This is a genomic window from Actinomadura scrupuli (assembly GCF_050971785.1).
GTDB lineage: Bacteria > Actinomycetota > Actinomycetes > Streptosporangiales > Streptosporangiaceae > Actinomadura_E > Actinomadura_E scrupuli.
Window position 1 is genome coordinate 1,021,993 of record NZ_JBPCCU010000002.1, and the last position, 54,360, is coordinate 1,076,352.

Consider the following 54,360-nt stretch of genomic DNA (forward strand, 5'->3'; position numbering starts at 1 on the left):
AACCACCGCACACAAGCACAAGGACCGTAAGCAGGCGGGACGGCCAGAGGGGCACGAATCTCCTCGGGTTCGGGCCGAAAGGCCAGAGCACCGCGCAGTCGACTTGGCGGATCGTCGGTCCCGCGCGGGATAGGTGACTCTTGCTGACCCTACGTGTCCATGACGTCACAGGAGTCGTGCGGGAGGGCTTGCCGCAGACCGTGGGCGAAAGCCGACGGCCAACAGTGACACCCGACGGCCAACAGGGCGGGTGTGCTGCCGCATGACCGCCGGCCCGGCCGAATGCCCGGTCTCGGCTCCGAGCGCGTCCAGGATGCCCGATCTCCCGAGCCTGGTCAGGCCGGGGCGGTCAGCGGATGATGACCCGGTCGGTGGGGGCCTTGTCGTCGTCGTCCCAGCCGGCGAATCCGTCGTCGGCCCGCCAGCGCTTGCCGCCGAAGCGCACCTCGGTCAGGCCGTACCCCTGCGCGTGCGACACGGCCCAGGAGGCCACCGACCACCCCAGTGCCGGATTCGGCACGCTCACGGCGCCATCGTCCACGTGCAGCGGCGGGCCGTACCCGGTCTGGAGCAGTTGCGCCGCCGCCGTCAGCCGCGGCTTGGTCCGGCGGTCGGGGGAGTACCAGCAGCGGACCGCAGCCGTCACCCGGCCGGTGTAGCCGCCCGCCATGACCTTCGCACTGCCCTCATGCTGGGCATAGAGGCTGCCGTCGGCGCTGCGCTGGACCTTCTGCGCCGCCTCGTGCACGGGCAACGTCTGGTAGCGCTTGACCTTGACCAGGGCGTCGAAGAACCGCGTGCTCGCGTACGCCGGGTCACTGATCTTCTCCGGCTTCCCCCAGCCCTGGGAGGGCCGTTGCTGGAACAGGCCGATGGAGTCCCGGTCGCCGCCGGTCAGATTGCGGATTTTGGACTCCTGGAACGCCGTCGCGTAGGCGATCACCAGCGCCTGCTCGGGCAGATGTTTTCGCTGGGACACCGCGGCGATGGTCGCCGCGTTCGCCGCCTGCTCCAGATCGAGCCGCACCGAGCCGTCCGGTGTCCGCACTTCACAGTTGTCGCCGTGCAGGTACGGGCGAAGGTGGGACAGCAGCGCGTAGACACCGACTCCAATAGCGAGCACGACGACCAGGGCCGCGCCGGTCCACCGCACCCGCCTGGTCTTCCACTTCGCCACGCCATCCGATCGAACCACGTCACGACCGTACCGGCAGAAGCGCACCGATAAGCTCCAGGCCATGACCGAAACGTTCTTCAGCCCGATCAGCGCGGCCGTCGACGAGCTGTGGGAGCGCCGGGCCGGGCTCACCACCGAGGACGCCGACGCCCGCGCGGCCATCGTGGCGGCCGTCGACCAGATCGACACCGGTGAGGCGCGGGTCGCCTTCGTCGACAAGGCCAGCAATGAGGTCGTCGTGGACGAGCGGGCCAAGCGGGCGATCCTGATGAGCTTCAAGGTGCTCGGGATGGTCCGGTCCCAGGTCGGTGACTTCCACCACCACGACCGCATCCCGCTCAAGACCCGGCTGGACGGCGTACGGGTGGTTCCCGGCGCCATCGCCCGCTGGGGCTCCTACCTCGCGCCCGGCGTCGTGCTCATGCCGTCGTTCACCAACATCGGCGCCTACGTCGACAGCGGCACCATGGTCGACACCTGGGCCACCGTCGGCTCCTGCGCGCAGATCGGCAAGAACGTCCACCTCTCCGGAGGCGTGGGCATCGGCGGCGTGCTCGAACCGCCGAACGCGGTGCCGGTCGTGGTGGAGGACGACGCCTTCATCGGCTCCCGCTCGATGGTCGTCGACGGCGCGCGCGTCCGTACCGGTGCCAAGCTCGGTGCGGGGTCCATCCTCACCAAGACCACCCGGGTCTTCGATGTGGAGACCGGCGAGGAACTGGCCCGTGGCGAGGCGCCGGCCTGGTCGGTGTGCGTCGGCGGCACCCGGACCAAGACGTTCAACGGCGGGGAGTTCGGCCTGCCCTGCCTGCTGGTGCTCAAGCGGCTGGAAGAGGGTCAGCAGCACGACAAGCTCGCCCTCAACGACATCCTGCGCGAACACGGCGTCGACGCCTGACAGGACCCCGCAAGTGCCCGCCGGCTCACGGCACGTGATCGGCCGACGGTCGGCGGGCACGGGTGACCCGGCAGGTCGGGACGGGCGACCACCAGGTGTTCGGGCGTACGCTCTGGTGGCATGCGACTTGACCTGTTCTCCGACGTCGGAGCGTTGACAGCTGCCCTGGTGGACATCGAGTCGGTGAGCGGCAACGAGAGGACGCTCGTCGACGCGGTCGATGAGGCGCTGCGCGCCCTCCCGCATCTGAAGGTGGACCGGGACGGCGACTCGCTGGTGGCCCGGACGACGCTCGGCCTGCCGGAGCGGGTGATCCTCGCCGGGCACTCCGACACCGTGCCGGTCAACGGGAACCTGCCGTCCCGGATCGAGGGCGACCGGATGTACGGCTGCGGGACCTCCGACATGAAGAGCGGTCTGGCGGTGCTGCTCCGGCTGGCCGCCACGGTCCCCGCGCCCAACCGGGACGTCACCTACGTGGTGTACGAATGCGAGGAGGTCGCGGCCGAGCGCAGCGGGCTCAAGCGGCTGGCCGAGACCCGGCCCGGCCTGATCGAGGGCGACTTCGCGGTGCTGCTGGAGTCCACCCTGGCGGAGATCGAGGGCGGCTGCCAGGGCACCATGCGCATCGAGGTGACGGCACGGGGGGAGCGGGCGCACACCGCGCGGGCCTGGATGGGTTCGAACGCCATCCACAGCGCCGCGGAGATCTTGGACGTGCTGCGCGCGTACGAGCCCGCCCGCCCGGTGGTGGACGGGCTGACCTTCCACGAGGGGCTCAACGCCGTCTTCATCCGGGGCGGCGTGGCGGGCAACGTGGTCCCCGATGAGTGCGTGGTCACCATCAACTACCGCTTCGCCCCGGACAAGTCCGTCGCCGAGGCCGAGGCCGTACTGCGGGAGCTCTTCGCGGGGTTCGAGGTGACCGTCGTCGACGCCGCCGCCGGTGCCCGCCCCGGGCTGGGCCACCCCGCGGCGGCCGCGTTCGTCACGGCGATCACCGGGCGGCCCGACGTCGCCGAGGGGGTCGCCGAGGGCAGCGTGCGGCCCAAGCTCGGCTGGACCGACGTGGCCCGCTTCTCGGCGCTCGGGATCCCCGCCGTCAACTGCGGTCCCGGTGATCCCGCCCTGGCGCACACCAAGGGGGAGTACGTCGAGATACCGCGCATTTTCGCCTGTGAGGAGCGTATGCGCACGTGGCTCACCAAATGAGGCCCACCGGAAAAGATGGGGCACGGCTTGGCGGCCTTCGTTACCGTGAGGGCATGGAACCGAAGGACAGCACACGTATGCACCGTCAAGGGCCCGCGATGCTGCGTGGCAAGGCGATCCCCCAGACCACGACCGATCAGCGGCTGCTCGACACGCGCGGCCCGTCAGCCTGGGTGCACGAGGACCCGTGGCGGGTGCTGCGGATCCAGGCCGAGTTCGTGGAGGGCTTCGGGCTGCTGGCCGAGCTGGGACCGGCGGTCAGCGTCTTCGGTTCGGCCCGGACCAAGCCGGGCTCCGCCGAGTACGAGCTGGCCGTCGAGATCGGCGCGAAGCTTACCGACGCGGGCTATGCCGTCATCACCGGCGGCGGTCCCGGGATCATGGAGGCCGGTAACAAGGGCGCCGACGAGAACGGCGGGGTCTCGGTCGGGCTCGGCATCGAGCTGCCCTTCGAGCAGTCGATGAACGCCTACATCGACATCGGCCTGGAGTTCCGCTACTTCTTCGTCCGCAAGACGATGTTCGTGAAGTACTCGCAGGCCTTCGTGGTGCTGCCGGGAGGCTTCGGCACGCTGGACGAGCTGTTCGAGGCGATCACGCTCGTCCAGACCAAGAAGATCACGCAGTTCCCGATCGTGCTGGTCGGCACCGAGTACTGGGGCGGGCTGCTGGACTGGATCAGGTCCACCATGCTGCCCAGCGGCAAGATCTCCCCCTCGGATCCGGAGCTGCTGCAGCTCACCGATGATCCTGACGAGGTCGTACGCATCGTGCAGGAGGCCCACGAGAACCACCAGCGGGAGCTCGAAGAGGCCTCACAGCGGTCCACCGCGGAGACCGCGGGCACATGAGCGGTCTGTCCATCTGCGTGTTCTGTGCCTCCAGCAGCCGGATCGATCCCAAGTACCTCGACCTGGCCGCCGAGGTCGGCACCGAGCTGGCCCGCCGTGGCCACTCGCTGGTGTCCGGCGGCGCCACCGTGTCGTCGATGGGCGCGGTGGCCGCGGCGGCCCGCTCCGGCGGTGCCCGCACGGTCGGCGTCATCCCCGAATCGATGGACGACGGGGAGCTGCCCGACCACGGCAACGACGAGCTGATCGTCACTGCCGACATGCGTACCCGCAAGGCCGAGATGGACCGCCGCTCGGACGCCTTCCTGGTGCTGCCCGGCGGGCTCGGCACACTGGAGGAGCTCTTCGAGATCTGGACCTCCCGGGTGCTGGGCATGCACGACAAACCGCTGGTCATCCTCGATCCGTACGGTCTGTACGGCCCGTTGCGGACGCTGCTCGACCACCTCAGCACCGAGGGCTTCGCCCGGCCCAAGGCGCTGGAGGCCGTCGACTGGACCTTCTCGGTACCGGAGGCGTTCGAACTACTGGAGCGCCCTGGCGGGCATCTGCGGCCGACCGCCGAGGAGCGCGCCGAAGCCCAGCCCTGATCTGGAGCGTTTACCTCCTCATAACCCCTGGTTCAGCCTGGCGCGCCAGGCTCGGCGAGGCACCATTGTTTAGGTATGAGGAGTTTGCTCCATGTCTGTGTCCCGCCGTGGCTTCGTGGCCGGTGGCGCCGCCTCCGCGCTGGCCATCACCTTCGCCGGCAGTCTTGACACGATCTTCCAGACCGCCGCCAACGCCGACTCGTCCGCGGGGGAGGCCTACGGATACGGCCCGCTGATCCCCGATCCGAAGGGCGTGCTCGACCTGCCCAAGGGCTTCTCGTACAAGACCCTGTCCGTCGAGGGTGACCCGATCTCCCCCGGAGTGGTCGTACCCGGCCACCACGACGGCACCGCCACCTTCGCGGGCAAGCACCACCACACCCTCCTGGTGCGCAACCACGAGCAGGACACCAGCGGCACCAAGGCCGTCGCCCCCCCGCACCTGGTCTACGACCCCGCCGTCTGGGGCGGCACGACCAACCTCGAGGTCGACCGGCACGGCAACCTGGTCTCGCAGTACGTCAGCCTGGCCGGCACCGTCCGCAACTGCGCCGGTGGCCGTACGCCCTGGCACACCTGGCTGACCTGCGAGGAGACCGAGGGCATCGCCGCCCAGACCAAGAGCCACGGCTGGGTCTTCGAGGTCGACGTGCACGGCAAGAAGACCAAGCCGATCCCGCTGACCGCGCTCGGCCGGTTCGCGCACGAGGCGGTGGCCGTCGACCCGCACACCAACGTCGCGTACCTGACCGAGGACGCGAGTGGCCCGTTCGGGCTCTTCTACCGGTTCCGGCCGAAGAACCGCCACGGCGGTTACCACTCGTACCTGGCCGGCGGGGACCTGGAGGCGCTGTACATCCCGGACGTTCCCGACCTGTCCGTCGTGCAGGAGCCCGGCACCCGGCTCAAGGGCGTCAAGTGGCTGCCGGTGCCCGACCCGTCGGCCGCGACCGTCTCCACCCGCAAGCAGTTCGACAAGATCACCCGCAGCCAGAAGCTCGAGGGCGCCTGGTGGGGCCGGGAGTCGGTCTACTTCGCGGCCAGCTTCGCGCACACCGCGGACGGCGCCCCGGCGGCGCACGCCGGCCAGATCTGGAAGTACACCCCCCGGACCAACACCCTTGAGCTGGAGACCATCTTCAAGCCGGGCGGCAAGTTCGACGGCCCCGACAACATCTCGGTCTCGCCGTACGGCGGCGGCGTGGTGATCGCAGAGGACGGCGACGGCGAGCAGTTCCTGGTCGGCACCACCGGCAAGGGCAAGCCCTTCCCGATCGGCCGCAACGCTCTCAACGACGTCGAGTTCACCGGCGTCACGTTCTCGCCGGACGGGCAGATCCTGTTCGCCAACCGGCAGGAGGGGCCCGGCGTGACCTTCGCGATCTCCGGCCCCTGGGCGCACATCCGCGGCTGACCTGGGCGTGATCACGGCCGCATGACCACGATCGCATGGCCACAGCGGAGCGATCACCGTACGGCCGCCTGATCTCCGGGCCCTGACCCGGAGATCAGGCGAGGCCCCGGCGGGACAGGGTGGGCTGCCGGGTGCCCTTGATCGAGGCGACCATGTCGAGTGCCTGGCGGACCGCCGCGTGGTGCCGGGCGGGCACCCGGAAGGCCTCGACCCCCAGCCAGGCGTAGACCGACACCGCGGCCAGCAGCGCCGCCTCGTCCTCATCGGGGGAGACCTCGATGCTCACCAGGACCGGATCGCCGGCCGCCAGTAGTTCGCCCACCCTGCTCACCGGCGGTGAGGTCCCCGCGTCCGCGACACCGCCCGGGACCGGGTCGCCGATTGCCAGGACGGCCACCTCACGCAACGTCACGTCTCAGATCATGGCACGATCAGAGGAGTACCCGCATAACCGACGAAGGAGCGTGATCATGGTCGTGGTCATCGCCGCGGCGGCTGTGGCCGTCCTGGCCGCGGTGGTCGTGCTCGCTCTCGGCAGGGGCGGTGAGCTGGCAGAGGTCCATCCGGACCACCCCGTGCTCCGGCTGCCCACGGGCCGGCCGCTGGTGGGCACCGATGTCGCGCTGCTGCGGCTGCCCAGGAGCCTGTGGGGCTACCACGTGGGCGTCACCGACGAGGCGCTGCGCCGGATGGCGTACGCGCTGACCGAACGAGACGCACTGGTCGCCCTCCTGCAGCAGCGCCTGGCCGAGCTCCAGGAGGACTCCGGCGCCGGCTCGGAGAACGGCGGCCCCTGGTTCGCGCCGCACGCCGAGGACGACCCCGAGCCCGCCTCCTGGTCCCCGCCGGCGGGGTTCGGCCACCCCGAGGAGCTGCCCGTTCATGGTGCCGGTCGGTCCCTGGAGAAGGAGTACGGCCCGGGTCCGCTGCGCGAGGACACCTACGGCGGCGCTCACGAGGCCCGGGGCGACACGGTGTCCCCGGAGGACCGGTGAGGTCTGCCGGAGGCTGCGTGGCGGTTGCCGGAGGCTGCGTGGCGGTTGCCGGGGGCTCCGTGGCGGTTGCCGGGGGCTCCGTGGCGGTCGCCGGAGGATCCGCGAGGCGCCTCACCTGGGCGGCGGCGATCACTGGTACGGGGCCGGACCGGGTGGTCCTCGCGCCGGCGGAGCCGTCCCGGTGAGCCCGGTCGAGGTGATGGCGAAGACGACGGTGGACGCCTCCGCCGAGCAGGTCTTCGAGGTCCTTACCGACTGGGAACGGCACGCCGAGTGGATGCCGTTCACCCGAGCCGAGGGCGGCCACGAGGTCGGCGCGGCCCTGCGCGGCTGGACCGGGGTGGGGCCGTTCGGCTTCCTCGACACGATGGTGATCACCGAATGGCGGCCCGGGCGTCGGGTGGCGGTCCGGCACACCGGACGGCTGGTCCAGGGCGACGCCTGGTTCGAGGTGGGCCCGATGCCGGGGGGCGGTTCGAGCATCGTCTGGGCCGAGCGGCTGGACCTGCCACTGGGCGCGCTCGGCAAGGCGGGCTGGGTCGTCGTGGGTCCGCTGTTCCGCCGGTTCATGGGCCTCGGCCTGCGTCGTCTCGCGCGCCTGGCGGCCGGATGAGCGCGGTCGTCGGCGCGGACGGGCTGGCACGCTGTCCCTGGGGGCTGTCCACACCCGACTACATCGCCTACCACGACGCGGAGTGGGGCCGTCCGGTCCGGGACGACCAGGGCATCTACGAAAGGCTCTGCCTGGAGGCCTTCCAGTCCGGCCTGTCATGGCTGACCATCCTGCGCAAGCGGGAGGGCTTCCGGCGGGCCTTCGCCGGCTTCGACCTGGAGAAGGTCGCGGCCTATGGGCCCGACGATGTGGAACGGCTCCTCGCCGACGTGTCCATCGTCCGCAACCGGGCCAAGATCGAAGCGGCCATCGCCAACGCGGGAGCCGCACTGGCCCTGCCGGGCGGCCTGGCGGCCATGGTCTGGGCCTACGCCGATCCCGACGCGCCGGCCCCCAAGACCTCGGCCGACGTGCCCGCCTCGACGCCGGGTTCCAAGGCGCTCGCCAAGGATCTCAAGAAGCGCGGCTTCCGCTTCGTCGGGCCCACCACGGCCTACGCGCTGATGGAGGCGTGCGGCCTGGTCGACGACCATCTCGCCGGCTGCCACCGCCGCGGCGCGTACACCTGAGCCACGGGGCCGGCAGCCCGGTGTTCACAGCCCGGTGTCCAGAGCCTGCGGGTGCCCGGAGACCAGTGTCGGGGTGCCCGGAGGCCGGTGTCACCGGTTGCGGCGCACGATCGCCGCGTTGAGCGCCGTCGCGAACACGGTCCAGCTCAGGTAGGGCAGCAACAGGGCTCCGGCGCGGCGGTCGGCCCGCCAGGCTCTGCGGGTCAGCTCCAGGTTCGACAGGTTGAGCAGGGCGATCTCGGCCAGTGCCGCCCGCGGGGACCGCGCGGCGAAGAACAGCGGGGTCCAGGCCGCGTTGAGAGCCAGGTTCAGCCCGTACGACCGGGCCAGGGCCGGTCGTACAGCCTCGGGGGCCCGGTCCAGCGCGCGGGCTCCGGCATAGGCGATCAGCCCGTACAGCGGTGTCCACACGATCGGGTACGCGGGCGGCGGCGGCTGCCACGAGGGCTTGTCCAGCCGGGCGTACCAGGTGGTCTTCGGGTCGGTGGCGAGACCGCCGACGGCCGCCGTGGTCGTGACGGCCAGCGCCGTCTTGAGCAGAGTCCTCAACGGGAGTCCTTCCGCGATCGGTCCGACGGGGGAGATCTGGGAGATAGGAGATCTGGGAGATAGCGGAGCGGAGCGTGCAGCGTGGACCGGTGTGCCGCCCGGATCGGACCGGGACCTCGGGCGGCACACCGGCGTTCAGCCCGGATCCACGATCGGATCCGGGTAACCGAGCTCCCGGCGGAGCGCCGGTGGCAGCCGCCAGGGCTGGTGGATGTACGGGGCGTCGACCCGGGCCAGCTCGGGCACGTACCGCCGGACGTAGCCGCCGTCCGGGTCGAAGCGGGTGGCCTGCCGCAACGGGTTCATCACCCGGTTGGGCCGGGTGTCGTTGCCGGTGCCCGCCACCCACTGCCAGTTGCCGGCGTTGTTGGCCACGTCGCCGTCGAGCAGCCAGTCGTTGAAGTGCCGCAGGCCGTGGCGCCAGTCGATCTGCAGGTTCCTGGTCAGGAAGGAGGCGACGATCATGCGGGCCCGGTTGTGCATGAAGCCCTCGCGGCGCAGCTGGCGCATGCCCGCGTCGACGATGGGATAGCCGGTGCGGCCCTCGCACCAGGCGGCCAGCGCCTCCTCGTCCTCGTGCCAGGCGACGTCCCTGTGCCGGTAGTCGTGCCGCATGAGGTCGGGGAAGGCCGCGGCCACCTGGTAATGGAAATCCCGCCAGGCGAGCTGACGACGGAAACCCTCGTGGTCACGCGCCGCCTGCTCCAGCTCGAGCGGGGAAAGACAGCCGAACCGCAGATAGGGGCTGAGCCGCGAGGTACGGTCCCCGGCGAGGTCGTCATGACCGTCGTCGTAGCCTCCGGCGGACTCGTTCAGCCATGCCGTCATTCGCTCCCGGGCCGCCCGTTCGCCGCCCGGCATCAGGTCGGGCGACAGCGGTCCCCTGAGCAGTTCCCCGGCCCGCGGAAGACGGCCGGCCGGCAAGTTGCCCGGCAGCTTGCCCGGCAGCCGTACGGTCGCGGGTGTCTCGGCGAGCGGCCGCCGCCGGGTCGTGCTCCAGGCCCGCCAGTACGGCGTGAAGACGCGGTAGTGGTCGCCTCCGGCAGGCCGGAGGAGCCCGGGCGAGACGACGTTCACCCCGGCGTGGACCGAGACCCCGAGCCGCTTGCGGCGGAGCCGTTCCGCCCGCCGGACGGCGTAGGAGGACACGTCCTCGCTGAGGAAGACCTTCTCGGCGCCGGTCTCCGCCGCCAGCCGCAGGGTCTCGGCCACCGGATCGCCGCGCCGCAGTACGAGATCGCCGCCCCGCTCACGCAGGGACCCGCGCAGGTCGTCGAGGCTCTCCAGCAGGAAATGGACCCGGTTGGGCACGCCGAAAGGGCCGCTCAGGATTGCCTCGTCGAGCACGAACAGCGGCACCACCTGGTCGGCGGCCGCGCACGCGGCGGCCAGAGCGGGGTTGTCGCGCACCCGGAGATCGCGGGTGAACAGCATCATCGCGGTGTCCATTAATCAACCTTCGGACGGCCAAGGGCCTCCGGTTGCAACCGGAAGGTCATCGTCGGCCGAAGATTTTGGTAAGCCGTACGCTGTGCTCGGCCCGGCACAGGGCCGAGGGCCGGGACCGAATGGCGGGAGGTCGGAGGACGTGGACGGACCTGGTCTCAGCGTGGGCGCGGTCGCCCGGCGGCTGGGCGTGGCACCGTCGACCCTGCGCACCTGGGATCGCCGGTACGGGATCGGCCCGACCCGCCGCAGCACGGGAGGCCACCGCCGCTACGCGCCTCAGGACCTGGCCCGGCTGGAGTTCATGAACCGGCTGATCATGCAGGGCACCCCGCCGGAGGAGGCCGCTCGCACGGCCCTGTCCACCGAACCACCGCCTTCCGGCCCGGCGGGCGCGGCGGCGCCGGGCGCCCTCGGCGCACCCGCCGAGGGGCCCGTCAAGGGCGGCGGCGGTCACCGGCTCGCCGTGCCGCGCGCCACGCCCGAGACCCGCGCGCTGGCCCGGGCCGCCATGGCGCTGGACGACCAGGCCATGGACCGACTGATCACCACGGCGCTCCGGCGGGACGGTGTCGTGCCGACCTGGCAGGACCTGCTCGTCCCGGTGCTCACCGGGATCGGTGATCGCCACGCCTCCACCGGGGCCTGCGTCGAGATCGAGCATCTGCTGTCCGGGCGGGTGCTGGGCGCGCTCGGCCCGCTGATCGCCCGGCCGGACGAGGTGGTCAACGCCCGGCCGGTACTGCTCGCGTGCGCCGACGAGGAACTCCACGACCTGCCCCTGTACGCGCTCGGGGCGGCGCTGAGCGCGGAGCGGATCGCGGTGCGGCTGTTCGGCTCCCGGGTGCCGTATCCGGCGCTGGCCGACGCCATCGAGCGGATCGGGCCGGCCGTCGTCTTCGTCTGGTCCCAGACCTCCCAGACCGGTGACCCGGCGCCGCTCGCCGGGCTGCCCGGCCGCCGGCCCGCCCTGCGGCTCATCGCCGGCGGGCCGGGCTGGGCCTACGACCGGCTGCCCGGTGAGGTGCGCCCGGTCCGTACCCTCCCCGAAGCGATCACCGAGATCCGCAGCGCCCTCGGCCTCGCCTGACCGTCCCCGCTCACCCGCTCACCCGCTCACCCGCTCGCCTGCTCGCCTGCTCGCCTGCGGCCGCACGGCCCGGCCCGGCACCCCTTCCGCTTCGCAGCCACTCGCGTTCGAGCGTACGCATGCCTACACTGAGGACTATGAACAAGTTTCGAAGCGATTTTTCTCTCGAGGACTGTTACGCCGCGCTCACCCCGATGGTCCGCCGCTATGTACGGCGTCACGTGCCGGTCAACGACGTCGACGACGTCGTCCAGGTGGTCTTCCTGGAGGTATGGCGTCACCAGCGGCGGTACGACCCGGCACGTAGCCTGGAGGCGTGGGTGCTGGGCATCGCCCGCAAGCGCGCCATCGACCATCTGCGGGCACGGTGGCGGCATGACCGGCGGGTGGTGCCGCTGGACGAGACGGTGACCGCCGCCGTACCGGGGCGGATCGACGCCGACCTGATCGATCAGGCGCAGGACGTCCGGGACGCGCTCGCGGCCCTGTCTCCGGTACAACGCGAGGCGATCGAGCTCGCCTACTTCGGCGATCTGACCCAGCGGGAGATCGCCGAGCGGCTCGGTACCCCGCTGGGAACGATCAAGGCGCGTACGGCCCGCGGCCTGGACAGGCTCGGCGTGCTGCTCTGCGCCTGAGGGGGATTCCATGGAGACCGTGCGGCCGAGAGTGGCGGTCTCGCGCTGCCTGCTCGGCGATCCCGTGCGCTACAACCGCGGGCACAGCCGCAGCCGGTTCCTGACCGACCAGCTGGCCCGGTACGTCGACTGGGCGCCGATCTGCCCGGAGATCGAGATCGGGCTCGGTGCGCCCCGCCAGACGCTGCGGTTGCTGGCAGACGGGCGCCTGGTCGACCGGGACGGCTCGGCCGACCACACCGAGGCGATGACCGCGCTGGCGGAACGCCGCGCCGCCGACCTGGTCGAGGTCGACGGATACGTCCTGAAATCGCGCTCGCCCAGCTGCGGCCTGGGGGGGCATTCCGCGCTACCGGGGCGATCAGCCCGCCGACCGCGAGGGCGTGGGGATGTTCGCCGCCCGGATGGCCGAGGCGTTCCCCTCGCTGCCCATGGAGGAGGACGGGCGTCTCAACGACGCGTACCTGCGGGAGCGGTTCGTCGAACGGATCTTCGCGCACGCCCGGCTCCGTGCGTTGTTCGCCGCCGACTGGCGGCCACGTGACCTGGTCGACTTCCACTCCCGGCACAAGTTGCAGATCCTGGCCCATGACCCGTGCTGCTACCAGGAGCTGGGCCGGATCGTGGCCCGGGCCGGCACCGAGGACCGGGGGCTGCTCCAGCGGCGGTACACCAGCCTGTTCAACGAGGCCTTCGCGGTGCGGACCCGGCGTGGCCGCCATGTGAACGCCCTGCAGCATCTGTTCGGCCCCATGAGCGAGAGCCTCGACGACGCCCGCAGGCGCGACATCGCCGAGGTCATCGAGGCCTTCGCCAGGGGCGTGCTCCCGCTCAGCGTGCCGATCGCCCTGCTGGGCCACGACGCCCGCGGCACGGCCAACGGCTACCTGCAGGAGCAGACCTACCTCGAGCCCTTCCCGATCGATCTGGCCCTGCGCAATCACACCTGAACGCAATCACACCTGAACCCGCCCAGCCGCGGATCAGCGGCCTTCGAAGGCGGGCTCCTCCTTGGCGAGGAAGGCCGCGGTGGCGGTGTGGTGGTCGGTGGTCTTCGCGCAGTCGTCCTGCAACTCGGCCTCCCGCTCCAGCGCGCTGGTCAGGTCGTGGACGGCGGCGTGGTCGAGGGCCGCCTTGACCGCGCCGTAGGCGACCGTCGGCCCGGCCGCCAGCCGGCCCGCCAGGGCGCGTGCCGCCGACTCCAGCTGCTCGCCGGGCACCACCTGGTTGACCAGGCCGATCTCCAGTGCCTGGGCGGCGCGGACCGGCTCGGCCAGCAGCAGCATCTCGGCCGCCTTGGCCCGCCCGACCAGCCGGGGCAGCGTCCAGGAGGCCCCGGAGTCGGGGCCCAGGCCCACCTTGGTGAACGCCATCAGGAAGGAGGCCTTGTCGGCGGCGATGATGAGGTCGCAGGCGAAGGCGAGGGAGGCGCCGGCTCCGGCGGCCACGCCGTTCACCGCGGCCACGACCGGCTTCGGCATCGTGGTGATCGCCTGGACGATCGGGTTGTAGTGATCGCGGACCGTGTCGTCCAGCCCGCGCCCGGCGGAGAGGTTGTCGGCGTGTTCCCGCAGATCCTGCCCGGCGCTGAACGCCCGGCCCGCGCCGGTCAGCACGACCGCCCGGACGGCCGGGTCGGCGCCCGCCCGTACCACCGCCTCGCGGAGCGCGACCTTGGTCTGCGCGGTCAGCGAGTTCATCGCCTCGGGCCGGTTGATTGTGATCGTCGCGATGCCGTCGGTCAATTCGTACAGCACGGTCTCCGACACCGGTTCTCCTTCTGCCAGACCGTCGTTGGTCGGTGAAACCTTACTTCGATACGGCGCGGCGATACGGCGCGGCCGGGATCGGGCCCCTCGTGACGGTCGGAACGGCTGAGACGAACGTCCGGGTATGCGTTTCCTGGCCCTGGAAGCTGATCGTTACCACTTCGCGCCCAGAAGGCGAGATAATGGACCACTACCAATGACGCGGATGCGGCAGGCGGCCACGCGGCCAAAGAAGCCCGAAGGTCCCAACGCGGCCCTAGGCAGGAAGGGGATGCACGCATGGCGGCGATGAAGCCGCGGACAGGCGATGGTCCGCTCGAAGTGACCAAGGAGGGGCGCGGCATCGTCATGCGGGTCCCGCTGGAAGGTGGCGGGCGGCTGGTCGTCGAACTGACGCCTGACGAAGCCGGTGAGCTCGGGGACGCCCTCAAGAACGTAGTCCCGGGCTGACGGCTCCACACGTAGTCGATAACCATCGGTGACGGTCCCGGCGCTCCCACGCCGGGACCATCGCCGTCTTCCGGACCGCACGGTCCTCCCGGACCGCACGGCCGGAACTATCAGGGGGAGAGCACATGTCGGTCGAGACCCGGCTCCACGCGGTCGGTGGTTCGCTGTCAGAGGCGGCGCTCACCGGCGGCGCGGAGGTGCTGGCGGTGCCGGTCCTCGCCGGTCCGGAAGCGCCCGCCGCCGAGATCGCGGCCTTCCTTCCCTTCACACTGAACGAACTGCTGACCCTGCACAACGCCAAGGGCGAGCCGGGCGAGATCATCGCGACCCCGATCCGGCTGGGCGAGCAGGTCCGCGAACTCCTGCTGTACGGGGTGGGTGACGCCTCCCCGGAGGCCCTCCGCCGCGCCGGGGCCGCGCTGGCCCGGCGCGGCAGGGGCCGGACGGCCATGCTCGCCGGGGTCCCCTCCGGCGACCTCGGCGCCTTCGCGCAGGGCGCGCTGCTCGGCTCCTACGACTTCTCCCTGCGCGGCTCCCAGAACGGCAACGGACGGCGATCCGCACCGGACGGCACCCCGGGGCCCACCACCGGCGGCAAGCGCCCGCTCGCCACGCTCGGCGTGCTGACCGAGGACGCGATGACCGAGGCCGGACTGGCCCGGACCGAGGCGGCGCTGGCCCGGGGCGCCGTCGTGGCCGGGGCGGTCGCCCTGGCACGTGACCTGGCCAACATGCCCTCGGGCACCAAGAACCCGGCCTGGCTTGCCGAGCAGGCACGGGACCTCGCCGCCGAGACCGGTCTGGGCGTACGGATCCGGGACGAGGGCGCACTCCGCGCCGAGGGCTTCGGCGGCATCCTCGCGGTCGGCGCGGGCTCGGCCAGCCCGCCCCGGCTGATCGAGCTCTCCTACGATCCCGGCCAGGATGCCGCCCATCCCGGCCAGGCCGCCGCCGCCCACGTGGTGCTGGTCGGCAAGGGCATCACCTTCGACTCCGGTGGGCTGTCCCTCAAGCCCAACGAGGGCATGAAGACCATGAAGACCGACATGGCCGGCGGCGGCGTGGTCATGGCGGTCATGGGCGCCCTCCGTTCCGCCGGGGTCGGCGTACGCGTCACCGGGCTGATCGCCGTCGCGGAGAACATGCCCTCCGGTTCGGCCATGCGGCCCAGCGACGTCATCCGGCACTACGGCGGCAAGACGTCCGAGGTACTCAACACCGACGCCGAGGGCCGGCTGGTGCTGGCCGACGCGCTCGCCTACGCCGACGCGGTCCTGCGGCCCGACGTGGTCGTCGACATCGCCACCCTGACCGGCGCCGCCAAGGTGGCGCTGGGCCTGCGGCACGGTGCCCTGTTCGCCACCGACGACCCGCTGGCCGACGCCCTCATCCGGGCGGGCGGTCAAAGCGGCGAGCCGCTGTGGCGGCTGCCGCTGGTCGAGGACTACCGGGCCGCCATCGAGTCCGAGGTCGCGGACGTGTCCAACATCGGGCAGCACGGCTTCGGCGGCGGCTCCATCACGGCGGCGCTGTTCCTGCGCGAGTTCGCCGGAGACCGGCCCTGGGCGCACCTCGACGTGGCCGGCCCCGCGCGGTCCAACTCCGACGAGGGCGAGCTCTCCAAGGGCGCCACCGGCTTCGGCGCCCGCCTGCTGCTCGAATGGCTCACCGAGCTCTGACGGCAGGGTCCTTCCACCACACCCGGTCCAGACGCGCGAGAGCCCCGGTTCGTACGGTCCCGGTTCGTACTGCCCCGATTCGTACCGCCCTGCCTCGCGTGGGAGGGGTCCCGCTCGGGCTCAGGTCGCTTCCTTGTCGAACGGCGGGCGCTCGCCGTAGGGCAGCACGGGCTCGGTGTACTCGGGGGCCTCGTAGGCGGTGAACCCGTTGGTCTTGGTGGCCTTGTCGTCGTCTTCGAACAGATGCTTCTGCACGAACCGGCGCGGGTTGAGGTCGGCCGGGTCGAAGTCGGCGAACTCCGGGCCGAGGCCCTCCTTGAGATCCGCGGTGGCGTTGTTGGCCATGGTCCGCAACTGCCGGAGCGTACGGCCCGCCTGGGCGGCCACCTTGGGCAGCTTGTCACCGAAGATGACCAGGGCGAGCACGGCGAGCAACGCAGCCTCACCGAGTCCGACGTCGAACATCTGGCCTCCAGCCTGGCACCTACGGGACCTACCGGCCTACCGGCCGGGCCCGGGCCGATCGGCCCGGTTCCAGCCTATTGCCGCGGAACCTGGCTCCGACGGCGCGGCGATGGGGCCGGATCGTCACGATCCGGCCCCATCAGGGTATCTCCGAGTCCGATGAACGCGGACCCAGGTCGCGTGTGAACTCCTGATGGCCCCGGGCGGTCGGGCCGCACGCGGCCAGGCGCGCACGGCCGGGCGCACGGCCGGGCGCACGGCCTGGCGGGCACGGCCGGGCGGGTGACGCCGAAGCCGTGCCTCAGTTGGTGGCGCCGAGCGTCAGGTCGGCCGAGGTCTCCTTGCCGTCCCGGGTGAAGGTGATCTTCACGTTCTCGCCGGGTACCCGGCTCCGGATCAGCGCGAGCAGATCGGTGGCGTCACCGACCGGCTTGCCGTCGAAGCCGGTGATGACGTCCCCGGCCTTCATCCCGGCCTTGTCCGCGGGGCCGCCCGGGGTCACCGGCTCCTTGCCCTGCACGGCCGCGGGCGCCACCCGTACACCCGGACCCTGGTAGGTCGGGTCCATGATGATGCCGATGATCGCGTGCTGCGGAGTCTTGCCGCCGCTGTTGATGATCTGCTCGGCGACCCGCTTGACCTGGTTCACCGGGATGGCGAAGCCCACGCCGATGCTGCCGCTCTGCGGACCGCCGGTGCCGCCGCCACCGGCGCCGAGCGTGGCGATCGCGGTGTTGACCCCGATCACCCGGCCCTGGCCGTCGACCAGCGGGCCACCGGAGTTGCCGGGGTTGATCGCCGCGTCGGTCTGGATGGCGTTGAGCACCGCGGCGTCGCCGCCGCCCTCCCCGCGGGTGCCCACCGGCCGGTTGAGCGCGCTGACGATACCGGTCGTCACCGAGCCCTGCAGGCCGAGGGGCGAGCCGATGGCGATGACGGGGTCACCGACCGCGATGCTGTCGGAGTTGCCGAGGGTCAGCGGCTGCAGCCCGTTGGTGGTCGCGGGCTTGATGACCGCGACGTCGGACGAGGGGTCCCGGCCGACGATCGAGGCCGTGGTGCTCTTCTTGTCGTTGAAGACCACCTGCATCTGCGCGCCGTTGGCGGCCTCCGCGACCACGTGGTTGTTGGTGACGATGTAGCCGTCCTTGACCACGAAGCCGGTGCCGGTGCCGCCCGCGCCGTTGCCGACCGAGACCTTGATCGTCACGACGCTGGGCAGGACGCGCTGCGCCACGCCGGCGACCGAGTCCGGGGGCCGGTTCTTGACGGTCGTGCCGCCGCTGGGGGTGCCGCCGAGATCGGTGCCCTTGTTGCCGGCCGCCTGGGGGTCGTCCGTGGCGATCGCGGTGACCCCGGCGCCGACGGCTCCGGCGACCAGCGCCACGAGAAGCGCGACGAGGATGAAGATGCCGAGCCCCGGCCCGCCCCGGGAGGGAGCGGGAGGGGCGGGTACGGGCGCCCAGTTGGGCGGTGAGCCGCCGAATCCGGGCGGGCCGCCGGGCGGGGGGCCGCCGGGCCCCGGAAGCGCCTGGGGCGCGTTGAGCGGCGGTGCCGAGGGCGGTGGCTGCTGGCCGGGCCTGCCCGGCTGCTGATGCGCGAACTGCTGCTGGCCCGGCTGCCCGTGCTGCTGCGGCGGCCAGCTGTAGCCGGCGGAGCGTCCGTCGTCGTGATGCGGGACGAAACCGGGGCGCGGCGGACCGCCCTGCCACTGACCGGGCCCGGGCCCCTGCGGCGCGCCGTTGCCCGGCCCCGGCCAGGGGCCGGGAGGCGCCTCGGGCGGCTGCGCGGGGGAGACCAGCAGCCGGTCCACCAGCGGCGGCCGTTCCGCCGGGGCGTCAGGTGGCGCGAAGCCCGGGTCGTCCGCCGGGGCGCTCGCCGGTTCGGCCGAGACGTTGCCGGGAGCCTCGTCCGCGTGCCGATCGCGGACAGGATCCTCCTGCGGCGATGGCGAATTCACAGATCCGCGGCTGTCTTCCGTCATTCCCCGTCTCCTCGCGAGCACGATTCTTCGTCCGGCCTCATCCTGCCCACCGCGGCGTGTGGCGAGCGTAAACGGGCCGCTGGGTCAAATATCAGCTAAACGGATTGAGCCATGATCCCAGTCGAGTCAGCCCGCGCGCGGGCCGGTCCCAGAATCCGCTGCCGCCGTGGGGTAGCGCGGCGACCACCGATTCCGTGGTGCTCCGCGGAGCATCCGCGAGCACCGTATACACATAGCCGCGGCTGGCCCAAACGGCCCACTGCTGCAGGGAACTGCGCTCGAAGACCGTTGTGCCGCCGACGTCGCGCTTCCGCCAGCCGGCGAATCGGTGTTCGTCCAGGTCGCCCCGCTGGACGAAGACCGAGACGGCGGAAAGGCCGTCGGAGTAGCTCAGGTGGACGACCGTGTCGGGCTGGGATCGCCGGGCCTCGTACAGTGCCAGCCGCCCCGGCAGGGCGCGCGGCATCGTCCAGCCCCCGGCGCGCATCCTGGCGAGCTCGGTGTCGACGAGCCGGTGGCCCCACGGGGCGGTGACGGCGGCCTGCGCGCCGGTCGACTGCCGGATCCGGCCCGCCGAGACCCCCCGGCCGCGCAGCGGCGCGCGCATCGCGGCCCGTCCCACGGTGAGAGCCGAGAAACCCGCGACGATCACCGGCTCGCCGTGCGTGCCGACCAGCTCCCGGTGCAGCATGAGCCCCGTGTCGCGGTCGATCCAGAACCTGCCCGCGACCGACCCGTCGGACCGCCGGGCCTCCACCACCCGGGCCGGGCGTTCGCAGACCCGGGTGTCCGGCGCCCGTACGACCGAGTAGTTGTGCGCCAGCAGGTCCAGCATCTGCTGGGTGAAGCCTCCCAGGCCGGCGTCGGGCTGGACGATCCGGCGATCGGCGGCGGAACGACCGGTGTGCACGACCGCTCCGTCGTCGGAGGTGTGCACCACCTTGACCTGCGAACGGGTGGGACCCCCGGACGCCCACGCCGCGATGAACTGGGTGCCCTCGTAGGAGGTCGTCCGGGCGGCGCCGGCGGCGTCGCGCAGTAACCGCATCGCCTCCGGGTCGCTGGGCGGTGTCTGGTGGGTGGCGGTGGCGTCCCCGGCCGCGAGCGTCCACAGCAGGGCGGCGGTGGCTCCGCCGGCGGCCCAGGCGTGCGAACCCCTGCTCACGGTCTGCCCCTGCTCACGGTTTGGCGGGGCTCGGCTCGGTCATGGGCACCTCGCCCGAGATCAGGGCGTGCTCGACGGCGAACCGGTCGAAGGCCGGTGCCACCTGGGGAAGCCGCTGCTCCTCCGTGCCCGCCACGAACGAGGCCGCACCGACGCCCAGGACGGCCAGGGTGGCCGCGCCGGCCACCAGGTACCGCACCTTCGGCCGCCGGCCGGGCGCGACGGCCCGCCCGCCCGGGCGGTTGTCACCGGGCCTGCGGCGGCGGTCGGCCGGCACGAGGGCGACGGCGGCGACCGGCCGGGTGGCCGCGGGCAGCGGCCACGGCTCCCGCGCACCCGGCCCCCCGAGCCGTGTCAGGCGAGGGTCCTCCGGGCCGTCCTGCTTGTGGTCCAGGGCGCACAGCCGGCCGAACAGAGCGTTCGGCGCGGCCACGTCCTCGAGGGCGCGCAGCCGGCTCTTGAGGCGGCGAAGCGTGTCCGCCTCCCTGCGGCACTGCTCGCAGGTCGCGAGGTGGGCGAGCGCGCGGTCGCGCTCGTCGTGTCCCAACTCTCCGTCGACCAGCGCGGTGAGCCGCTCCCCGAGATGACTCATGCAACCTCCGTGGGCGTGGGCCGGCGGGGTGCGCGATGTTCGAGGGCCGCGCGCAACTGCGCCCGGCCCCGATGGATGCGGCTCCGGACGGTGCCGAGCTTGACGCCCAGCGTGGTCGCGATCTCCTCGTAGGAGAGCCCCTCGATGTCGCACAGCACGACGGCCGCGCGGTACTCGGGAGCGAGCGCATCCAGCGCACGCTGAATGTCGGCGTCGAGATTCCGGTCGTCGTACGCCTGCGACGGGGTCGGCTCCCGGCCGGGGAGCCGTTCGGCGGCGTCGTCCGACAGACCCTCGAAGCGGATCCGCTGGCGGCGCCTGGCCATGTCCAGGAACAGGTTGGTCGTGATGCGGTGCAACCAGCCCTCGAAAGTGCCGGGCGTGTAGTTCGACAGTGAACGGAACACCCGGACGAAGACCTCCTGGGTGAGGTCCTCGGCATCGTGCTGGTTGCCGGTCAGCCGGTAGGCGAGCCGGTAGACGCGGGCGGAGTGCTGACGCACGACCTCGTCCCACGACGGCGGCGACCAGTCGGCGGCCGGCGCATTGTCTCGGTCGTGCACCGCCACGGTGCGTCCTCCGGCCTTCCGGCGGGGACTGATCCCCGCCACACCCTGAAAAGCTAGCGCTGTCACCACCATGGTGCCTCGTAACTCCCTTTCGTGCGCTGCGTGCGCACTGCGCGCACGTGCGGAAGACACGGCGGCCTCGCCTGGGCTGGGGCGGTTATGACCGACATTCTTGAGAACGCGGTGCACGGCGCGATGGTTCCCGTGCAGCGATAAGGTCTTTTCCGAGCATGGTCGTATGTCCTCGAGGAGGAAACCATCGACGCGGTTCAGGCCTCATTGGCCTACGTAGAGGAGTTCCTCCCCGAGGACGAGCCGCTGCGCGAAGCCCGCCTGCGCGGCGAGGACGTCGGCGCGGTCCCCATCGGCCCGGCGGGCGGCGCCACGCTGCGCTTCCTCGCCGCCATGATCAACGCCCGTACGGTGGTGGAGCTCGGCTCCGGATGCGGGGTCTCGGGCATCTGGCTGCTGCGCGGCATGCGTTCCGACGGCGTGCTCACCAGCGTCGACATCGAGCCGGAGAACCAGCGGCTGGCCAAGGAGTCCTACATCGAGGCGGGGTTCTCGGCGAGCCGCACCCGGATGATCTCCGGCCGGGCCCTGGACGTGCTGCCCCGGCTCAACGACGCCGCGTACGACATGATCTTCTGCGACGCGGTCAAGCAGGAGTACCCCGACTACCTGACCGCCGCGGTGCGCCTGCTGCGCCCCGGCGGCATCGTGGCCTTCGACAACGCGCTCTGGCACGACCGGGTCGCCGACCCCGCCCAGCGCGACCCCGACACCGTGGCGCTGCGCGAGGTGGGGCGGCTGGTCCGCGAGGACGACCGGCTGATCCCGCTGCTGCTGCCGGTCGGAGACGGCCTGCTGTGCGCGCTCAAGCGCGACTGACGTGGCCGGCTCGCCGGAGGTGCTGGAGGTACGGCTGCGCCCCGGCGCGCCCGGGCTCCGCAAGCTCCTGACCGGTGTGATCACGGCAGGCGCGTCGGTGCTGTTCATCGTCGGCGGAGCCGCTCATCCGACCGGCTTCGGCGGAATCCTGTTCATCCTGCTCGGCGCGGCAGGCCTGGCCCTGTGCGCGGCCGGTGCCCTGGTGTTCGCGGGGCAGGCCACGGGCCGCCGCCCGGTCCTGGAGCTCGACGACCAGGGCGTCCGGGTGCCGGCCGTGTGGCCGCGCTCCCGGCGGGCCGACCGGCTGCTGCCCTGGTCCGAGCTGGCCGCCGTCTGCGCCTGGAGCCAGGGGCCGCCGTCAGGCGGTCGCCGGGACACCCTCTTCCCCCAGCGGCTGGCCTTCCTGCCCGCCGACCCGCCCGGCGCGCTGCCCGCCGATGGGCAGGCTGCCGACGGGCAGGCTGCGGGCGGGCCGGGGGGCGGCGGTGAGCGGCCCACCTCTCCCGGCAACGGCCGTCAGGGGCGTACTCCGCCCGAGAACGGCGCGGAGCTGTTGGCGATCAAGGTCGCCGACGTGGCCTGTGTCCCCACGCTCCGCTGGTCGGTGCTGATACGGCCCGGCTGGGACACCACGGTCGAGGAGATCGCGAAGGCCGTCCAGAGCCACCGTGACGACGTGCCCTTCATCGATCGCCGCGACCGGCCCGAGCTTCGCCGGAAGCGCCGGCCGGCCACCGGTAGGCCCGGCACTGGAAAAGCCGCCGGCGGGAAATCCGCCACCGGGCAATCCACCACCGGAAAGCCCTCCGGCGACAGGCCCGCCACGGGGAAGCCCGCCATGGGAAAGCCCGCCACGGGCAAGCCCGCGACCGGAAAGCGCGCCATCGGCAAGCCCGCTGACGGTGACTCCGGCGCCGGAAAACCCTCCAACGGCAAGGCCGCCAGCGGTGATTCCGGCACCGGGAGGCCCGCCTCCGGCGGCGGGCCTGCCGCTCCGGACGAGCCCTGAGCCGTCCCCGGTTGATCCCGGGGTGATCCCCGGAGGCTCCGGGATCAGCTCCTGGGGCGGCCGCCGCCGATCGGGGTGACGCCGAGGGACATGCCCAGCAGGCCACGGGAACGGCCGGCGAGCTTGTCGGCGATGGTCCGCAGCTCCTTGGCGGCCGCGGCGTCCGGGTCGGACAGCACCAGCGGCATGCCCTCGTCGCCGCCCTCGCGCAGCCGCTTGTCGATCGGCACCTGGCCGAGCAGCGACACCCGGGCGCCCAGCGTCTTGGTGAGCGCGTCCGCCACCGTCTGGCCGCCGCCCGAGCCGAAGATCTCGTTGCGCTCGCCGCAGTGGTCGCAGAGCAGGTAGGACATGTTCTCGATCACACCGACGACCTGCTGGTGGGTCTGCGCGGCGATGGCGCCCGCCCGCTCGGCGACCTCCGCGGCGGCCTGCTGCGGGGTGGTCACCACCAGGATCTCCGCCGACGGCAGCAGCTGCGCCACCGAGATGGCGATGTCGCCGGTGCCCGGGGGGAGGTCCATCAGCAGGATGTCCAGGTCGCCCCAGTAGACGTCGGCGAGGAACTGCTGGAGCGCCCGGTGCAGCATCGGCCCGCGCCAGACGACGGGCTGGTTGCCGGAGGTGAACATGCCGACCGAGATCACCTTCACGTCGTGGGACGACGGCGGCATGATCATGTCTTCGACCTTGGTCGGGGAGCCCTGCACGCCCAGCATGCGCGGGATCGAGTGACCGTAGATGTCGGCGTCGACGACGCCGACCTTGAGGCCGGACGTGGCCAGGGCCGCAGCCAGGTTGACGGTGACCGAGGACTTGCCCACCCCGCCCTTGCCGCTCGCCACGGCGTACACCTTGGTGAGCGAGCCGGCCTTGGCGAACGGGATCTCCTTGGCCGCCTCGCCGCCGCGCAGCTTGGTCTGGAGGTCCTTGCGCTGCTCCTCGCTCATGACGTCCAGGTCGACCTGGACGGAGGTCACGCCCTCCAGCCGCGAGACGGCGGCCGTCACGTCCTTGATGATCCGGTCACGCATGGGGCAGCCGGCCACGGTGAGGTAGACGCCGACCTGCACCGTGCCGTCCGGCGCGATGTCGACTGTCTTGACCATGTCGAGGTCGGTGATAGGGCGGCGGATCTCTGGGTCGTTGACCGTCGCGAGCGCCGCGGTCACCTGCTCGATCGTCAATGGGGAGGCCATACCGCCATGGTACGAACTCAACGGCCGACCCGGCGAATCCAGTGTGTCCCCAATGAACCGCCATAAGTCGGGAATGTGACCCGGCCGATCGCGAAGGTTCATGGAACCTTCTACGATCGGCACGTGACGATGTTGTCTGAGCTTGGAGCCGGCGGCCGGATCTCGCCGGAGGAGCTGTCGGTCTGGCGGACGCTCCTGCGCGTGCAGGCCCAGGTCTCCAGGCACCTCCACAACGATCTGCTGGCCCAGCACGACCTCGCGCTCGGCTCGTACGACGTGCTGCTGCACCTCGCCGGGTCGGAGGACGGCCGGCTGCGGATGAACGACCTCGCCGACCGGGTGCTGCTCTCGCGCAGCGGGCTCACCCGGCTGGTCGACCGCCTGCAGCGGGAGGGACTCGTCGAGCGGGAGTCCTGCTCGAGCGACGCCCGGGGGCTGTTCGCCGTGCTCACCCCGGCCGGCCGGGAGCGCGTGCTGACCGCCACGCCCACCCATCAGCAGGGCGTGCGCGCCCAGGTGCTGAGCAAGCTGAACCGTGAGGAGCTGCGCCAGCTCGGCGCCATCCTGGACAAGCTCGCCGACGATGACGCCCACCGGCACTCCGCCGCCTGACCGGTCCGGCCGGCGCGCCGCGTGATCATTCTGATCACCTGATCATTTCGGCGCGACGTCCTCGTCCGGATGCTGACCGTCGAGTTCCTTGATCATCTGCTGGAGTTCCGACCTCAGGAAGTCGCGGGTCGCCACCTCGCTGAGGGCCAGGCGGAGGCCGGCGATCTCCCTGGTGAGGTACTCGGTGTCGGCGATGCTGGCCTCGTCACGCGCCCGGTCCTGTTCGTACTGGACGCGGTCGCGGTCGTCCTGGCGGTTCTGGGCGAGCAGGATCAGCGGCGCCGCGTACGAGGCCTGCAGCGACAGCATCAGGGTCAGGAAGATGAACGGGTACGGGTCGAACTGCCAGCCGGCCGGGGCGAAGACGTTCCAGGTCAGCCACAGCGCGACGAAGACCGTCATGTAGACGAGGAACCGGGCCGTGCCGAGGAACCGGGCGATCCGCTCGGAGACCTTGCCGAAGGCCTCCGGGTCGTAGTGCGGCCGGGGCAGCAGTGTCCGGCGGCTCTCCAGCGGCTGGTCCAGCCGGCCGTACCGCGGGGTGGCGCTCACGGCGCCTCGCCTCCCTCGGCCGCGGCCGCCTGGCTGCGGAGGGCCTCCTCCTCCGGATCGACCCCCTCCTCACCGCTGGTGTCCATGAGCGTCTCCCGCCAGTCCTCCGGCAGCAGGTGGTCGAGGACGTCGTCGACGGTGACCGCTCCCAGCAGCCGCCCGTTGTCGTCCACCACCGCCACCGCCACCAGGTTGTAGGTCGCCAGGTAACTCGCCACCGCCTCCAGCGACAGCTTGGGGCGCAGTGGGTTGAGCTCGCTGTCCACCACCCCGCTGACCAGCGAGGCGGGCGGCTCGCGCAGCAGCCGCTGGAAGTGCACGGTGCCGAGATAGCGGCCGGTCGGCGTCTCGGTCGGCGGCCGGCAGACGTACACCTGGGCGGCGAGCGCCGGATTCAGATCGGGATTGCGGATCATCGCCAGGGCCTCGGCGACGGTCGCGTCCGGCGGCACCACGAGCGGCTCGGTGGTCATCAGCCCGCCCGCGGTGTTGTCGGCGTACGAGAGCAGCCGTCGCACCGGGGCGGCCTCCTCCGGCTCCATCAGCGTCAGCAGCTGCTCACGCTGATCGGACGGCAGCCCGGCCAGCAGGTCGGCGGCGTCGTCGGGCCCCATGGCCTCCAGCACGTCCGCGGCCCGGTCGGAGTCGAGCTTGCCCAGGATCTCCACCTGGTCGTCCTCGGGCAGCTCCTCCAGGATGTCGGCCAGCCGCTCGTCGTCGAGGGCCGCCGCCACCTCCGAGCGCCGCTTGGGGGTCAGCTCGTGGATGACGTTGGCCAGATCCGCCGGCTTGAGCCGTTCGAAGGCCGCGATGAGGCTGGCCGCGCCCTGGCCCTCCTCGGCCACCAGGAAGCCCTGCAGGGACTCCCAGTCGACCACGTAGGTCTCGCCGCGGCGGCGCCGCAGGCCGCGGCCGGTGTTGCGGCGCACGGCGACCTTGGTGATGAGCCAGTCGCGGCTGCGGGTCTGCTCCATGGCGACGTCGACCACAAGGAGCCGCTCGCCGGTCTCGACCAGCTCCACGGAGCGGTCCAGCATCTCGCCCAGCACCTGGGTCTCGGACTCGCGGGGCTGGTAGCGGCGCATGTTGAGACGGCCGTCGAAGATGATCGCGTTGGAGTCGATCGTGGTCACCCGGGTGATGGGCACGAACACCGGCCGCCGCGGCTGCACCTCGACCACCAGTCCCAGCACCCGGGGCGGCTTGCCCCGCACCCGGAGCGACACGACGACGTCGCGTACGCGTCCCACCTGGTCGCCGGCCGGGTCGAAGACCGCGACCCCGGCGAGCCGGGCGAGGAAGACCCTGGTCGGCGTGCCGTTCATGTGCTTGAGGTTACCCATGATCACCACTCCCCTCAGAACGGCGGTGGCTTTCGCCCGGCCGGATGGGCCGGGCGGGGGCGGGGTGAGAGGGTGGGACCGGACGACGAGGAGAGCGCGAGGCTGAACAGGAGGCCGCAACGATGGTGAGTGACTCCGCCGCCCAGGTGTTCGAAGAGCACCGGAGCCTGCTCTTCGCCGTGGCGTACCGCATGCTCGGCACGGTGGCCGACTCGGAGGACGTCGTGCAGGACGCCTGGCTGAGATGGTCGGCCGTGGACCGGCCGGAGGTCGCGGAGCCGAAGGCCTACCTCGTCCGGATCGTCTCCAACCTCGCCCTGGACCGCCTGCGCTCGGCGCAGGTGCGCAGGGAGTCCTACGTCGGGCCCTGGCTTCCCGAACCCCTGCTCACCTCACCCGACGTGGCCGAGGACGCCGAGAGGGCGGAGTCGGTGTCGATGGCGATGCTCGTGGTGCTGGAAACCCTCACCCCGCTCGAACGCGCGGTCTTCGTGCTCCACGAGGTCTTCGGCTTCCCCTTCGGTGAGATCGCGCAGACCCTGGACCGCTCGGAGACCTCGGTGCGCCAGCTCGGCCACCGGGCCCGCGAGCACGTACAGGCGCGCCGTCCCCGGTTCGAGCCCGGCCTCGAGCAGCGGCGCGCGGCGACCGAGCGGTTCTTCGCCGCCGCCCTGGGCGGCGATCTCAATCAGCTGATGGCGGTGCTGGCGCCGGACGTCACGCTGTGGACCGACGGCGGCGGCAAGGTGCGCGCCGCGCTGCGCACGATCTCGGGCGCGGACAAGGTTGCCCGCTGGCTGGTGTCGGTCTCCGACCAGGAGTACGCGGGGGTCCAGCCGGGCGACATGCGGTTCCGCAACGCCGACATCAACGGGGTGCCCGGCATCGTGATCGACGGGCCGGCCGGCCCGATCACGGCCATCACGGTCGACGTCGACGACCTCGGCCGGGTGCTCGCCGTCCATCTGGTGGCCAACCCCGACAAACTGGGTTCCCTGACCGAGGGCCGCGAGCTGCCCCTGTGACGCCCGGCGCCGGGCTCAGCGGTCCACCTTGCGGCGCCTGCCGCCGACCATGAACGGGCCGGCCGGCGCGGTGGTGGCCGGCGAGGGCACCGGGCGTACGGTCGCGTAGTCGTCGGGCTGCCGGCCGGGGACCTCGGTCACCTCGCCGGTCGGGGTGAGCCGGACGACGTACGACTCCTCCGCCCACCGCTCCGCCTGCCCCTCGTGGGCGGCCGCGTTGAGGCGCTCCTTGGCGAGCAACGGCACGACGGTCTCCCATTCCGCACTGCCCGGCTCGACCAGGCGCACCGCCGCCACCCAGGTGACCAGCCTGCCGCCCTTGTCCTTGCTGGGCACGGTCACCGGCACGGTCTCGGCCTCGGGCAGGCCCGGGAGCGGCTGCTCGCCCTCACCGCCGGTCAGCACGTAGACGGAATCGTCGTGCGCGACGTGCCAGGCGGCGCGCGGCTGCGGCAGCCCGGGCAGCCCGATCCACAGGATCCCCGACCTCTTGACGGCCTCCTTGATCAGGGCCGCCTCCGGCTCGCTCATACCGGGCAGCGTCTCACATCGCGGCCTCGCCGGAGCGGGGAGGTGGCCAGGCGCGGGCGGGAGGGGGCTACGCGGGGGCGGGGAGGGGGAACCGCACGCCGGTGAGGTCCTCCGACACGTCCCACAGCCGCCGGGCGGTCTCGGGGTCTTTGGCCGACTCCACGGGCTGGACGACCCGGGGGTGCCCCCGGCTCTCGCCGAGCCGGTCGGGGCCGATGAACTGACCGCTCTCCGCCTCCGGGGCGGTGGCCGCGTAGAGCTGGTCGAGGGCTCCCATGCGCACATGCTGGGCCATGAGCGCGTTGCCGACCTTCCCCAGGAGGTTCAGCAGGCCGGTCGGGCCGCTGCTCTGCAGGTTCGTGGCCGAGTAGCCGGGATGGGCCAGCAGGCTGCGCACCGGCGAGCCGCTCGCCCGGAGCCTGCGGTCCAGTTCCAGGCCGAACAGGACGTTGGCGAACTTCGACTGCGCATAGAACCTGGTGGGGGAGTAAGAGCGCTCGCCGGTGAGGTCGTCGAAGTCGATGGACCCGCGTCTGTGCAGGCTCGAGCTCACGGTCACCACCCGTGGGTCCCGGCCCTTGGCGAGGGTCTCCAGCAGGAGCCCGGTGAGCGCGAAATGCCCCAGGTGGTTGGTGGCGAACTGCAGCTCGAAGCCCTGCTTGGTCAGCGAACGCGGCGGCATCATGATCCCGGCATTGTTGACCAGGACGTCGACTTGGACGCGGTCGGCGACGAGGCTCTCGGCGAGGGCGCGTACCGAGTCCAGGTCGGACAGGTCGAGCAGCCTCAGCTCGATGCTCGCGCCGGGCTGTCCGGCGGTGAGCTCGGCCATGGCCGTCCGGCCCTTGGCCTCGCTGCGGGCAGTCATGATCACTTGCGCGCCGTGCAGGGAGAGCTGCCGGGCCGTCTCGTGACCGAGGCCGCTGTTGGCCCCCGTGACGAGGAAGGTCCTGCCGGTCTGGTCGGGGATCTGGTCTGCGGTCCAGCGGCTCATGCCGCCTCCTCATGCCAAGTCATCGGGGAACGGGTCGGGGGGTCCGAACGATGTGTGCACAGCCTGGCAACTCTGGCACTGAGTGTCAAGACAGGCATGGAGCGCCTTGCCCGGCACCGAGTGTGCGCAGATTGGTATAGTGCGTGGGTGCGGACCAGGCCAGAGACGATGGAGACGCTGAGCCTCGCCGAGCGCAAGCGGCAGCTGGTGCGCGACGAGCTGGGCCACGCAGCTCTGGTGCTGCTGGCCGCACAGGGCTTCGAGGCCACCACCATCGACCAGATCGTGGCCGCGGCCGGGGTGTCCCGGCGGACGTTCTTCCGCTACTTCAGGTCCAAGGAAGACGTGATCCTTGAGTTCCTCGCCGACGTGGGCGCCGACGTCTGCGCGGAGCTGGCGGGCCGGCCGCCCCGGGAGAGCCCGGGGACCGCGCTGCGCGAAGCCCTGACGGTCGCGGTGGAGACCTTCACCGAGCATCCGGGCAAATCGCTGGCGCTGGCCAGGCTCACCATGGAGACGCCCGCGCTGCACGCCCGGTATCTCGACCGGCAGGCAGGGCTGCAACGGGACCTCGCGGCGGTGATCGCTCGCCGGCAGGGGACCGATCCCGACACCGACATGGGCCCGGCGGTCTTCGCGGGCATGGCGCTCACCGCCTTCGACATCGCCCTCACGCGCTGGGCCCGGCAGGACGGGGCGGAGGAGCTGCGGGCCCTGGTCGACCAGGCCTTCGCGCTCGCCCGCCTCACCTGAGCTCCGATCTCTCCCCGGTCGCTCGGCAGGCATCGATCGGACCTTCGCCCCTGGCGGGCTCGCCGGGCGCCCGGCTGGATAGCATCCGGGCCGTACGCACTTCGCGAGGTGAGAGGCCCGGTCATGCGTTCTCGTCGTTCCACCCTGGCGGTGCCGGGCAGCAACCCGCGGTTCCTGGAGAAGGCCCAGGGACTGCCCGCCGACGAGATCTTCCTCGACCTGGAGGACGCCGTCGCCCCCTCGGAGAAGGACGAGGCGCGCAAGAACGTCGTCGCCGCGCTCAACGAGGGCGACTGGAGCGGGAAGATCCGGGCGGTCCGCGTCAACGACCTGTCCACCCAGTGGACGTACCGCGACGTCATCGACGTCGTCGAGGGCGCCGGCGCCGGGCTCGACTGCCTCATCCTGCCCAAGGTGCAGGGCGCCGCCGACGTCCAGTGGCTGGATCGGCTGCTCAGCCAGCTGGAACAGGCCATCGGCCTGCCCGCCGGGGGCATCGGCATCGAAGCCCAGATCGAGGACGCCCGGGGGCTGACCGCCATCGACGAGATCGCGGCCGCCTCGCCCCGGCTGGAAACGCTGATCTTCGGTCCCGGTGACCTCATGGCCTCGCTCAACATGAAGAGCCTGGTCGTGGGCGAGCAGCCGCCCGGCTACACCGAGGGCGACGCCTACCACCACATCCTGATGCGCATCCTGGTGGCGGCCCGGGCGCGGGACCTCCAGGCCATCGACGGCCCCTACTTCAACGTCCGCGACGTGGCGGCGTTCACGCGGGTGGCACGCCGCTCGGCCGCCCTGGGTTTCGACGGCAAGTGGGTCCTGCACCCCTCGCAGGTCGAGGCGGCCAACGAGGTCTACGCCCCGGCCCAGGACGACTACGACCACGCGGAGCTGATCCTGGAGGCGTACGAGTACTACACGACGGTCGAGCGACGCGGTGCCGCCATGCTGGGCGACGAGATGATCGATGAGGCGTCGCGGAAGATGGCGCTGGTCATCGCGGCCAAGGGGCGGGCGGCCGGGCTCACGAGGGCCAAGACGTTCGAGCCTCCCGCATAGTCTGGTCCACATCATGGACACGCCTGAGCCCTGGGCCTCGCCCGACCCCGGCCCACCGCAGCGATCGGACCCACCCGCGGGCTCACCGTTCCCGCCGTACGCCCCGGCACCGCCCGAGGGCCCGGCGGCGCATGACGCCCACCGGCCCCAGCCGTACGCCTCCTACGCGCCGCAGCAGGCGCCGCAGCAGGCGCCGCAGGGGTACCCGCCGGAGTCCGGGTGGCCGGTGGAAGAGGGGCAGCGGCCCGCCGACGGGTACCCGCCGCAGCCGTACGGCGGCCATCCGCCCTACGGCCCCGGGCCGTACGGACCCCCGCAACCGCCGTACGGGCCGGGACATCCCTACGGGCCGGGCCAGTACGCGCCGGGACAGTACGCGCCAGGACAGCCCTACGGCCCACCGCCGTACGGGCCGGGACAGCCGTACGCCCCGGGCCAGTACGGGCCGAGCCAGCCGTACGGGCCGCCGGGATACGGGCAGCGGCAGCCGTGGGTGGTGGCGGCTCCGCCGGGCACGCCGTACCAGCGGCTGGCCAGGACCGCGCTGCACCGCTGGTGGCGGCCGATCGTCGGCACCGTGTTCCTGCTCGTCACCGGCCTGGTGGTGGTCGCCGCGGTCATGATCGTCTCGCTGGCCGTGTACGTGGCGTCGACCGGCCACGGCCCGACGGGCAGCGGGGAATCGATCTTCCAGAACGCCACCGCCGATCTCGCCTTCCAGCTCGTCACGCTGGGCGTCCTCACCCCGGTGGTGCTGCTGACGGTCTGGGTGGTGCAGCGCAGACCGGTCGGCAGCGTGGCCTCGGTGACCGGCCGGCTGCGCTGGAGATGGCTGCTGATCTGCTGCGGGCTCGCGGTCGGCTTCTGTGCGGCCGAGTTCGCCGCGTCCTACGCGGTCACCGCCGCCTTCACCGACGAGGCCCTCAGCGCGCCCAAATGGGCGGGCTGGGGGACCTTCCTGCTGCCGGCCCTGGTGATCGTGCTGCTGGTGCCGTTCCAGTCCACGGCCGAGGAGTTCGTGTTCCGCGGCTGGTTCGTCCAGGCGATCGCGGGCAGCACCCTGGAGACCCGGACGGGGCCGGTCGGCCGGGCGCTGAGCGTGGTGTTCCGCACGCCGTGGCCGGCCGTCGTCATCAGTGCCGCGCTCTTCACCTCCGGCCACGGCTACACCGGCTGGGCGATGCTCGACACGTTCCTGTTCGGCGTGCTCGCCGGCTGGCTGGTGGTGCGGACCGGCGGTCTGGAGGCCGGTATCGCCCTGCACGTGCTCAACAACCTGATGGCCTTCATGCTGCCCGCCGCGGCCGGTGACCTGGCCTCTTCGATGAAGCAGGGCGGGGCGCCCTGGTACGCGCTGCTGTCCGACGCCGTACCGCTCGCCCTCTACGGCCTGGCGGTCGTGCTGGTGGCCCGCCGCCTCAAGGTCGCGACCGTCAGCACCTGACCGGGCCCGGGTCCGGGGCCCGGGCCTGGACGACGCGGGCCACCCGGGCGACCCGGCCCGGACAGCGCGACGGCGTGGCCCCGCGTCACCGCGAGACCACGCCGTCAGGTGGCGTTCTGACCGGCTAGAGCCGTGCCCGCTTGTCGAGCAGCGGGTCGTAGCCGTCCACCGGGGCCACGAGCCGCTTGGCGGCCGGTGCTCCCTGGGCCGGCAGCCCCGCCCAGCGCAACAGGGCCCCGACGGCCTCGTCCTTCTGCGCCGCAGGCAGGACCGACATCAGGGATCCGCTGTGCCGCTGGCCGGCGACCGAGTACCAGTACGAGTCCTTGGTGCCCGGGCCGAGCCGGAACGGCTTGGTGCCCCATGGGTCGTTGCCGCCGTAGAGGAACATCAGGTGGCTGCCCTTGCTCTTCACCCAGTGGTCGATGTCGGGCATCGCCCCGTAGTCGAAACCGGGTACCCGGATGCTCTTCGGGATGAAGGTCCGGGAGGTGTCGAGCCCCTGCGGGTAGTGCAGGCCCTTCAGGTAGGCGGTCGACGGGTCGGGCTCACCGAGCTGGGTGGCCGCCTGGTAGTAGTACGGCACGAACTCGGCGAGGTTCTCGTCGGTGTTGCCCAGGAACGGAACGTTGGCGTCGATGTAGTCGAAGAGCGTCTGCGTCGAGGCGGTGCGGTCCGGGACGTTGGCGCACTCGCTCTCCAGGTTGTACTGCCACCAGCCCCAGCGGAAGTCGATGACCGTGACCTCGAAGCTCTTGTCGATGGAGCCGAGGGTGGTGAGGTGCATTCCGGACGCCGCGAGCTGGGCGGCGATCAGCTTCTCGAACTCCTCGCGCCGGTCGAGCGCCTCCTGCTGGACCCCTTCCAGCTTCGCCCGGCACTCCGGTGTCCCCACCGTGTCGAAGAAGCGGTCATAGGGCTTGTTGTCCCACTTGTCGGGGTTGTTCGGCGCCACATAGGCGACCGTGCCGTCCACGTCGCGGGGGTAGAAGCGGTGGTGGTAGACCGAGGTCATGCCGCCCTTGCTGCCACCGGTCGAGATCCACTTGCCCTTGTAGATCTTCTTGAGCGCCTGGACGATCACATGGTGGTCGGTCGCCGCCTGCCAGATGTTCAGCTTCGACCAGTCGGTCGGCTCCGGGCGCGAGGGGGTGAAGTACCGCTGCTCGACCGCGATCTGGTCGGCATCGAGGAGCTTCGTCGGCTCGGAGCGGTAGTACGGGGGCGTGTACAGGTCGTAGCCGGTGGCGAACAGCACCACCGGGCGGTTCACCGACTTGTGCAGGATCCGGATCCGCTGCTCGAAGGTGCCCTTGCTCGGGTGCCGGTGGTCGACCGCCTGCTTGAAGGTCAGCTCGTAGTAGTGCTGGTCCGGGACCTCCGGCAGGACGGTGTCCGTCGTGAGCGTGACGCCCCTGATCGCCTTGAGCTGGGTCGCGATGTCGTCGTCCGCTGGCTTCGGCGACGCGTGCGCTGTGGCGCCGGTGCCGACGAGCCCCACTGTCAGGAGGGCCGCCAGGGTCAATCGGGGGGTGATGCGCCGCATCCTTGTCCTCTCCTCAGGTTCAGGATCGGTGCGAACCTAGGGCGAGGCGTCTAACCAAAAATAGATAGATATCGCTGTTGTTACCGTTTTGTTCTCTATGGCCTAACAAACATATTTTTCCCCGAATTTGTTAGTGGTGGACGGGCGGGCGCAGCGGCTCGGTGAAGTCCCAGCCCGCGTCGATCAGGGCGGCTATGGCACCGGTGGCGGCGGCCATACGGTCGTCGTGGGACCCCGTGACGACCAGGTGGGGGAGCCCCCGGCGGGAGAGCTCCGCGCGGAAACGGCCGGACATCCACTCCCGGATCGACTCGCCGTCCCGCCAGCCGTCCTGCTCGAACGGCACGCCGGCGGTGTCGGTGAGGATCCACAGGGCGTGCGGGGCCCGCTCGTGCACCCGTTCGACCGAGGGAGCGGGCGCGTCCAGATAGCGCTCGTGCCAGATCGCGGTGGCGAGGGCGTCGGTGTCACAGATCAGCAGCGGAGATCCCGACCGCGCGGCGGCGTCCTCCAGTGCCAGCTGGCGCTCGGCGATCAGCGTGAACTCCCCGGAGGACCACGGCAGATCCCCGATCCACAGTGCCGGGTCCGCGCGGCGGGCCGCGCTGAGCTTCTCCTCGCAGTAGGTCCGGCCGTACTCCGGTACCCACCGCGTCGCGGCCCAGGGGCCACCGGCGGCCGCGTAGTGCGCGGCCAGTGCGCGCGCCAGCGTCGTGGTGCCGGATGACTCCGCGCCCACCACGACCACTCGCCGGGCGAGATACCCCCGTACGGGCGGGGACAGCCACTGCCAGCAGGCCACCGGGTCGGCGCGTACGGCGCTGCCGCTCACCGGGAAGCGGTCCCGGGGCGGATCCACCGGCACGTGCACGGCGGAGAACCGGCGGGCGAGCTCCGCCCCGTACTCCTCCGAGCTGAACACGGCGTCGACGGCGGGCACGTCCACGCCGAGCCCCGACAGCGAGGCCAGCCCGGCCCGGAAGACCTCCACGTGGGCCGACCAGATCGCATCGGACGCGTAGTCGATCTCGATGTCGTCGACCACCGGGACGATCTCGACCGAGGGCTGCGGGTGCGTCTCGCGCAGCCACGCCACCCGGTCCGCCGGCGGAATGCTCTCGACGCTCGCCGCGGCGCAGATCACCGTGAGGCGCTCGCAGGCGGCCGCGGCGGTGTCGATCAGATGATGGTGGCCGGCGTGCGGCGGATAGAACTTGCCGATCACCAGGCCATGCCGGTGCCTCACGTGGGCTCCCTCACGTCGTCTCCCCGAGCGGCCGGGTGCCCGCGACCGGTCCTGCTGCGGGCCCTGCCGCCGGCGCCGTGATCGGGCCGGTGCCGCGGGCCGGGGTGGCCTGGCGGGCGGCCAGATCACGCCGCCAGGCGAGCAGCCCGGCGTCGCACAGCGCCAGGAAGACCAGGTAGAGCGCGCTGGTGAGGTAGAGGTCCTTCCAGGCGTACAGCGGTATGTAGATCAGGTCGGCGAGGATCCACAGCCACCAGGACTCCAGCAGCTTGCGGCACTGGCCGTACGTCGCGGCCAGCGAGATCGCCGTCGTCACCGCGTCCCAGAAGGGCACGGTCGAGGTGGTCCAGGTGGTCAGGACCCAGATCATCACACCGGTCGCGGCCACCCCGGACGCGCCGAGCATGATCCACTCGGTGCGGGTCGTGCCGCGCACGACCAGCCTGCTCCGGTCCTGGCCGCCGTAGAGCCACTCCCACCAGCCGTACAGCTGGAGCACCACGTAGACGACCTGGAGGCCCGCGTCCGCGTAGAGCCCCCCGTCGGCGAAGACCAGGCAGAGCAGGACGACGTTGGCCAGCCCGATCGGCCAGTTCCACAGATGCTGCCGGACGACCAGCCAGACCGTGATCGCACCCGTGACGAAGCCGAGCACCTCGGCCCGGCTGGTCGCCACCCCGCCCAGCCGGAAGGCGGGTGCCAGCAGAGGCTCCAGCAGGTCGTGCAGCGACATGACAGGGTCCGCCTCTCGTTATCGTCAAATGGACGATAACAGAGCTGCCCGGGTCCGGGAAGGCGCGACGGCCGTCCGGGCAGGCAGGCCGGAACACCGGACCGGTGGGCGGGCAGGTGGACAGGCAGGTGGACGGGCAGGTGGGACGCCGCGCAGGCGGACGTCGGGTGGTCGGGAGGCGAGCCGCGTCCGGTCAGCGGGCGGGCGGGTTCTGCTGTTGCTGTTCGTCGGCGCCGAACATCATCGTCCACTCGCTGACGGGCTGCTGATCCTGCGCCGGAGCCGGGTTCTGGGGGGCCGGCTGCTGGGCGGCGGGCTGCTGATGCCGGCCCTGCGGGGCGTACGGGTCCGGCTGCCGGTCGTAGGCCTGCGGGGGCTGCGCCTGCGGGGGCTGGGACTGCGGGTACTGCGGCTGGCTGGGACCCTGCTCGGGCTGGCCGGGGGTGCCCTGGCCGCCCTGCTGCGGGTATCCCTGCTGGTACGGCTGCTGGCCCGGCTGCTGTCCCTGCGGGTAGGCCTGCTGGCCGTAGGGCTGTGCCTGGCCGTAGGGCTGCTGTGCCGGCTGGCCGTACGGCGGCTGGCCGCCCTGCTGCTGCCCGTAGTGCCGGGGGGTGTACTGCTGCTGGTCGTAGCCCTGCTGGTCGTAGGCCTGCTGGCCGTACTGCTGCGGGGCGCCCTGCTGGCCGTACGGCTGCTGGCCGTACTGCTCTTGACCGTACTGCTGCTGGCCGTACTGCTGCTGGCCGACGGGCTGCTGGGCGCCGGGCTGCTGGGCGTACGGATCGGGCTGCTGGCCGTACTGCTGCTGCGGCTGAGCCTGGCCGTACGGCTGGTTCTGTGCGTAGGGCTGGGCGTACTGCTGCCCCGGCTGGGCCTGCGGGTAACCCGGCTGCGGTGCGCCGTACTGCTGCCCGGGTGCGCCGTACTGCTGCGGGACCGCCTGCTGGGGCGCCGCGCCCTGCCCCGAGGCGTAGTGCGCGTGCCACTGCTGGAGGGTGGCGACCTTCTGGTCGAACTGGCCGTCCGGCATCGACCAGTAGTTCATCGGAGCCCACGCGCGGATGGTGCGGCCGGTGGTCAGCTGGATGAAGGTGCGCCGCTGGCCGAGCATGTAGTTGCCGCCGTAGATCCGGGCCACCTCGTTCCAGGCGAACCGGCGCTTGGTGTAGCCGCGCAGCAGGATCCCCTGGGGCGTGACGTCCATGCCGAAGGTGCCGGTCCAGAAGAACTGGGCCACCCCCAGCCCGGCCAGCAGCAGGAAGAGGATCCCGCCCCCGTAGCCGCCGGTCGCGAGCCAGACGAGGGCGCGCAGGGCGAGCAGGGCGGTGGCGACGAGATTGACGATGCGCTGCTGGACTTCGAGGCGGTACTCGAGCTGCTGCATGGGGGTTTCTCCGGTGGGCGGTTTGACACAGGCGCGCCACTTTACCTGCGCCTCCATGGCCAACAGTGCCCAACGACCGCCTACGGGTCAATGGGCGGGCATCACGTTCCATGCGGTGAGCGCCTCCACCAGCCCGGGCGTGGTGGGCAGCGCCCGCAATTCGGCCTCGGTGACCCAGCGGACCTCGGCCGCGTCGTCGCCCGCGCGAGGCACCCCGCCGGCGACCGTGGCCGCGTAGTCGTGAATGTCGTAGCTGACACCGTGGGGGCCCGGTCGGATCACGCTGCCGACGAGGGCGCCCGGGACCACCTCCAGGCCGGTCTCCTCGCGCAGCTCCCGTACGACCGCCTCCGCGTCGGCCTCACCGGGCTCGACCCTGCCGCCGGGCAGCGACCAGAGCCCCTCCATCGGGGGATGGCCGCGGCGGATCAGCAGCAGTCTCCCGGCCGGGTCGTGGACCACGGCCCCCACGCAGCGCATGGACCCATGGTGGCAGCGCCGGGCAGGGCCGGCCCGTTCCGGCCGTACCGGCGGCGGACCGGGCGGATCAGGCCCCGGATCGGCCCTTGGGGCCTGTGCCCGGGGCGGTCCCGGGGCGGTCCCGGAAATCGGCTGTGCCGCCGGGCACGGCGGTGGATCGCGGGGTGTTAACCCGTTTCATGACTCAGGACTGTTGCGCCTGTTGACGCGGTGACTTGACGTGGCGCCGGGTAGCGGCGACCGTGAGTAACTGTGAGGACTGAGCCGACGTGTCCACGTTGCCGCAAGCCACTGCACACACCGAGTGCCTGGTCGAGCGACTGGCGATGTCCGGTGCACGGCGCCGTGCTGCCCATGCAGCCGCCCTATGCCCCTTCCGACGAAGGGCTGGCCGCCGTGGTCCAGGACGCCAGGGTGCCGGTCTGGACCCTGTGGCCGCTGCCGCCGAGCTGGCTGGTGACGGGGTTCGTGCAGGTCGGAGATGAGCGCACCGGCTCGCGGGCGTGCGGGGTGGCGCTCTCGGGGCCGGCGCTGCTGGCAGGCCCGGCCGACATGGTGGTGATCGCCGAGGAGCCGGGCATCGGCCTCGGCTGCCACTTCGCCGGTCTGGACGGCCCCGATCCCGGAGAGGTCTGCCGGGCCGCGCCCAACGCCAAGATGTCGGTCGGGGGGCATCCCGTGCCCATGTGGGCGGTCGAGGCCGCACCGGACCGCGCGGCCTACGTCGGAGAGGCCATGGGCAACTGGGTCTGGACGGTGCTCTGGCCGGCCGACACCGGCGCGCTGATGCTCGACAACCCCGAGCTGCGTGATCTACGCGAACCCGGCATGGAGCTCGATCTGCCCTACGGCGCGTTCTGCCCCCGCCTCGACACCTGATCATCGACACCTGATCCTGGAGGCCTGATCATCGAGGCCTGATCCCGGACACCTGATGCCAGACGCTTGATCGTCGCGGCGCCCGCCGGGCATGGGCTCGCGATCGGCGGGCAGAATGGTCGGGTGCTCATCGACCTGCACACGCACAGCGACGCGTCGGACGGCACCCGCCCGCCCGCCGAGGTCATGTGGTGCGCGCGGGCCCAGGGAGTGGACGTCCTCGCGCTGACCGACCATGACTCGGTGGACGGCTGGCCCGAGGCCATCGCGGCGCTGCCGCCGGGGCTGACGCTGGTGCCCGGCATGGAGCTCTCCTGCCGGACCGGTGGCCGCAGCCTGCATCTGCTGGCCTACCTCTTCGACCCGTACGAGCCGGAGCTGGCGGCCGAACGAGATCGCATCCGTGATGACCGGGTGCATCGGGCCCGGGGGATGGTCGAGCGGCTCGCGGAACTCGGCGTGCCGGTCACCTGGGACCAGGTGGCCGCGATCGCGGGCGGGGGCGCGGTGGGGCGCCCGCACATCGCCCGCGCGATGGTCGAGACGGGTGTGATCCCGACCGTCGAGGACGCCTTCACCTCGAAGTGGATCGGGACGGGCGGGCGGGCGCAGGTCAAGCGCTACGCACTGGACCCGGTGCAGGCCGTACGGCTGGTGACGGCCGCCGGCGGAGTGGCCGTGCTGGCCCATCCGCGGGCCCGCAAACGCGGTTACGTCTTCGGGGACGACCTGGTCGAGGAGCTGGCCGGCGCGGGCCTGGCCGGGGTCGAGGTGGACCATCCCGACCATGACGCGGCGGACCGGGCGGAGCTGCGCAGGCTGGTGAAAGGCCTGGGCTTGATCATCACCGGCTCCAGCGACGACCATGGGGATCTCACCGGGGACCGGCTCGGCTGCGAGACCACGTCGCGCGACGCCCTCGAGGAACTGCTGGACCTCGGCCGCGGCTTCCGGCCCGTACGCGGCGGGGAGGACGACGAGGCGTAGCGGGCAGGCGAAAGTGCCCGCGCCGTACGGAATGTGGCCGCGACCGGTGGGCGTTTCCGCGTGTCAGCGAGATCGAGTGAATTGCCCGCCGGTCGAAATTGCGCCACCGGATCCGCCCTTTTCTCGGCGGGCCTGATTTCGGGATAGGGTGCCTGGCGTGAGTGCGCGCATCGAGCAGGTCGTGACGTCAGGGAAGTGCACCCTGGACGACGACGAGTATGAGGTCGAGACCAACACCTACATCGTCGGCGACGACGACGAGGTGATCGTGATCGACCCGGCCAACGACGCCGAGGCCATCCTCAAGGCGGTCGACGGCCGCGAGGTCATGGCGGTCATCTGTACCAACGGCCGGAGCAACATCCTGAGCGCCGTGATCGAGGTGGCCGAGGCGGACGAGGACGACCCGGCGCCGATCGCCCTGCACCGCAACGACCGCCTGCTGTGGCGCCAGTACTTCCGGCAGCTCGCCAAAGAGATCAAGGACGACGAGCTCAAGGACCTCCAGCCGGACATCGACATCGAGGACGGCGGCCTCTTCGAGGTCGCCGGGGCTCAGCTGGAGGTCATGCACACCCCGGGTTTCACCCCGGGCAGCATCTCCCTCTACAGCGAGCAGCTCGCGGTCCTGTTCACCGGGAACACCCTGCTGCGCGGCAAGCCCGGCGAGATCGGCGGGTCCTACCACGACCTGCAGACCCAGCTGAACTCCATCGGCGGCCTGGTCGGCCCGCTGCCCAAGGACACCCAGGTGCTGCCCGGGCAGGGCCCGGAGACCACGATCGGCGAAGAGGACGTGCGCTGGGAGAGCTGGTACTCCCTCGACCGTGAGTCCGACGACTAGCGGCACATGATCCGGCGGTGCCGGCAGATGACCCATGGGGAGCCGGGCCGCGTGAGCCGGGCCCGGAGAGCCGGTCGCGATGAACGCTGAGCAGCTGGGCTTCGAGGGGATGCCGCAGCGGCTGTACTCCTGTACCCCGTCGCGGCTGAACAACTGGCTGGACTGCCCGCGGCGCTACCGGATGACCTACCTGGACCGGCCTCAGCCGCCGAAGGGCCCGCCGTGGGCGCACAACAGCCTCGGCGCGAGCGTGCACAACGCGCTGGCCGCCTGGTGGCGGCTCCCCGAGCCACGGCGCACCGTGGAGATGTCCGGCACCCTGCTGCTGCGCGGCTGGCTGACCGACGGGTTCCGGGACGCCGGGCAGTCCGAGGCCTGGCGGACCCGGGCCCGCGAGATGGTCGAGGCGTACGTCTCCGGCCTGGACCCGCACACCGAGCCGGTCGGCGTCGAGCGGACGGTCGCCACCCGTACCGACGTGATCGCCCTCTCCGGCCGGATCGACCGGCTGGACGAGACGGCGAGCGGGCCGGGCACCGAGCTGGTCGTGGTCGACTACAAGACCGGGCGGCGGGCGCTCACCGCCGACGACGCCCGCGGCTCACTGGCACTGGCCCTGTACGCGATCGCCGCCTCCCGCATGCTGCGGAGCCCCTGCCGGCGGGTCGAGCTGCACCACCTGCCGACCGGTGGCGTCGCCGCCTGGGAGCACACCGAGGAGTCGCTGCTCCGCCAGCTCGGCCGGGCCGAGCGGATCGCCGTGGAGGCCCGGGACGCCGACGAGGCCTACCGGACCCGGCTGGCGGTGCCGCAGCCCAGGCAGCCCAGGCGCCCCGAGCGGTCCCGGCGGTCCCAGGGTCCTGAAGGGCCCGAGCGGCGGGACGGGGCCGGGGCACCGGTCGACCACGAGCCGTTCGACGAGGTCTTCCCGCCCCGTCCGGGCAGGCTCTGCGCCTGGTGCGACTTCTCCCGGCACTGCCCCGAGGGCCGCCAGGCCGCCGCCCCGGCGGAGCCCTGGGCCGCCCTCGCCGAAACGTCCGCATGACCCCGTAGCCGCCGTACCCTGCCCGACGGGGTGGGCCGGTGCGGCCGGGTGCGGCGGCCGTCAGGCTCTGGCGAGTACGCCGGGCGCGGGCCAGCGGCGGGGGTCGCGCAGGCCGTACAGGCCCCGGCTGAGGTCGTAGCCCTCGGCGTGCAGGCGCTCGCGGGCCCGGCCGAGCATCTCCCGGGTCGGCTTCATGAAGGAGAAGTCGTGCACGGGCTCCGGCAGCGAGTTCATCGCCAGCCGGAACGACCTCAGCGCCGCCGTCACCGCGGGCCGCGGGACCTCGGGCAGCACTCCGTACATCTCGCGGGCCCAGTCCGGCAGGGAGTAGTAGCAGAGGGCGCCGAACGGGAAGTACGCCGGCTTGCCCGCAGCGAGGAATCTCAGATGCTCCGGCAGCCGCGGCCACAGCAGGAACCGCACCGTCTCCATGGCCTCCTCCGTCGGGCGCAGCCGCGGGCGCATCTGCTGGAAGTAGGCCTCCATCTCGGCGACGCTGCCGGGGATGTCCTCCGCGTGCAGCCCGACATAGGTGCCGCTGCGCCGCTGCTCGGCGAGGTAGCGGTCGGCCATCGCGTCGGTCATGGGCAGCCCCGAGCGCCGGGCGACCTCGAGATACGAGGAGACCTCGGCGCAGTGCACCCACAGCATCAGCTCGGGCTGGTCCAGCGGCTCGACCCGGCCCGTGTCGTGGTTGAGGATCCGCAGCGACCGGTGGAGGCCGCGGACCCGGGCACCGATCGCGTCGGCCTCCTCGGGGCTGCCGAAGGTCGAGATGCCGACGAAGTCCGCGGTCCGCTGCAGCCGGCCGAAGGGGTCCTCCTGGAAGTTGGAGTTCTGCCAGACCCCCCACATCGCCATCGGATGCAGCGCCTGCAGCATCAGGCCGCGCACACCTCCGACCCACATGGCCCGGTCGATGTGGACCCGCCAGGTCACGCTCTCCGGGGGATGAACCGTCGCCGACATGCACACACCTCGTCAATCCTGCCCGGTGGAGGAGGCCCGCGCCCGACCGCCATGAGACAAACCGAGGTAAGTGTATCGTTACCGGCTTCTGCCGGGTTCGGACCCCCGCTCCACGAGGGCCGGGCCGGCGAGATCAGCGGAAGGGGCCGCGGGTCCTGGTGTCGGCCCGCAGCCGTACGGCGTCGCCGGGACGATCGGTGATCAGCACCGACACCCGGTCGTCGGCCAGGAATCGCCGCATCAGCGGCTGGTCGTTGACCGTCCAGACCATGGCCGGAATGCCCTCCCGGGCGCACCGGCTCAGCACGCCGAGGCGGGCCAGCCGATGGTGCATCGCCACCCAGTCGGCGCCGCAGGCCCGGACGCGGTCCACCGGGAACAGGTCCCGTACGGTCCCCGGCTGGGGCAGGTGACGGCCCACGGTCAGCGCGGCGATCACCCGGGGGAAGGTCCGCTTGACCGCGGTGATCGACGCCGTGTCGTCCGTGGTGACCACGAAGTTGTGCGGGCCCAGGACGTCCAGGGCGAGGGAGACCACCTCGTGCTCGGTGCCGGGCTCCTTCAGGTCGAGGTGCCCCTTGACCCGGCCGGCCAGGACCTGCAGGGCCTCCCGGACCCGCGGCACCTGGTGGCCCGCCGCCGCGCACAGCTGGCGGTAGGTGCTGCGGGCCAGCGGGGTGCCCGCCACCCGTTCGTCGTGGTGGACGACCAGCTCGCCGTCGGCGGTCCGCCGGATGTCGAGCTCGGCGTACTCGGCGCCCGAGGTCACCGCGGCCTCCAGCACGGCAGGGTCGCCGGTGTCCCTGCGGTGGGCGGAGATCGCCCCTACAACGGAATGTTCCACGGGCAACGACGCTACGGTCCCGACCGGTACGGAGCGAGGATGCGCCACCCAAGAGCCGGTGAATTCCGGTCGACCGCAGCCCCTCCGAAGGTCCGGTTACCAGCAAAAACCCCTCGCCGGTGTCTCCCGCTACATATTCGGTATGGTTGAGCCCTGTGAGTACGCCCCGGTTTCTCAACCTGCCCCCCGGCGTGCGCCGGACGGACCTCGTGACGCCACGCGGAACGTTCGCCGCACTCGAAGCGCTGCCGGGTTCCGGCGTACCCGAACGCTGTCCCGCCCTCCTCGTGCCGGGGTTCACCGGCAGCAAGGAGGACTACCTCGGGATCCTGCTGACCCTGGCCCGCGCGGGCCGCCGGGTGGTCGCCATCGACATGCGCGGCCAGCACCAGTCGGCTCCGGCGCCGGACCACTCCGGCTACACCCGGGCGGCGCTGGGCGCCGACATCTGCGCGCTGCTCGACCTGCTGGGACCGGATCAGGTGCACCTGGTCGGGCACTCCTTCGGTGGTCTGGTCACCAGGGAGGCCGTGATCGCCGACCCGTCCTGTGTCGCCTCGTTCACCCTCATGAGCTCCGGCCCGGCCGCGATCACGGGGGAGTCCGCGGCCAGAGCCCAGGCCCTGATCGACGCGCTGCCCGAGCTCGGCATGCGGCAGATCTGGGAGCTGGCCATGGAGCCGGAGGCGATCGCGAACGGCGTCTCCGCCGAGATCGTCGAGTTCCTGCGCACCCGTACGCTGGGGAACTGCGAGACCGGGCTGAGCTGCATGGCGCAGGAGCTGCTGACGTGCCCGGACCGGGTCGAGGAGCTCGCCAAGGTCGCCGACGAGGCCGACCTGCCGCTGATGGTGCTCTACGGCGAGGACGACGACGCGTGGGACCCTCGGGTCCAGGCGGCGATGGCCGACCGCCTGGACGCCGTCATGGTCGTGATCCCCGGCGCGGCGCACTCTCCCGCCTGGGACGCGCCGGAGACGACCGCGAGCGCGCTCACCGACCTGTGGAACCAGGCCGAGCGCACCACCTTTCACTGATCTTCAGTCGATCTTCAGCCGACCTTCGGCCGGGCCGGGCTCACCCGGCGTCCGGGGTGCTGCCGTGGACGGCGGCGTGGGCGGCGGGGATGCTGCCCAGGCGGCCGGCCTGGTAGTCCTCGAACGCCTGCATGAGCTCGGCCTTGGTGTTCATCACGAACGGCCCGTAGGCGGCGACGGGCTCCCGGATCGGCCGCCCGCCCAGGATGAAGACCTCCAGCCCCTCGGTGCGGGTGTCCTGGGTGGCGTCGGCGGCGACCGTGATGGTGTCCCCGGGCCCGTACACCGCCAGCTGTCCCATCGTCACGGGGCGCCGCTCCGCGCCGGCCGATCCGTCACCGGCCAGGACGTAGACCAGGGCGTTGAAGTCGCGCCGCCACGGAAGCGTCAGGGACGCACCCGGGGCCAGGGTGGCGTGCACCAGGCTGATCGGGGTGTAGGTGGAACCCGGTCCGGCGTGCCCGGCCAGCTCCCCGGCGATGACGCGGACCAGCGCGCCGCCGTCGGCGGAGGACAGCAGGGTGACCTTGCTCCCGGTGATGTCCTGGTAGCGGGGTGCGGCGAACTTCTGCGCCTTCGGCAGGTTCACCCACAGCTGCAGGCCGTGGAAGAGCCCGCCGCTGGCCACCAGGTGCTCCGGCGGGGTCTCGATGTGCAGGATGCCGGACCCGGCGGTCATCCACTGGGTGTCGCCGCCCCCGATGAGCCCGCCGCCTCCGTGGGAGTCGGAGTGCGCCATCTCGCCGTCGATCATGTAGGTGACGGTCTCGAATCCGCGGTGCGGGTGCCAGGGAGTGCCCTTGGGCGCGCCGGGCGCGTACTCGACCTCGCCCATCTGGTCCATGTGGACGAACGGGTCGAGCGTTCGCAGATCGACGCCCGCGAACGCCCGCCGGACCGGGAAGCCTTCGCCTTCCAGCCCCTGGGGGGCGGTGGTGACCGACACCACCAGGCGGTTCTCGTCGGTCGCCGGATCGGTTGCGGGGATGCGTGGCAGGGCCAGCGGGTTCTCGACGGTGACAGCGGGCATGGTGGGCCTTCCCGGAGGACGGTTGACTACTGTTGAAGATTAAACCATCTTCTCGCCGGCTATGTTCCCTCACCCGGCCTCGGCCCCGGCCGGGTGCTGTGCCGGGTGCTTCTGTCGGTCTTCGGCCGGGTGCTTCGGCCTGGCGTGACCGGGACGGCGGGGAGCCGAACGAAGAGTGCTTCACTGGTGCGTGTCAGCCGCTCCGGCGGGGTAGACCCGGAGCTCATCCCCAAGGGCAAGGAGAACAGCTTCATGACCGAGACTCCCTACGACAGGCTGCCCTCGGTGCCGTCGTTCACCCTCACCAGCACCGATGTCGCCGACGGTGAGCCGCTGGAGATCGCCCAGTACAGCGGCCTGTTCGGCGTCCCGGGTGGCACGGACACCTCACCCCAGCTGTCCTGGAGCGGGGCCCCCGCGGGCACCAAGAGCTACGTGGTGAGCATGTTCGACCCGGACGCCCCCATTCCCAGCGGATTCTGGCACTGGGCCCTGGTCGACATCCCCGCCACCACCACCGAGCTTCCCTCCGGGGCGGGTGACGGCTCGAACCTGCCGGGCGGTGCCTTCCACGTGGCCAACGAGGCCCGGTCGCACCGCTTCCTGGGCGCGGCCCCGCCGCCCGGAAGCGGCAAGCACCGCTACTTCATCGCGGTGAACGCCCTGGACATCGATTCGGTCACCGATGTGGGGGTCACCAAGGACTCCACCCCCGCGGTGCTCTATTTCAGCATTCGAGAGCACATCCTGGCCCGGGCGGTCATCGCTCCCTGGGGCGGCGAGTAGCGCCCCACACCGGCGCCCACCCGCACCCCCAGCCCCCGCCGGGCGGTACGGCCCGTGCGCGCCCGTGTCCGGACATACGAATGGGCGTCATAGGAACCGCCTATGACGCCCATGCATGGCGTGCCGCCGTCAGGAGTTGGCGGCCGTCCCCTCACCGCTCGTGACGGTCCCGCCCCCGGTGCCCGCCCCGCCGCGGGTGCGGCGGCGCCGCGGACGCCGCGGAGCGTCCCCCTCGTGCGCGTGCGCGGTGGTCACGGTCTCCGGGCCCGCCTCGGTGGCCGTCTGGCCGCTCTGGCCCGCCTGGGCCGCGTCCGCGGCCTCGACCGGCTGCCCGCTCCGCGTCCGCGTACGGCTGCGGTTGCGCTGCCGGGGCTGCCGGGTCCTGCTCTCGCGTGAGCTCTCACGCCTGCCGTCCCGGGAGCCGTCCCGCCCGTCGGTGCGGGCGGAGCCGCCGCCGGTGGAGCGGTTGCGCCCGGTCTCGCCGATGTCCTCGAGCTCCTCGGCGGCCAGCCCGGCGCGTTCCTGCATCGCCTTGGGCAGGACGCCCGTCACACCCTCCGGGATGTCCATCGCGATGTAGAGGTTCTCCGATGTGGAGTACATCTCCTCCGGAACCGGGAGGGCCAGGTCCAGCGCGGCGTTGATCAGCTTCCAGCGCTGCAGGTCACGCCAGTCGACCAGGGTGACGGCGATGCCCTCCTTGCCGGCCCGGCCGGTGCGGCCGATCCGGTGCACGTAGGCCTTGTCGTCCTCGGGGCACTCGTAGTTGATGACGTGCGTGACGTCGTCCACGTCGAGACCCCGGGCCGCCACGTCAGTGGCGATCAGGACATCGATCTTGCCGGACCGGAACGCGCGTAGCGCCCGCTCCCGCTGACCCTGGCCGAGGTCCCCGTGGACCGCGGCGGCGGCGAAGCCGCGCTTGAGGAGGTCCTCGGCGACCCGGTCACAGGCCCGCTTGGTCTGGCAGAACACCATGGTCAGCCCACGGCCGCGGGCCTGCAGGATGCGGGCCAGCACCTCGGGCTTGTCCATCTGGTGCGCCTGCCACACGTGCTGGACGACCTGCGGAGTGGCGTCCGACTCGGCGTGGGCCTCGGCCCGCACGTTGGTCGGCTGGGAGAGGTAGCGCCGCGACAGCGCCATGATCTCGCCCGGCATGGTCGCGGAGAACAGCATGGTCTGCCGCTTGGCGGGGACCAGCTGGATGATCCGCTCGATGTCGGGGAGGAAGCCCAGGTCGAGCATCCGGTCGGCCTCGTCGAGCACGAGCGCCTGGACCTCGGAGAGGTCGAGGTACTTCTGCTTGACCAGGTCGAGCATCCGGCCCGGGGTGCCGACGACGATGTCGACGCCCTTGCGGAGGGCGTCGATCTGGGGCTCGTAGGCCCGGCCGCCGTACACCGACAGCACCCGGCTGCCGAGCTTGCCGCCGGCCAGCACGAGGTCGTCGGTGACCTGGATCGCCAGCTCGCGGGTGGGCACGACCACGAGGGCCTGGGGGAGTTTGTTGCCCTGCCGCACGCGCTGCAGCAGTGGGATGCCGAAGGCGAAGGTCTTGCCGGTGCCCGTACGGGCCTGGCCGACCATGTCCTGCCCGTTGAGCGCGATGGGCAGGGCGAGTGCCTGGATGGGAAATGCGTCCACGATGCCCTCGGATTCGAGGGCGTCGACTATCTCGGGGATGACCCCGAGTTCACGAAAGGTAGTCAGGGCGTTCAGCCTCCATAGTGCGGGGTCAGACCTCCCCGGCCAGCGGCGCTGCGGCGCGCCGTGGGGCACACCATCGTTGCGGCACCTACGACCGGCCAGGCGACCATCCGCCTGTCGATCGTCACTGCGGCCGCGCGCTCGCGCGAGAGGGACCAGCCGTCGATCATTACTCGGTGACCGCCGTTAGGGGTCAACGCATCTGCTGGGAGCAACTGCGCGCGGTCACACTCCGCGACGCAGTGTACCGGTGGTTGGCCGATTACGCCATTAGCAGATCTTCCAGATGAACACTCGGTCGCCCGGCGATATTCCGTGCGGTCCGCGGCAGGCCCGTCACCGGGGCGTATGGGAGGCGAACCCGGGCATGCGAAGGCCTCCGCCACGGGGGAGCGGAGGCCTTCGGTCCAAGGGGTCGCCGTGCGGGTCAGCGCGTCCGGCTGCGGGTGCGCCAGCCGCCTCGACGGCCGCCCCAGCCACCGCCCTGAGCGCCGGTGAGGAGCGCGACGCCGATGGCGGCGATGATCACCGCGAAGATGAACGCGACCACGGTGCCGGCGCCCAGCGCGTCGGCCACCACGCCACCGAGGATGGCGCCGGCCACACCGACCAGGATGGTCAGCACGATGCCGATGGGGTTACGGCCCGGAACGAGCAGCCTGGCCACGACGCCGACGACGGCGCCAACAAGGATGAACCAAAGAATCGTCATTGCCATGTGAAATCGACCTCCCGAGGTTGTCGGGAGTGGGTATGCCCGCCGCCTGGGGATTAAACAAAGCCCAGGTCAGTGGCTCAAAGCGCCCAACGCTCGCAAAGGGGCCAGGCTCAGAACGTGCTGAAGCCGACCTGCCGGGACTCGTCCTCGGAAAGCTCCAGATAGCCGACGTGCGCGGCCGGGATGACGACCCGGCCGCCGCGCTCGTCGATGAGGACGAATACGCCGTTCTCGGTCTGGAGAGCCTCCATCAGGGACTGCTCGATCTCGTCGGCCGACACCGTCGTGTCGACGACGATCTCCTTGGCCACCGACTGGACTCCGATACGCACCTGCACGATCGTCTCCCCTTTGCTGCGGGTTGGCTACGGGCCGGCCTCGGGTCAGCCGCCCGCCGAGGTGGTCCCGGTCGGCTCGCCGATGCGCGGGAAACCGCTGATACCGCGCCAGGCGAGCCGGGCGATGAGCTTCTCGGCGGTGTCCTTGGGGATGGCCCGCTGCTGGGAGAGCCAGTATCGGGCACTGACCTCCGCCATGCCGACCAGGCCCATGCCGAGCAGGTGCGCCTCGTCGCTGGAGGCGTCGGTGTCCTCCTGGATGACCAGGCTGATCATCTCGGCGCACTGCTGGAGGGCACGTTCCACCCGGGCGCGGACGGGGGCGACGTTCCGCAGGTCCGATTCGAAGACCAGCCGGAACGCCTCGCCCTCACCGGAGACGAAGTCGTAGAACGCCTGCATCGTGGCGGCCACCCGGGATTTGTTCTCCGGGGTGGAGGCCAGCGCGTCGCGGACCCTGGTCACCAGGGCCTCGGCGTGCTCGTCCAGCAGGGCCAGGTAGAGCTCGAGCTTGCCAGGGAAGTGCTGATACAGCACCGGCTTGCTGACTCCGGCGCGCTCGGCGATCTCGTCCATCGCGGCGGCGTGGTAGCCCTGCGCGACGAACACCTCCTGGGCGGCACCGAGCAGCTGTCGACGGCGGGCCATCCGTGGCAGTCGTGTGCCACGAGGGCGGGCGTCCGGGATCGCCGTCACCGCACTCTCCGATCACCAAGTCGTGCGACGAAGGTGACGTCGCGGGAAGTTCAATTCCATCATCCTACGTGCCGGTAACCTCGCGGGTCACTAACAATCACCGGTAGTCGTCTTCGTCGATTTCGACAATCCTGCTCTGATCGGCGACGTCGGCCTCGTCGGCGTCCAGCGGAATGCGGTCGGGCCAGAGCGGATCCTCCTGCTCGCGGACCGGCGTGTGCTGCTCGGCGGCGTCGGCCTCGGGAGCCTCCAGGTCGAGGTCCGGGTCGATGGGCGGACCCGGCTCGGCAGCCGGATTGCCCTGCACCGGCGTGTGCTGCTCGGCGGCGTCGGCCTCCGGAGCCTCCAGGTCGGTGTCCCGATCCGGCTCCGTGTCGTTCGGCTTGGTCATGACACGCCCCTCTCACAGACGCTCGGCGAGTTCTCGCAAAGGCGGCTCGACGGCCTCACCGTACGTCGGGAACGCGTGGGCCACATCGGTCAGGATGTCCAGCCGGATCTCGGCACGAATGGCCAGCGCGATTTCGGCCATCCATTCCTCAGCGTAGAGTCCGACCGCGGTGGCGCCAACGAGCACCCCTCGGGCCGGATCGGCGTACAGCTCGACCCTCCCGCCGGTGGAGCCCCGCTCGTCCTCCTCCACCGCGGCCCGGGCAGTCCCGGCCAGGTCCATGCCCGCCGAGATCAGGCCGACGCCCATCTCCTCCGCCCGGACCGGGGACAGCCCCACGGCGTAGACGGAGGGGGTCGTGCGCACGGCCCGGGGCATCGCGCGGTAGTCGGCCTCCTGGCGCTTGCCCAGGACGTTGGCGACCACCACACGCGCCTGGTACAGCGCGAGATGGGTGGAGGGCGTCAGGCCGGTGATGTCGCCGGCCGCCCAGACGCGCCCGCCCAGGCCGTCCTCCGGGGCCTGGTGCGGCGGGCCCTCGGGCGGCGTGGCCCCCTGCGGGTCGCCGGGCTGGGCGGCGGGGAAGTCGGTGAGGACCTGGCAGGTCACGTCGAGCGGCACCCCGCGGGCCGGATCGGCGGCGATGCCCAGCGCCTCCAGGCCCAACCCGCTCACCCGTGGCCGGCGGCCGGTGGAGACCAGGATGCGGTCGGCCTCGATGACCGCACCGTCGGCCAGCCTCAGCCGGGGACCGCTCTCGGTGCGCTCCGCGGCGATGATCCGCGTGCCCAGGCGCAGGTCGGCGCCGAGCCGGCGGAGGGCGTCGGCCAGGAGGTCCCCGGCGAAGGACGCCTCGGTGGCCAGCAGGCGCTCACCGGGCTCGACCACGGTCACCTGCGATCCGAAGGCCGCGTAGATCTGGGCGAGCTCGCAGCCGGCCGCGTCCCCGCCCAGCACCACGAGGCGGCGGGGCAGGTCGGGTGAGGTCAGCGCCTCGTCGGTGGTCCACAGCGGCAGGTCGGTGAGCCCGGGGACGGCCGGCACGGCCGGTTCGCCGCCCGTGCACACCACCAGATCGGTGTAGGTGTACGGGCGGCCGTCCACCTCGAGACCGCCGGGCTCGCGGATGCGGCCGTGGCCGCGCAGCACCGTCACCCCGGCCGCCGTCATCCGGGCCGCCGCGGCCGTGTCGTCGAGGTGGCCGGTCACCCGGTCGCGCCGGGCGATCGCCAGCTCCCAGGTCTCGCCCCGCCGCGCCGAGTGCAGCAGCGACTTCGACGGCAGGCACGCGAAGTACGGGCGCTCGCCGCCGACCAGCCGGGACTCCACCAGTGCCACGGCCCGTCCGGCCTGGGCCAGCTCCACCGCGACATGCTGCCCCGCCACCCCGCCGCCGACCACCATCACTTCGTAGTGCTCAGTCACCAGGCCTCCTTCGTGTCACCCACCATGGTGGCAAGAGAGACGGCGAAGCGTAGGCGTTCGACTACTTAGGGCAGTTTCTGGTGTTCTGCCGCCAATGCCGCGAACAGGTCGCCGCGCTCCTCCACCCGCTCCAGCACCTGGCCGGCGGTGAAGTACAGCTCCTCGGGCTGCCGGCACGCCTCGACCTCGTCCCAGGAGACCGGGGTGGACACCGTCGGGTCGTCCGCCGCCCGCAGGGAGTAGGGGGCCACCGTGGTCTTGGCCGGGTTGTTCTGGCTCCAGTCCACGAACACCTTGTCCCGGCGCAGCCGCCGGTCCATCCGGCTGATCACCTGCCCGCCGTGGTCGCGTTCCAGCCGCTGCGCGGCCTCCTTGGCGTACTCCGACGTGCGGTCGGACTCGGCGATCGGGACGTACAGGTGCAGCCCCTTCTTGCCGCTGGTCTTGGGGAAGGACTTCAGCCCGTCGGCGCCGAGCAGGTCCCGCAGGCCCTCCGCCACCCGGCAGGCCTCGACCATCGTGGCCGGCGCCCCCGGATCGAGGTCGAAGACCAGCAGGTCGGGCTTGTGCACACCGCCCCGGGGGCCGACCTTCCACTGCGGCACGTGCAGTTCGAGGGCGGCGAGGTTCGCCGCCCACACCAGCGTGGACAGGTCGTCGATCACCACGAAGTTCAGCGATTCGAAGCCGCGTGAGCTTCCCGGGGTCGGCAGCTCCGCCGTCCGTACCCAGTCCGGGGTGTGCGAGGGGGCGTTCTTCTCGAAGAACGAGATGCCCTCCACCCCGTCGGGGAAGCGCTTGCGGGTGGCCGGGCGATCGGCCAGATGGGGCAGCAGCGCCGGCGCCACCCGGGTGTAGTAGTCGATGACCTCGCCCTTGGTGAACCCGTGCCGGGGGTAGAGCACCTTGTCCAGGTTGGACAGGGTCAGCTCGTGGCCGTCCACCCTGACCGGGATCTTCTTGTTGGGGGTCATGGGCCCGGCTCACGGACGACGTCGGCGGGGGCGAGGTCGGAGCGCAGGCCCCGCCACGAGGGTGCGCGCAGCCGGCCGTCGGCGGTCCAGGAGCCGAAGGTCACCTCGCCGACCTTGCGCGGCTCCACCCAGCAGGCGCCCCGGGCGAACTCGTAGGGCACCGAGCCGGTCGCGAACGGGCTGGTGGGCCGCCTCAGCGGGCGCAGCAGGTCCGCGAGGTCCGCCAGCGCGCGGTCGGTGAAGCCGGTGCCGACGTGGCCCACGAAGTGCAGCGCGCCCTTCTCGTGGACCCCGAGCAGCAGCGAGCCGATCCCGCCCGCACGCCGCCCCTTGCCGGGTTTCCAACCGCCGATGACGACCTCCTGGGTCCGGAAGTTCTTCACCTTGCGCCAGTAGTCGACCCGTTTACCGGGCCGATACGGGGAGCCCAGACGTTTGGCGACGAGCCCTTCCAGCCGCTGCTCCCGGGTGTAGTCCACCAGCTCCGCCACCTGCTCGGCGTCGTCGGCGCGGAGGTAGGAGGGCGCCTCGATCGGGCCGGCGGTGAGCTCCAGGTCGTCCAGCAGCTCACGCCGGTCGCTGTAGGGCACGTCGTAGAGTGTGTGCCCGTCCAGGTAGAGCAGATCGAACACCACGTAGTGGACGGGTACCTCGCGGATCAGCCGCGGATGGGGGGCCGCGACGTGCATCCGGTGCTGGAGCCGCCCGAAGTCGGGACGGCCGGTGTTGTCGAAGGCCACGACCTCGCCGTCGAGCACCGCGCCCTGATGGGGGATCAGGTCGCCGATGACCGAGAGCTCGGGGTAGTGACCGGTGACCTCGGCGCCGCGCCGCGCCGTGGCCCGTACCTCGCCTTTGCCGTCGACGTACGTGACGACCCGGACTCCGTCCCACTTGATCTCCAGGCCCCACTCGGCGGCGTCGGTGTCCGGCAGTTCCCCGGTGGCGGCCACCATCGGCTCCACCAGGTCCGGCATCGGGAACGCGCTCATGTGGACCTTGTGCCCGGCTTGCCCCTCGATGACGCGTCATCTGATCAGGATCACGAAAGTATCAAAAAGGACTTCTAGCGCATTTCGAACAGGTTTGCGACGCTAGAGGAATGGACCGGCTGGGTAGGGAGCACACATGCGCAGCATCTGGAAGGGCGCGATCTCCTTCGGCCTGGTGACCATCCCGGTCAAGCTCTACTCGGCGACGGAGCAGCGGGACGTCTCGTTTCACCAGGTCCATCGCACCGACGCGGGCCGCATCAGGTACAAGCGCGTCTGCACCGTCTGCGGCGAGGAGGTGGCCTACGCCGACATCGCCAAGGGCTACGAACTGCCCAGCGGCGAGATCGTCGTGCTGACCGACGAGGATTTCGCGGAGCTGCCGCTGACCACCAGCCGGCGCATCGACGTCCTGCAGTTCGTGCCGCTCGAGCAGGTCGACCCGATCTACTTCGCCAAGTCGTACTTCCTGGAGCCCGAGGGCCAGGGGACCAAGCCGTACGTCCTGCTCCGCGACGCGCTGGAGAGCTCGGACAAGGTGGCGCTGGTGAAGGTGGCGCTGCGGCAGCGGGAGTCCCTGGCCACGCTGCGGGTCCGCGACGGGGTGTTCGTGCTGGAGACCATGCTGTGGCCGGACGAGGTGCGCGAAGCGGCGTTCCCCTTCCTCGAGGAGGACGTGGAGGTCCGGCCGCAGGAGCTCACCATGGCGTCGTCGCTGATCGACTCGATGGCGGGCGATCTCGACCTGACCGAGTACAAGGACACCTACCGCGAGGCCCTCGAGGCGGTCATCGAGGCGAAGGTCGAGGGCAAGGAGATCGTCCAGCCTGAGGAGGCCGCGGCCGAGACCGGGGCCACCGACCTGCTCAGCGCGCTGCGGGCCAGTGTCGAGGCGGCCAAGAAGAGCCGGGCGGAGAGCGAGAAGGCCGCCAAACCGGCCGCGCGGAAGGCCGCCGGCAAGAAACCGGCGGCCAAGAAGCCCGCGGCCAAGTCGCGCAAATCCGCCTGACCGGTCAGGTGCCGCCCGTCAGCTGCCGAACGGCACGGTGGTGCACACCAGCCGGTCGCCCGCCTCACCGGTGGCCGGGTCGGTGGGCGCGGCGTGGATGACGACCGACCCGGCCTGGCCCGGCCGGATCAGCCAGTCGCGGACGGCGCGCGAGTGGCCCCGGCCCT

The 54,360-nt window shown here is 71.7% G+C and carries 59 protein-coding genes and 1 pseudogene (2 of these 60 cut by a window edge); 28 read left to right on the forward strand and 32 right to left on the reverse strand.

The genetic code is table 11. From position 1 onward, the window contains the following. On the forward strand, positions 1-30 hold the end of the coding sequence (locus ACRYCC_RS12405) for an HNH endonuclease signature motif containing protein (RefSeq protein ID WP_433811406.1). 1,617 nt of this gene lie to the left of the window's left edge; the window shows 30 of its 1,647 coding nt (coding positions 1,618-1,647); its start codon lies off the left edge, out of view; its stop codon occupies positions 28-30. A 319-nt stretch (positions 31-349) separates the two neighbouring features. Here ACRYCC_RS12405 and ACRYCC_RS12410 read toward each other — a convergent pair whose 3' ends face one another. After that, positions 350-1,195, reverse strand: a complete 846-nt coding sequence (locus tag ACRYCC_RS12410) for a hypothetical protein (RefSeq protein WP_433811408.1) — start codon at positions 1,193-1,195, stop codon at positions 350-352. Between the two features lie 43 nt (positions 1,196-1,238). Here ACRYCC_RS12410 and ACRYCC_RS12415 point away from each other — a divergent pair, with 43 nt between their 5' ends. The 5 genes from ACRYCC_RS12415 to ACRYCC_RS12435 all read left to right on the forward strand — a co-directional run bounded on the left by ACRYCC_RS12415 (position 1,239) and on the right by ACRYCC_RS12435 (position 6,142). Then, positions 1,239-2,075 carry a 2,3,4,5-tetrahydropyridine-2,6-dicarboxylate N-succinyltransferase gene (locus ACRYCC_RS12415; protein ID WP_433811410.1) on the forward strand — a complete coding sequence of 279 codons (837 nt, stop codon included), beginning with the start codon at positions 1,239-1,241 and terminating at the stop codon, positions 2,073-2,075. A 120-nt stretch (positions 2,076-2,195) separates the two neighbouring features. Continuing rightward, a complete protein-coding gene (gene dapE / locus ACRYCC_RS12420; protein ID WP_433811412.1) occupies positions 2,196-3,287 on the forward strand; it encodes a succinyl-diaminopimelate desuccinylase in 1,092 nt (363 codons plus the stop codon). Between the two features lie 77 nt (positions 3,288-3,364). Then, positions 3,365-4,138 (forward strand): LOG family protein, encoded by a 774-nt coding sequence (locus ACRYCC_RS12425; protein WP_433812158.1) that lies wholly within the window; start codon positions 3,365-3,367, stop codon positions 4,136-4,138. Beyond that, the gene (locus ACRYCC_RS12430) at positions 4,135-4,728 is read left to right on the forward strand and encodes an LOG family protein (RefSeq protein WP_433811414.1); all 594 of its coding nucleotides are present in this window, start codon (positions 4,135-4,137) and stop codon (positions 4,726-4,728) included. The genes ACRYCC_RS12425 and ACRYCC_RS12430 overlap by 4 nt, the downstream gene beginning before the upstream one ends. 91 nt (positions 4,729-4,819) lie before the next feature. Further along, on the forward strand, positions 4,820-6,142 hold the full coding sequence (locus ACRYCC_RS12435) for an alkaline phosphatase PhoX (RefSeq protein ID WP_433811416.1): 1,323 nt from the start codon (positions 4,820-4,822) through the stop codon (positions 6,140-6,142). Positions 6,143-6,236: 94 nt separating this feature from the next. Here the strand turns inward: ACRYCC_RS12435 and ACRYCC_RS12440 are convergent, their stop codons facing one another. Next, a complete protein-coding gene (locus ACRYCC_RS12440; protein ID WP_433811418.1) occupies positions 6,237-6,554 on the reverse strand; it encodes a hypothetical protein in 318 nt (105 codons plus the stop codon). Between the two features lie 58 nt (positions 6,555-6,612). On the opposite strand from ACRYCC_RS12440, the gene ACRYCC_RS12445 reads away from it, so the two are divergent. The 3 genes from ACRYCC_RS12445 (at position 6,613) to ACRYCC_RS12455 (ending at position 8,319) form a co-directional block, all read left to right on the forward strand. Then, complete coding sequence (locus ACRYCC_RS12445; RefSeq protein WP_433811420.1) at positions 6,613-7,137, forward strand: hypothetical protein; 525 nt, start codon at positions 6,613-6,615, stop codon at positions 7,135-7,137. Positions 7,138-7,318: 181 nt separating this feature from the next. Then, positions 7,319-7,750, forward strand: a complete 432-nt coding sequence (locus ACRYCC_RS12450; protein WP_433811421.1) for an SRPBCC family protein — start codon at positions 7,319-7,321, stop codon at positions 7,748-7,750. Continuing rightward, the gene (locus ACRYCC_RS12455; protein ID WP_433811423.1) at positions 7,747-8,319 is read left to right on the forward strand and encodes a DNA-3-methyladenine glycosylase I; all 573 of its coding nucleotides are present in this window, start codon (positions 7,747-7,749) and stop codon (positions 8,317-8,319) included. The genes ACRYCC_RS12450 and ACRYCC_RS12455 overlap by 4 nt, the downstream gene beginning before the upstream one ends. 90 nt (positions 8,320-8,409) lie before the next feature. Here the strand turns inward: ACRYCC_RS12455 and ACRYCC_RS12460 are convergent, their stop codons facing one another. Both ACRYCC_RS12460 and ACRYCC_RS12465 read right to left on the reverse strand, forming a co-directional pair. Beyond that, positions 8,410-8,868: a TspO/MBR family protein gene (locus ACRYCC_RS12460; protein WP_433811425.1), complete on the reverse strand. Its 459-nt coding sequence runs from the start codon at positions 8,866-8,868 to the stop codon at positions 8,410-8,412. A 135-nt stretch (positions 8,869-9,003) separates the two neighbouring features. Further along, on the reverse strand, positions 9,004-10,317 hold the full coding sequence (locus ACRYCC_RS12465; RefSeq protein ID WP_433811427.1) for a cryptochrome/photolyase family protein: 1,314 nt from the start codon (positions 10,315-10,317) through the stop codon (positions 9,004-9,006). Between the two features lie 139 nt (positions 10,318-10,456). Here ACRYCC_RS12465 and ACRYCC_RS12470 point away from each other — a divergent pair, with 139 nt between their 5' ends. The 3 genes and pseudogenes from ACRYCC_RS12470 (at position 10,457) to ACRYCC_RS12480 (ending at position 12,992) form a co-directional block, all read left to right on the forward strand. Next, positions 10,457-11,404 (forward strand): MerR family transcriptional regulator, encoded by a 948-nt coding sequence (locus ACRYCC_RS12470; protein ID WP_433811429.1) that lies wholly within the window; start codon positions 10,457-10,459, stop codon positions 11,402-11,404. Between the two features lie 137 nt (positions 11,405-11,541). Continuing rightward, positions 11,542-12,042, forward strand: coding sequence for a sigma-70 family RNA polymerase sigma factor (locus tag ACRYCC_RS12475; protein WP_433811431.1), 501 nt, complete (start codon positions 11,542-11,544; stop codon positions 12,040-12,042). Between the two features lie 10 nt (positions 12,043-12,052). Then, a pseudogene (locus ACRYCC_RS12480) lies at positions 12,053-12,992 on the forward strand (YbgA family protein). A gap of 33 nt (positions 12,993-13,025) precedes the next feature. Here ACRYCC_RS12480 and ACRYCC_RS12485 read toward each other — a convergent pair. Then, the gene (locus ACRYCC_RS12485) at positions 13,026-13,811 is read right to left on the reverse strand and encodes an enoyl-CoA hydratase-related protein (protein WP_433811433.1); all 786 of its coding nucleotides are present in this window, start codon (positions 13,809-13,811) and stop codon (positions 13,026-13,028) included. 279 nt (positions 13,812-14,090) lie between these two features. On the opposite strand from ACRYCC_RS12485, the gene ACRYCC_RS12490 reads away from it, so the two are divergent. Beyond that, entirely contained in the window at positions 14,091-14,261 is a 171-nt protein-coding gene (locus tag ACRYCC_RS12490) for a DUF3117 domain-containing protein (protein ID WP_433811435.1), read from the forward strand. A gap of 125 nt (positions 14,262-14,386) precedes the next feature. Further along, positions 14,387-15,940 carry a leucyl aminopeptidase gene (locus ACRYCC_RS12495; RefSeq protein WP_433811437.1) on the forward strand — a complete coding sequence of 518 codons (1,554 nt, stop codon included), beginning with the start codon at positions 14,387-14,389 and terminating at the stop codon, positions 15,938-15,940. Between the two features lie 120 nt (positions 15,941-16,060). Here the strand turns inward: ACRYCC_RS12495 and ACRYCC_RS12500 are convergent, their stop codons facing one another. The 5 genes from ACRYCC_RS12500 to sigE all read right to left on the reverse strand — a co-directional run bounded on the left by ACRYCC_RS12500 (position 16,061) and on the right by sigE (position 20,787). Further along, a complete protein-coding gene (locus tag ACRYCC_RS12500) occupies positions 16,061-16,405 on the reverse strand; it encodes a sec-independent translocase (protein WP_433811439.1) in 345 nt (114 codons plus the stop codon). A gap of 301 nt (positions 16,406-16,706) precedes the next feature. Then, positions 16,707-18,389: a S1C family serine protease gene (locus ACRYCC_RS12505; RefSeq protein ID WP_433811441.1), complete on the reverse strand. Its 1,683-nt coding sequence runs from the start codon at positions 18,387-18,389 to the stop codon at positions 16,707-16,709. Between the two features lie 91 nt (positions 18,390-18,480). Continuing rightward, a complete protein-coding gene (locus ACRYCC_RS12510) occupies positions 18,481-19,554 on the reverse strand; it encodes a sigma-E factor regulatory protein RseB domain-containing protein (protein WP_433811443.1) in 1,074 nt (357 codons plus the stop codon). 13 nt (positions 19,555-19,567) lie between these two features. Beyond that, positions 19,568-20,146: an anti-sigma factor family protein gene (locus tag ACRYCC_RS12515; protein ID WP_433811445.1), complete on the reverse strand. Its 579-nt coding sequence runs from the start codon at positions 20,144-20,146 to the stop codon at positions 19,568-19,570. Beyond that, a complete protein-coding gene (sigE, locus tag ACRYCC_RS12520) occupies positions 20,143-20,787 on the reverse strand; it encodes an RNA polymerase sigma factor SigE (RefSeq protein ID WP_433811447.1) in 645 nt (214 codons plus the stop codon). The genes ACRYCC_RS12515 and sigE overlap by 4 nt, the downstream gene beginning before the upstream one ends. Before the next feature lie 207 nt (positions 20,788-20,994). On the opposite strand from sigE, the gene ACRYCC_RS12525 reads away from it, so the two are divergent. Together ACRYCC_RS12525 and ACRYCC_RS12530 are read left to right on the forward strand one after the other, a co-directional pair. Next, complete coding sequence (locus ACRYCC_RS12525; RefSeq protein ID WP_433811449.1) at positions 20,995-21,606, forward strand: O-methyltransferase; 612 nt, start codon at positions 20,995-20,997, stop codon at positions 21,604-21,606. A 1-nt stretch (position 21,607) separates the two neighbouring features. Next, positions 21,608-22,615 carry a hypothetical protein gene (locus ACRYCC_RS12530; protein ID WP_433811451.1) on the forward strand — a complete coding sequence of 336 codons (1,008 nt, stop codon included), beginning with the start codon at positions 21,608-21,610 and terminating at the stop codon, positions 22,613-22,615. Positions 22,616-22,659: 44 nt separating this feature from the next. Here ACRYCC_RS12530 and ACRYCC_RS12535 read toward each other — a convergent pair whose 3' ends face one another. Further along, entirely contained in the window at positions 22,660-23,814 is a 1,155-nt protein-coding gene (locus tag ACRYCC_RS12535) for an Mrp/NBP35 family ATP-binding protein (RefSeq protein WP_433811453.1), read from the reverse strand. A 129-nt stretch (positions 23,815-23,943) separates the two neighbouring features. Between ACRYCC_RS12535 and ACRYCC_RS12540 the strand changes: the two genes are divergently transcribed. Then, positions 23,944-24,426, forward strand: a complete 483-nt coding sequence (locus ACRYCC_RS12540; RefSeq protein ID WP_433812160.1) for a MarR family winged helix-turn-helix transcriptional regulator — start codon at positions 23,944-23,946, stop codon at positions 24,424-24,426. A 42-nt stretch (positions 24,427-24,468) separates the two neighbouring features. Here the strand turns inward: ACRYCC_RS12540 and ACRYCC_RS12545 are convergent, their stop codons facing one another. Further along, positions 24,469-24,978, reverse strand: a complete 510-nt coding sequence (locus ACRYCC_RS12545) for a DUF1003 domain-containing protein (protein WP_433811455.1) — start codon at positions 24,976-24,978, stop codon at positions 24,469-24,471. Further along, positions 24,975-26,321 carry a magnesium transporter MgtE N-terminal domain-containing protein gene (locus tag ACRYCC_RS12550; RefSeq protein ID WP_433811457.1) on the reverse strand — a complete coding sequence of 449 codons (1,347 nt, stop codon included), beginning with the start codon at positions 26,319-26,321 and terminating at the stop codon, positions 24,975-24,977. The genes ACRYCC_RS12545 and ACRYCC_RS12550 overlap by 4 nt, the downstream gene beginning before the upstream one ends. Positions 26,322-26,443: 122 nt before the next feature. Here ACRYCC_RS12550 and sigJ point away from each other — a divergent pair, with 122 nt between their 5' ends. Beyond that, positions 26,444-27,346 carry an RNA polymerase sigma factor SigJ gene (gene sigJ, locus ACRYCC_RS12555; RefSeq protein ID WP_433811459.1) on the forward strand — a complete coding sequence of 301 codons (903 nt, stop codon included), beginning with the start codon at positions 26,444-26,446 and terminating at the stop codon, positions 27,344-27,346. 15 nt (positions 27,347-27,361) lie between these two features. Here the strand turns inward: sigJ and ACRYCC_RS12560 are convergent, their stop codons facing one another. Together ACRYCC_RS12560 and ACRYCC_RS12565 are read right to left on the reverse strand one after the other, a co-directional pair. Further along, positions 27,362-27,877 (reverse strand): hypothetical protein, encoded by a 516-nt coding sequence (locus ACRYCC_RS12560; RefSeq protein WP_433811461.1) that lies wholly within the window; start codon positions 27,875-27,877, stop codon positions 27,362-27,364. A gap of 67 nt (positions 27,878-27,944) precedes the next feature. Beyond that, positions 27,945-28,871: an oxidoreductase gene (locus ACRYCC_RS12565; protein WP_433811463.1), complete on the reverse strand. Its 927-nt coding sequence runs from the start codon at positions 28,869-28,871 to the stop codon at positions 27,945-27,947. A 147-nt stretch (positions 28,872-29,018) separates the two neighbouring features. Here ACRYCC_RS12565 and ACRYCC_RS12570 point away from each other — a divergent pair, with 147 nt between their 5' ends. From ACRYCC_RS12570 to ACRYCC_RS12580, 3 genes are all read left to right on the forward strand, one after another. Continuing rightward, the gene (locus ACRYCC_RS12570) at positions 29,019-29,624 is read left to right on the forward strand and encodes a TetR family transcriptional regulator (RefSeq protein ID WP_433811465.1); all 606 of its coding nucleotides are present in this window, start codon (positions 29,019-29,021) and stop codon (positions 29,622-29,624) included. 123 nt (positions 29,625-29,747) lie between these two features. Beyond that, on the forward strand, positions 29,748-30,686 hold the full coding sequence (locus ACRYCC_RS12575) for an HpcH/HpaI aldolase/citrate lyase family protein (protein WP_433811467.1): 939 nt from the start codon (positions 29,748-29,750) through the stop codon (positions 30,684-30,686). Between the two features lie 13 nt (positions 30,687-30,699). Next, complete coding sequence (locus tag ACRYCC_RS12580) at positions 30,700-32,130, forward strand: CPBP family intramembrane glutamic endopeptidase (protein WP_433811469.1); 1,431 nt, start codon at positions 30,700-30,702, stop codon at positions 32,128-32,130. Between the two features lie 124 nt (positions 32,131-32,254). Here ACRYCC_RS12580 and ACRYCC_RS12585 read toward each other — a convergent pair whose 3' ends face one another. The 5 genes from ACRYCC_RS12585 to ACRYCC_RS12605 all read right to left on the reverse strand — a co-directional run bounded on the left by ACRYCC_RS12585 (position 32,255) and on the right by ACRYCC_RS12605 (position 37,519). Beyond that, on the reverse strand, positions 32,255-33,676 hold the full coding sequence (locus ACRYCC_RS12585) for a S28 family serine protease (RefSeq protein ID WP_433811471.1): 1,422 nt from the start codon (positions 33,674-33,676) through the stop codon (positions 32,255-32,257). Between the two features lie 130 nt (positions 33,677-33,806). Next, positions 33,807-34,922 carry an AAA family ATPase gene (locus ACRYCC_RS12590; RefSeq protein ID WP_433811473.1) on the reverse strand — a complete coding sequence of 372 codons (1,116 nt, stop codon included), beginning with the start codon at positions 34,920-34,922 and terminating at the stop codon, positions 33,807-33,809. A gap of 10 nt (positions 34,923-34,932) precedes the next feature. Further along, positions 34,933-35,655: a nicotinamide riboside transporter PnuC gene (gene pnuC / locus ACRYCC_RS12595; RefSeq protein ID WP_433811475.1), complete on the reverse strand. Its 723-nt coding sequence runs from the start codon at positions 35,653-35,655 to the stop codon at positions 34,933-34,935. A 193-nt stretch (positions 35,656-35,848) separates the two neighbouring features. Beyond that, positions 35,849-37,039: a hypothetical protein gene (locus ACRYCC_RS12600; protein WP_433811477.1), complete on the reverse strand. Its 1,191-nt coding sequence runs from the start codon at positions 37,037-37,039 to the stop codon at positions 35,849-35,851. Positions 37,040-37,126: 87 nt separating this feature from the next. Continuing rightward, the gene (locus ACRYCC_RS12605; RefSeq protein ID WP_433811479.1) at positions 37,127-37,519 is read right to left on the reverse strand and encodes an NUDIX hydrolase; all 393 of its coding nucleotides are present in this window, start codon (positions 37,517-37,519) and stop codon (positions 37,127-37,129) included. Between the two features lie 252 nt (positions 37,520-37,771). On the opposite strand from ACRYCC_RS12605, the gene ACRYCC_RS12610 reads away from it, so the two are divergent. The 4 genes from ACRYCC_RS12610 to ACRYCC_RS12625 all read left to right on the forward strand — a co-directional run bounded on the left by ACRYCC_RS12610 (position 37,772) and on the right by ACRYCC_RS12625 (position 41,274). Continuing rightward, on the forward strand, positions 37,772-38,398 hold the full coding sequence (locus tag ACRYCC_RS12610; protein WP_433811481.1) for a DUF6758 family protein: 627 nt from the start codon (positions 37,772-37,774) through the stop codon (positions 38,396-38,398). 123 nt (positions 38,399-38,521) lie between these two features. After that, positions 38,522-39,385, forward strand: a complete 864-nt coding sequence (locus ACRYCC_RS12615; RefSeq protein WP_433811483.1) for a PHP domain-containing protein — start codon at positions 38,522-38,524, stop codon at positions 39,383-39,385. A gap of 157 nt (positions 39,386-39,542) precedes the next feature. Then, positions 39,543-40,229, forward strand: coding sequence for an MBL fold metallo-hydrolase (locus ACRYCC_RS12620; RefSeq protein WP_433811485.1), 687 nt, complete (start codon positions 39,543-39,545; stop codon positions 40,227-40,229). 79 nt (positions 40,230-40,308) lie between these two features. Beyond that, positions 40,309-41,274, forward strand: a complete 966-nt coding sequence (locus tag ACRYCC_RS12625) for a RecB family exonuclease (protein WP_433811487.1) — start codon at positions 40,309-40,311, stop codon at positions 41,272-41,274. A gap of 60 nt (positions 41,275-41,334) precedes the next feature. Here ACRYCC_RS12625 and ACRYCC_RS12630 read toward each other — a convergent pair whose 3' ends face one another. Continuing rightward, entirely contained in the window at positions 41,335-42,243 is a 909-nt protein-coding gene (locus ACRYCC_RS12630; protein WP_433811488.1) for an oxygenase MpaB family protein, read from the reverse strand. Between the two features lie 133 nt (positions 42,244-42,376). Further along, complete coding sequence (locus tag ACRYCC_RS12635; protein WP_433811490.1) at positions 42,377-43,087, reverse strand: glycerophosphodiester phosphodiesterase; 711 nt, start codon at positions 43,085-43,087, stop codon at positions 42,377-42,379. Positions 43,088-43,242: 155 nt separating this feature from the next. Between ACRYCC_RS12635 and ACRYCC_RS12640 the strand changes: the two genes are divergently transcribed. Further along, on the forward strand, positions 43,243-44,124 hold the full coding sequence (locus tag ACRYCC_RS12640; protein ID WP_433811492.1) for an alpha/beta fold hydrolase: 882 nt from the start codon (positions 43,243-43,245) through the stop codon (positions 44,122-44,124). A gap of 40 nt (positions 44,125-44,164) precedes the next feature. Here ACRYCC_RS12640 and ACRYCC_RS12645 read toward each other — a convergent pair whose 3' ends face one another. Next, positions 44,165-45,154 carry a pirin family protein gene (locus ACRYCC_RS12645; RefSeq protein WP_433811494.1) on the reverse strand — a complete coding sequence of 330 codons (990 nt, stop codon included), beginning with the start codon at positions 45,152-45,154 and terminating at the stop codon, positions 44,165-44,167. A gap of 252 nt (positions 45,155-45,406) precedes the next feature. On the opposite strand from ACRYCC_RS12645, the gene ACRYCC_RS12650 reads away from it, so the two are divergent. Beyond that, positions 45,407-45,940, forward strand: a complete 534-nt coding sequence (locus ACRYCC_RS12650; RefSeq protein ID WP_433811496.1) for a YbhB/YbcL family Raf kinase inhibitor-like protein — start codon at positions 45,407-45,409, stop codon at positions 45,938-45,940. A gap of 129 nt (positions 45,941-46,069) precedes the next feature. On the opposite strand, the gene ACRYCC_RS12655 is transcribed toward ACRYCC_RS12650, so the two are convergent. From ACRYCC_RS12655 to ligD (ACRYCC_RS12690), 8 genes are all read right to left on the reverse strand, one after another. Then, positions 46,070-47,587 carry a DEAD/DEAH box helicase gene (locus tag ACRYCC_RS12655; protein WP_433811498.1) on the reverse strand — a complete coding sequence of 506 codons (1,518 nt, stop codon included), beginning with the start codon at positions 47,585-47,587 and terminating at the stop codon, positions 46,070-46,072. Positions 47,588-48,077: 490 nt separating this feature from the next. Further along, positions 48,078-48,362, reverse strand: a complete 285-nt coding sequence (locus ACRYCC_RS12660) for a GlsB/YeaQ/YmgE family stress response membrane protein (protein WP_433811500.1) — start codon at positions 48,360-48,362, stop codon at positions 48,078-48,080. A 116-nt stretch (positions 48,363-48,478) separates the two neighbouring features. Beyond that, complete coding sequence (locus ACRYCC_RS12665) at positions 48,479-48,706, reverse strand: DUF3107 domain-containing protein (protein WP_433811502.1); 228 nt, start codon at positions 48,704-48,706, stop codon at positions 48,479-48,481. A 45-nt stretch (positions 48,707-48,751) separates the two neighbouring features. After that, on the reverse strand, positions 48,752-49,402 hold the full coding sequence (locus tag ACRYCC_RS12670) for a TetR/AcrR family transcriptional regulator (protein WP_433811504.1): 651 nt from the start codon (positions 49,400-49,402) through the stop codon (positions 48,752-48,754). Positions 49,403-49,499: 97 nt separating this feature from the next. Next, complete coding sequence (locus ACRYCC_RS12675; protein ID WP_433811506.1) at positions 49,500-49,793, reverse strand: Rv3202a family protein; 294 nt, start codon at positions 49,791-49,793, stop codon at positions 49,500-49,502. Between the two features lie 12 nt (positions 49,794-49,805). Next, entirely contained in the window at positions 49,806-51,218 is a 1,413-nt protein-coding gene (locus tag ACRYCC_RS12680) for a dihydrolipoyl dehydrogenase family protein (protein WP_433811508.1), read from the reverse strand. A 65-nt stretch (positions 51,219-51,283) separates the two neighbouring features. Then, on the reverse strand, positions 51,284-52,192 hold the full coding sequence (gene ligD, locus ACRYCC_RS12685) for a non-homologous end-joining DNA ligase (RefSeq protein WP_433811510.1): 909 nt from the start codon (positions 52,190-52,192) through the stop codon (positions 51,284-51,286). Continuing rightward, complete coding sequence (ligD, locus tag ACRYCC_RS12690) at positions 52,189-53,184, reverse strand: non-homologous end-joining DNA ligase (protein WP_433811512.1); 996 nt, start codon at positions 53,182-53,184, stop codon at positions 52,189-52,191. The genes ligD (ACRYCC_RS12685) and ligD (ACRYCC_RS12690) overlap by 4 nt, the downstream gene beginning before the upstream one ends. A 136-nt stretch (positions 53,185-53,320) precedes the next feature. On the opposite strand from ligD (ACRYCC_RS12690), the gene ku reads away from it, so the two are divergent. Continuing rightward, complete coding sequence (gene ku / locus ACRYCC_RS12695; protein ID WP_433811514.1) at positions 53,321-54,193, forward strand: non-homologous end joining protein Ku; 873 nt, start codon at positions 53,321-53,323, stop codon at positions 54,191-54,193. A gap of 18 nt (positions 54,194-54,211) precedes the next feature. Here ku and ACRYCC_RS12700 read toward each other — a convergent pair whose 3' ends face one another. Beyond that, positions 54,212-54,360, reverse strand: the 3' portion of a protein-coding gene (locus tag ACRYCC_RS12700) for a superoxide dismutase family protein (RefSeq protein ID WP_433811516.1). The gene runs 379 nt beyond the window's last position; only the last 149 of its 528 coding nucleotides appear in the window; its start codon lies off the right edge, out of view; it ends in the stop codon at positions 54,212-54,214.

Bases quoted from the DNA above. Each gene is read 5' to 3' on its own strand.
- ACRYCC_RS12455 (WP_433811423.1), top strand. From the start codon at position 7,747: ATGAGCGCGGTCGTCGGCGCGGACGGGCTGGCACGCTGTCCCTGGGGG.
- ACRYCC_RS12435 (WP_433811416.1), top strand. From the start codon at position 4,820: ATGTCTGTGTCCCGCCGTGGCTTCGTGGCCGGTGGCGCCGCCTCCGCG.
- sigE (WP_433811447.1), bottom strand. From the start codon at position 20,787: ATGGTGGTGACAGCGCTAGCTTTTCAGGGTGTGGCGGGGATCAGTCCC.
- ACRYCC_RS12630 (WP_433811488.1), bottom strand. From the start codon at position 42,243: ATGTCGGCGACGGTTCATCCCCCGGAGAGCGTGACCTGGCGGGTCCAC.
- ku (WP_433811514.1), top strand. From the start codon at position 53,321: ATGCGCAGCATCTGGAAGGGCGCGATCTCCTTCGGCCTGGTGACCATC.
- ACRYCC_RS12415 (WP_433811410.1), top strand. From the start codon at position 1,239: ATGACCGAAACGTTCTTCAGCCCGATCAGCGCGGCCGTCGACGAGCTG.
- ACRYCC_RS12490 (WP_433811435.1), top strand. From the start codon at position 14,091: ATGGCGGCGATGAAGCCGCGGACAGGCGATGGTCCGCTCGAAGTGACC.
- ligD (WP_433811510.1), bottom strand. From the start codon at position 52,192: ATGACCCCCAACAAGAAGATCCCGGTCAGGGTGGACGGCCACGAGCTG.
- ACRYCC_RS12505 (WP_433811441.1), bottom strand. From the start codon at position 18,389: ATGACGGAAGACAGCCGCGGATCTGTGAATTCGCCATCGCCGCAGGAG.
- dapE (WP_433811412.1), top strand. From the start codon at position 2,196: ATGCGACTTGACCTGTTCTCCGACGTCGGAGCGTTGACAGCTGCCCTG.
- ACRYCC_RS12585 (WP_433811471.1), bottom strand. From the start codon at position 33,676: ATGCGGCGCATCACCCCCCGATTGACCCTGGCGGCCCTCCTGACAGTG.
- ACRYCC_RS12625 (WP_433811487.1), top strand. From the start codon at position 40,309: ATGAACGCTGAGCAGCTGGGCTTCGAGGGGATGCCGCAGCGGCTGTAC.
- ACRYCC_RS12495 (WP_433811437.1), top strand. From the start codon at position 14,387: ATGTCGGTCGAGACCCGGCTCCACGCGGTCGGTGGTTCGCTGTCAGAG.
- ACRYCC_RS12535 (WP_433811453.1), bottom strand. From the start codon at position 23,814: ATGGCCTCCCCATTGACGATCGAGCAGGTGACCGCGGCGCTCGCGACG.
- ACRYCC_RS12515 (WP_433811445.1), bottom strand. From the start codon at position 20,146: ATGAGTCATCTCGGGGAGCGGCTCACCGCGCTGGTCGACGGAGAGTTG.
- ACRYCC_RS12605 (WP_433811479.1), bottom strand. From the start codon at position 37,519: ATGCGCTGCGTGGGGGCCGTGGTCCACGACCCGGCCGGGAGACTGCTG.
- ACRYCC_RS12540 (WP_433812160.1), top strand. From the start codon at position 23,944: ATGTTGTCTGAGCTTGGAGCCGGCGGCCGGATCTCGCCGGAGGAGCTG.
- ACRYCC_RS12660 (WP_433811500.1), bottom strand. From the start codon at position 48,362: ATGACGATTCTTTGGTTCATCCTTGTTGGCGCCGTCGTCGGCGTCGTG.
- ACRYCC_RS12575 (WP_433811467.1), top strand. From the start codon at position 29,748: ATGCGTTCTCGTCGTTCCACCCTGGCGGTGCCGGGCAGCAACCCGCGG.
- ACRYCC_RS12600 (WP_433811477.1), bottom strand. From the start codon at position 37,039: ATGCAGCAGCTCGAGTACCGCCTCGAAGTCCAGCAGCGCATCGTCAAT.
- ACRYCC_RS12580 (WP_433811469.1), top strand. From the start codon at position 30,700: ATGGACACGCCTGAGCCCTGGGCCTCGCCCGACCCCGGCCCACCGCAG.
- ACRYCC_RS12465 (WP_433811427.1), bottom strand. From the start codon at position 10,317: ATGGACACCGCGATGATGCTGTTCACCCGCGATCTCCGGGTGCGCGAC.
- ACRYCC_RS12425 (WP_433812158.1), top strand. From the start codon at position 3,365: ATGCACCGTCAAGGGCCCGCGATGCTGCGTGGCAAGGCGATCCCCCAG.
- pnuC (WP_433811475.1), bottom strand. From the start codon at position 35,655: ATGTCGCTGCACGACCTGCTGGAGCCTCTGCTGGCACCCGCCTTCCGG.
- ACRYCC_RS12560 (WP_433811461.1), bottom strand. From the start codon at position 27,877: ATGAGCGAGCCGGAGGCGGCCCTGATCAAGGAGGCCGTCAAGAGGTCG.
- ligD (WP_433811512.1), bottom strand. From the start codon at position 53,184: ATGAGCGCGTTCCCGATGCCGGACCTGGTGGAGCCGATGGTGGCCGCC.
- ACRYCC_RS12565 (WP_433811463.1), bottom strand. From the start codon at position 28,871: ATGAGCCGCTGGACCGCAGACCAGATCCCCGACCAGACCGGCAGGACC.
- ACRYCC_RS12430 (WP_433811414.1), top strand. From the start codon at position 4,135: ATGAGCGGTCTGTCCATCTGCGTGTTCTGTGCCTCCAGCAGCCGGATC.
- ACRYCC_RS12675 (WP_433811506.1), bottom strand. From the start codon at position 49,793: ATGACCAAGCCGAACGACACGGAGCCGGATCGGGACACCGACCTGGAG.
- ACRYCC_RS12645 (WP_433811494.1), bottom strand. From the start codon at position 45,154: ATGCCCGCTGTCACCGTCGAGAACCCGCTGGCCCTGCCACGCATCCCC.
- sigJ (WP_433811459.1), top strand. From the start codon at position 26,444: ATGGTGAGTGACTCCGCCGCCCAGGTGTTCGAAGAGCACCGGAGCCTG.
- ACRYCC_RS12650 (WP_433811496.1), top strand. From the start codon at position 45,407: ATGACCGAGACTCCCTACGACAGGCTGCCCTCGGTGCCGTCGTTCACC.
- ACRYCC_RS12445 (WP_433811420.1), top strand. From the start codon at position 6,613: ATGGTCGTGGTCATCGCCGCGGCGGCTGTGGCCGTCCTGGCCGCGGTG.
- ACRYCC_RS12475 (WP_433811431.1), top strand. From the start codon at position 11,542: ATGAACAAGTTTCGAAGCGATTTTTCTCTCGAGGACTGTTACGCCGCG.
- ACRYCC_RS12500 (WP_433811439.1), bottom strand. From the start codon at position 16,405: ATGTTCGACGTCGGACTCGGTGAGGCTGCGTTGCTCGCCGTGCTCGCC.
- ACRYCC_RS12550 (WP_433811457.1), bottom strand. From the start codon at position 26,321: ATGGGTAACCTCAAGCACATGAACGGCACGCCGACCAGGGTCTTCCTC.